Annotated in this window: 50 protein-coding genes (1 of these 50 only partly in view); 27 read left to right on the forward strand and 23 right to left on the reverse strand. The window is 56.8% G+C overall.

The genetic code is table 11. The features are described from left to right. From QP978_RS02995 to QP978_RS03020, 6 genes are all read left to right on the forward strand, one after another. Positions 1–933 carry the end of a DNA translocase FtsK gene (locus QP978_RS02995; protein WP_049193034.1) on the forward strand. 2,364 nt of this gene lie to the left of the window's left edge, so only the last 933 of its 3,297 coding nucleotides appear in the window; its start codon lies beyond the left edge, outside the window; the stop codon is at positions 931–933. Positions 934–1,169: 236 nt separating this feature from the next. Continuing rightward, entirely contained in the window at positions 1,170–2,303 is a 1,134-nt protein-coding gene (locus QP978_RS03000; protein ID WP_016422604.1) for a TerC family protein, read from the forward strand. 31 nt (positions 2,304–2,334) lie between these two features. Continuing rightward, positions 2,335–2,901, forward strand: a complete 567-nt coding sequence (gene pgsA / locus QP978_RS03005) for a CDP-diacylglycerol--glycerol-3-phosphate 3-phosphatidyltransferase (RefSeq protein WP_016422605.1) — start codon at positions 2,335–2,337, stop codon at positions 2,899–2,901. A 24-nt stretch (positions 2,902–2,925) separates the two neighbouring features. Further along, positions 2,926–3,468: a CinA family protein gene (locus tag QP978_RS03010; RefSeq protein WP_284856826.1), complete on the forward strand. Its 543-nt coding sequence runs from the start codon at positions 2,926–2,928 to the stop codon at positions 3,466–3,468. Between the two features lie 51 nt (positions 3,469–3,519). Beyond that, positions 3,520–3,954, forward strand: coding sequence for a helix-turn-helix domain-containing protein (locus tag QP978_RS03015; protein WP_016422607.1), 435 nt, complete (start codon positions 3,520–3,522; stop codon positions 3,952–3,954). A gap of 141 nt (positions 3,955–4,095) precedes the next feature. Then, positions 4,096–4,923, forward strand: coding sequence for a PspA/IM30 family protein (locus QP978_RS03020; protein ID WP_005509356.1), 828 nt, complete (start codon positions 4,096–4,098; stop codon positions 4,921–4,923). 5 nt (positions 4,924–4,928) lie between these two features. Here QP978_RS03020 and QP978_RS03025 read toward each other — a convergent pair whose 3' ends face one another. From QP978_RS03025 to QP978_RS03035, 3 genes are read right to left on the reverse strand one after another with little or no spacing between them, the layout of a single operon-like run. Then, a complete protein-coding gene (locus tag QP978_RS03025) occupies positions 4,929–5,549 on the reverse strand; it encodes an energy-coupling factor transporter transmembrane component T family protein (protein WP_049170855.1) in 621 nt (206 codons plus the stop codon). Continuing rightward, the gene (locus tag QP978_RS03030) at positions 5,546–6,247 is read right to left on the reverse strand and encodes an energy-coupling factor ABC transporter ATP-binding protein (RefSeq protein WP_049170859.1); all 702 of its coding nucleotides are present in this window, start codon (positions 6,245–6,247) and stop codon (positions 5,546–5,548) included. The genes QP978_RS03025 and QP978_RS03030 overlap by 4 nt, the downstream gene beginning before the upstream one ends. A 34-nt stretch (positions 6,248–6,281) precedes the next feature. After that, positions 6,282–6,899, reverse strand: coding sequence for a biotin transporter BioY (locus QP978_RS03035; protein WP_049170862.1), 618 nt, complete (start codon positions 6,897–6,899; stop codon positions 6,282–6,284). A gap of 80 nt (positions 6,900–6,979) precedes the next feature. Between QP978_RS03035 and QP978_RS03040 the strand changes: the two genes are divergently transcribed. From QP978_RS03040 to QP978_RS03060, 5 genes are all read left to right on the forward strand, one after another. Then, positions 6,980–7,213, forward strand: a complete 234-nt coding sequence (locus QP978_RS03040) for a DUF3046 domain-containing protein (protein WP_005509697.1) — start codon at positions 6,980–6,982, stop codon at positions 7,211–7,213. A gap of 316 nt (positions 7,214–7,529) precedes the next feature. After that, on the forward strand, positions 7,530–8,633 hold the full coding sequence (recA, locus tag QP978_RS03045) for a recombinase RecA (protein ID WP_049170952.1): 1,104 nt from the start codon (positions 7,530–7,532) through the stop codon (positions 8,631–8,633). Between the two features lie 43 nt (positions 8,634–8,676). After that, positions 8,677–9,285: a regulatory protein RecX gene (locus QP978_RS03050; RefSeq protein WP_049193012.1), complete on the forward strand. Its 609-nt coding sequence runs from the start codon at positions 8,677–8,679 to the stop codon at positions 9,283–9,285. 106 nt (positions 9,286–9,391) lie between these two features. Continuing rightward, positions 9,392–10,939 carry a tRNA (N6-isopentenyl adenosine(37)-C2)-methylthiotransferase MiaB gene (miaB, locus tag QP978_RS03055; protein ID WP_049170866.1) on the forward strand — a complete coding sequence of 516 codons (1,548 nt, stop codon included), beginning with the start codon at positions 9,392–9,394 and terminating at the stop codon, positions 10,937–10,939. Continuing rightward, positions 10,932–11,681 carry an Rv2732c family membrane protein gene (locus QP978_RS03060; protein WP_016422614.1) on the forward strand — a complete coding sequence of 250 codons (750 nt, stop codon included), beginning with the start codon at positions 10,932–10,934 and terminating at the stop codon, positions 11,679–11,681. Before miaB ends, QP978_RS03060 begins: the two co-directional genes overlap by 8 nt. Before the next feature lie 164 nt (positions 11,682–11,845). Here the strand turns inward: QP978_RS03060 and QP978_RS03065 are convergent, their stop codons facing one another. Next, complete coding sequence (locus QP978_RS03065; RefSeq protein WP_070437345.1) at positions 11,846–13,210, reverse strand: DUF349 domain-containing protein; 1,365 nt, start codon at positions 13,208–13,210, stop codon at positions 11,846–11,848. A 161-nt stretch (positions 13,211–13,371) separates the two neighbouring features. Between QP978_RS03065 and QP978_RS03070 the strand changes: the two genes are divergently transcribed. From QP978_RS03070 to dapF, 3 genes are read left to right on the forward strand one after another with little or no spacing between them, the layout of a single operon-like run. Further along, positions 13,372–14,076 (forward strand): hypothetical protein, encoded by a 705-nt coding sequence (locus QP978_RS03070; RefSeq protein WP_070546958.1) that lies wholly within the window; start codon positions 13,372–13,374, stop codon positions 14,074–14,076. Positions 14,077–14,119: 43 nt separating this feature from the next. Then, complete coding sequence (gene miaA, locus QP978_RS03075) at positions 14,120–15,046, forward strand: tRNA (adenosine(37)-N6)-dimethylallyltransferase MiaA (protein WP_016422617.1); 927 nt, start codon at positions 14,120–14,122, stop codon at positions 15,044–15,046. A 31-nt stretch (positions 15,047–15,077) separates the two neighbouring features. Next, entirely contained in the window at positions 15,078–16,001 is a 924-nt protein-coding gene (gene dapF / locus QP978_RS03080) for a diaminopimelate epimerase (RefSeq protein ID WP_101738659.1), read from the forward strand. Between the two features lie 60 nt (positions 16,002–16,061). Here dapF and QP978_RS03085 read toward each other — a convergent pair whose 3' ends face one another. Beyond that, complete coding sequence (locus QP978_RS03085; protein WP_049189638.1) at positions 16,062–16,841, reverse strand: hypothetical protein; 780 nt, start codon at positions 16,839–16,841, stop codon at positions 16,062–16,064. 280 nt (positions 16,842–17,121) lie between these two features. Between QP978_RS03085 and QP978_RS03090 the strand changes: the two genes are divergently transcribed. From QP978_RS03090 to QP978_RS03110, 4 genes are all read left to right on the forward strand, one after another. Continuing rightward, positions 17,122–17,379 carry a FeoA family protein gene (locus tag QP978_RS03090; protein WP_080969561.1) on the forward strand — a complete coding sequence of 86 codons (258 nt, stop codon included), beginning with the start codon at positions 17,122–17,124 and terminating at the stop codon, positions 17,377–17,379. A gap of 43 nt (positions 17,380–17,422) precedes the next feature. Next, complete coding sequence (feoB, locus tag QP978_RS03095; RefSeq protein WP_049189639.1) at positions 17,423–19,408, forward strand: ferrous iron transport protein B; 1,986 nt, start codon at positions 17,423–17,425, stop codon at positions 19,406–19,408. Positions 19,409–19,903: 495 nt separating this feature from the next. After that, positions 19,904–21,511, forward strand: a complete 1,608-nt coding sequence (gene hflX, locus QP978_RS03105; RefSeq protein WP_284856829.1) for a GTPase HflX — start codon at positions 19,904–19,906, stop codon at positions 21,509–21,511. Between the two features lie 116 nt (positions 21,512–21,627). Beyond that, on the forward strand, positions 21,628–22,971 hold the full coding sequence (locus QP978_RS03110; protein WP_284856831.1) for a uracil-xanthine permease family protein: 1,344 nt from the start codon (positions 21,628–21,630) through the stop codon (positions 22,969–22,971). A 92-nt stretch (positions 22,972–23,063) separates the two neighbouring features. Here the strand turns inward: QP978_RS03110 and QP978_RS03115 are convergent, their stop codons facing one another. The 5 genes from QP978_RS03115 to lexA all read right to left on the reverse strand — a co-directional run bounded on the left by QP978_RS03115 (position 23,064) and on the right by lexA (position 28,214). After that, positions 23,064–23,336 (reverse strand): HPr family phosphocarrier protein, encoded by a 273-nt coding sequence (locus QP978_RS03115; protein WP_016422625.1) that lies wholly within the window; start codon positions 23,334–23,336, stop codon positions 23,064–23,066. Between the two features lie 140 nt (positions 23,337–23,476). Next, positions 23,477–25,636 (reverse strand): PTS fructose transporter subunit IIABC, encoded by a 2,160-nt coding sequence (locus QP978_RS03120; protein ID WP_049189641.1) that lies wholly within the window; start codon positions 25,634–25,636, stop codon positions 23,477–23,479. 35 nt (positions 25,637–25,671) lie between these two features. Continuing rightward, the gene (locus tag QP978_RS03125) at positions 25,672–26,643 is read right to left on the reverse strand and encodes a 1-phosphofructokinase family hexose kinase (protein WP_284856832.1); all 972 of its coding nucleotides are present in this window, start codon (positions 26,641–26,643) and stop codon (positions 25,672–25,674) included. Then, positions 26,640–27,419 carry a DeoR/GlpR family DNA-binding transcription regulator gene (locus tag QP978_RS03130; protein ID WP_016422628.1) on the reverse strand — a complete coding sequence of 260 codons (780 nt, stop codon included), beginning with the start codon at positions 27,417–27,419 and terminating at the stop codon, positions 26,640–26,642. Before QP978_RS03130 ends, QP978_RS03125 begins: the two co-directional genes overlap by 4 nt. A 93-nt stretch (positions 27,420–27,512) precedes the next feature. Continuing rightward, complete coding sequence (lexA, locus tag QP978_RS03135; protein ID WP_016422629.1) at positions 27,513–28,214, reverse strand: transcriptional repressor LexA; 702 nt, start codon at positions 28,212–28,214, stop codon at positions 27,513–27,515. 865 nt (positions 28,215–29,079) lie between these two features. On the opposite strand from lexA, the gene nrdR reads away from it, so the two are divergent. Then, positions 29,080–29,562 carry a transcriptional regulator NrdR gene (gene nrdR, locus QP978_RS03140; protein ID WP_049189643.1) on the forward strand — a complete coding sequence of 161 codons (483 nt, stop codon included), beginning with the start codon at positions 29,080–29,082 and terminating at the stop codon, positions 29,560–29,562. Here the strand turns inward: nrdR and hrpA are convergent. From hrpA to QP978_RS03155, 3 genes are all read right to left on the reverse strand, one after another. Next, positions 29,559–33,578: an ATP-dependent RNA helicase HrpA gene (gene hrpA / locus QP978_RS03145; RefSeq protein ID WP_284856833.1), complete on the reverse strand. Its 4,020-nt coding sequence runs from the start codon at positions 33,576–33,578 to the stop codon at positions 29,559–29,561. The genes nrdR and hrpA overlap by 4 nt on opposite strands. Before the next feature lie 94 nt (positions 33,579–33,672). Then, on the reverse strand, positions 33,673–34,605 hold the full coding sequence (gene trhO, locus QP978_RS03150; RefSeq protein WP_016422632.1) for an oxygen-dependent tRNA uridine(34) hydroxylase TrhO: 933 nt from the start codon (positions 34,603–34,605) through the stop codon (positions 33,673–33,675). Positions 34,606–34,666: 61 nt separating this feature from the next. Then, entirely contained in the window at positions 34,667–36,169 is a 1,503-nt protein-coding gene (locus tag QP978_RS03155; RefSeq protein WP_070827444.1) for a DUF1846 domain-containing protein, read from the reverse strand. A gap of 226 nt (positions 36,170–36,395) precedes the next feature. Between QP978_RS03155 and QP978_RS03160 the strand changes: the two genes are divergently transcribed. Continuing rightward, a complete protein-coding gene (locus QP978_RS03160; protein WP_502870673.1) occupies positions 36,396–38,498 on the forward strand; it encodes a neutral/alkaline non-lysosomal ceramidase N-terminal domain-containing protein in 2,103 nt (700 codons plus the stop codon). Positions 38,499–38,640: 142 nt separating this feature from the next. Then, positions 38,641–39,858, forward strand: a complete 1,218-nt coding sequence (locus tag QP978_RS03165; protein ID WP_049170897.1) for a hypothetical protein — start codon at positions 38,641–38,643, stop codon at positions 39,856–39,858. A 127-nt stretch (positions 39,859–39,985) separates the two neighbouring features. Here the strand turns inward: QP978_RS03165 and ahpD are convergent, their stop codons facing one another. After that, positions 39,986–40,510: an alkylhydroperoxidase, AhpD family gene (gene ahpD / locus QP978_RS03170; RefSeq protein WP_284856834.1), complete on the reverse strand. Its 525-nt coding sequence runs from the start codon at positions 40,508–40,510 to the stop codon at positions 39,986–39,988. A gap of 5 nt (positions 40,511–40,515) precedes the next feature. After that, positions 40,516–41,112 carry a peroxiredoxin gene (locus QP978_RS03175; protein WP_016422637.1) on the reverse strand — a complete coding sequence of 199 codons (597 nt, stop codon included), beginning with the start codon at positions 41,110–41,112 and terminating at the stop codon, positions 40,516–40,518. A gap of 105 nt (positions 41,113–41,217) precedes the next feature. Between QP978_RS03175 and QP978_RS03180 the strand changes: the two genes are divergently transcribed. Beyond that, positions 41,218–42,150 carry a hydrogen peroxide-inducible genes activator gene (locus QP978_RS03180; RefSeq protein ID WP_284856835.1) on the forward strand — a complete coding sequence of 311 codons (933 nt, stop codon included), beginning with the start codon at positions 41,218–41,220 and terminating at the stop codon, positions 42,148–42,150. Between the two features lie 77 nt (positions 42,151–42,227). On the opposite strand, the gene QP978_RS03185 is transcribed toward QP978_RS03180, so the two are convergent. After that, positions 42,228–44,747 (reverse strand): DEAD/DEAH box helicase, encoded by a 2,520-nt coding sequence (locus tag QP978_RS03185; RefSeq protein WP_284856857.1) that lies wholly within the window; start codon positions 44,745–44,747, stop codon positions 42,228–42,230. A gap of 42 nt (positions 44,748–44,789) precedes the next feature. Continuing rightward, the gene (locus QP978_RS03190; protein ID WP_187400502.1) at positions 44,790–45,992 is read right to left on the reverse strand and encodes a PAC2 family protein; all 1,203 of its coding nucleotides are present in this window, start codon (positions 45,990–45,992) and stop codon (positions 44,790–44,792) included. Positions 45,993–46,221: 229 nt separating this feature from the next. Between QP978_RS03190 and QP978_RS03195 the strand changes: the two genes are divergently transcribed. After that, positions 46,222–47,334, forward strand: coding sequence for a DUF4192 domain-containing protein (locus QP978_RS03195; RefSeq protein ID WP_049193020.1), 1,113 nt, complete (start codon positions 46,222–46,224; stop codon positions 47,332–47,334). Between the two features lie 26 nt (positions 47,335–47,360). On the opposite strand, the gene galE is transcribed toward QP978_RS03195, so the two are convergent. The 6 genes from galE to QP978_RS03225 form a co-directional block, all read right to left on the reverse strand. Continuing rightward, positions 47,361–48,344, reverse strand: coding sequence for a UDP-glucose 4-epimerase GalE (gene galE / locus QP978_RS03200; protein WP_016422642.1), 984 nt, complete (start codon positions 48,342–48,344; stop codon positions 47,361–47,363). Further along, entirely contained in the window at positions 48,341–49,021 is a 681-nt protein-coding gene (locus tag QP978_RS03205) for an iron-dependent transcriptional repressor DtxR (protein ID WP_016422643.1), read from the reverse strand. The genes galE and QP978_RS03205 overlap by 4 nt, the downstream gene beginning before the upstream one ends. A 303-nt stretch (positions 49,022–49,324) precedes the next feature. Beyond that, entirely contained in the window at positions 49,325–50,314 is a 990-nt protein-coding gene (locus QP978_RS03210) for a sigma-70 family RNA polymerase sigma factor (protein WP_016422644.1), read from the reverse strand. 136 nt (positions 50,315–50,450) lie between these two features. Continuing rightward, positions 50,451–50,885 (reverse strand): D-aminoacyl-tRNA deacylase, encoded by a 435-nt coding sequence (gene dtd, locus QP978_RS03215; RefSeq protein ID WP_016422645.1) that lies wholly within the window; start codon positions 50,883–50,885, stop codon positions 50,451–50,453. After that, the gene (locus QP978_RS03220; RefSeq protein ID WP_016422646.1) at positions 50,886–52,451 is read right to left on the reverse strand and encodes a DUF7782 domain-containing protein; all 1,566 of its coding nucleotides are present in this window, start codon (positions 52,449–52,451) and stop codon (positions 50,886–50,888) included. It abuts the gene before it with no gap. A 38-nt stretch (positions 52,452–52,489) separates the two neighbouring features. Further along, positions 52,490–53,029: a DUF3099 domain-containing protein gene (locus QP978_RS03225; protein WP_016422647.1), complete on the reverse strand. Its 540-nt coding sequence runs from the start codon at positions 53,027–53,029 to the stop codon at positions 52,490–52,492. Positions 53,030–53,203: 174 nt separating this feature from the next. Between QP978_RS03225 and QP978_RS03230 the strand changes: the two genes are divergently transcribed. From QP978_RS03230 to QP978_RS03245, 4 genes are all read left to right on the forward strand, one after another. Beyond that, on the forward strand, positions 53,204–53,452 hold the full coding sequence (locus QP978_RS03230; protein ID WP_005509477.1) for a DUF3039 domain-containing protein: 249 nt from the start codon (positions 53,204–53,206) through the stop codon (positions 53,450–53,452). Next, entirely contained in the window at positions 53,449–55,194 is a 1,746-nt protein-coding gene (locus tag QP978_RS03235; RefSeq protein ID WP_048733265.1) for a DEAD/DEAH box helicase, read from the forward strand. The genes QP978_RS03230 and QP978_RS03235 overlap by 4 nt, the downstream gene beginning before the upstream one ends. Before the next feature lie 90 nt (positions 55,195–55,284). Next, positions 55,285–55,674, forward strand: a complete 390-nt coding sequence (locus QP978_RS03240) for a hypothetical protein (RefSeq protein WP_284856836.1) — start codon at positions 55,285–55,287, stop codon at positions 55,672–55,674. 282 nt (positions 55,675–55,956) lie between these two features. After that, positions 55,957–57,564, forward strand: a complete 1,608-nt coding sequence (locus QP978_RS03245; protein WP_070606661.1) for an SLC13 family permease — start codon at positions 55,957–55,959, stop codon at positions 57,562–57,564. The last annotated feature ends 107 nt before the right edge of the window (positions 57,565–57,671 follow it).

Below are 57,671 nucleotides of genomic sequence, written 5' to 3' on the forward strand. Positions count from 1 at the left end.
ATTACGCCAATCATCACTCAGCCGAAGAAGGCCGCGGCGGCTCTGCAGTGGCTGGTTGAAGAGATGGAACAGCGCTACATGGACATGAAGGCCGCCCGCGTCCGTCACATCAAGGACTTCAACCGTAAGGTCAAGTCCGGTGAGATTACGACCCCACTTGGCTCGGAGCGCGAGTACCGTCCGTACCCGTACATTGTCTGTGTCGTTGACGAGTTGGCAGACCTGATGATGACCGCACCCCGCGATATCGAAGATGCGATTGTGCGCATCACGCAAAAGGCCCGTGCTGCCGGTATCCACTTGGTGCTGGCTACGCAGCGTCCGTCTGTGGATGTGGTCACCGGCTTGATTAAGACGAACGTGCCATCGAGACTGGCATTCGCTACCTCGTCGCTCACGGACTCCCGCGTCATTCTTGACCAGGGCGGTGCTGAAAAGCTCATTGGTATGGGCGATGGCCTGTTCATCCCACAGGGTGCAGGCAAGCCGCGACGTCTTCAGGGGGCCTTCGTCACAGACGAAGAGATTCAGGCAGTAGTCGATGCAGCTAAGGCGCAGGCCGAGCCGGATTACACCGAGGGTGTCACGGAGGATAAGAGTGCTGAGGCTGAGCGCAACATTGACCCCGATATCGGAGATGACCTGGAAGATTTGCTTCAGGCAGTCGAGCTGGTGGTCACCGCACAGCACGGATCGACCTCGATGTTGCAGCGCAAGATGCGAGTCGGTTTCGCCAAGGCCGGTCGACTGATGGATCTGATGGAAACTCGCGGAGTGGTTGGACCGTCAGAGGGATCTAAGGCACGTGAGGTGCTGGTCAAACCAGAGGAGCTCGAAACCATTAAGTGGATGATCAAGGGCGCAAACCCGGAGGATGCTCCTAAGGAAGAAGTAAACGTAGTCGACGCTGATCCGAATCAGTCTATGGCGTAGGACGACCCAGCCTTACCGCCGTTTCTGATTGCGTGTATAGTCGGCACACGTGGAGGGGAGTATCCCCGGTAAAAGTGGATGTTTTCCGCTAGCCCGTGACGGTTATCGTCAGCACGGATTGGACGCACAGACTCGTCTTGCGCACATCGAATCCCGGTGCCGTCACTTTTGCCACTATGGCAGAAGCAGGAGAGACCTCCGGTTCATGTTCGCACGACCGGAGGTCTTTTTTTAATATGCATGTCCCCGCATTGGTATGGATTATCACCATTGTGGTCGTCATGGGTTTTATCGCCTTTGACTTCTATGCACACGTTCGCACGCCGCATAACCCAACTATGAAGGAAGCCGGCATCTGGACCGCTTTCTACGTAGTCTTGGCATTAATTTTCGGCGGAATGGTGTGGTTGTTATGGGATCACCACCGAGGCATTGAGTTTCTATCGGGCTATATCACCGAAAAGGCGCTCAGCGTAGACAATCTATTTGTCTTTGCACTCATCATCGGCGCATTCAAGATTCCGCGCCAGTACCAACAAAAGGTTTTGCTGTTCGGTATTGCGATGGCGCTGGTATTCAGAGGCCTGTTCATTTGGGCTGGTGCGGCAGTTATTGCCAAGTGGTCTGACGTTTTCTACCTGTTTGCAATCTTCCTGATTTACACGGCTATCAAGACGGTGTACGACGAAGCCGTCGATAAGCCGGAACCCGATCCGTCGGATATGAAGCTGATTCAATGGCTGCGTCGAATCGTCCCAATTTCGGACCATTACAACAAGGACAAGCTGACCGTTAAGGAAAACGGCAAGCGTTACTTGACTCCACTTGCCATCGCGCTGGTGTCCATCGGTTTTATCGATGTGATGTTTGCGTTTGACTCTATCCCGGCTATCTACGGCCTGACGGATGAGGCATATATCGTCTTTACTGCAAATGCCCTTGCTCTCATGGGGTTGCGACAGATGTACTTCCTGCTCGACGGTCTGCTGGATCGCTTGGTGTACCTGGCTTATGGCCTGGGTGTCATCCTGGCCTTTATTGGTGTGAAGTTGCTGTTGCACGCACTGCATGAAAACAACCTGCCGTTTATCAACAGCGGTGAGAACGTGTCGGTGCCTGAAGTATCGACCTGGGCGTCGCTGGCGGTCATCGTCATCGTTCTGGTGGTGACTGTCCTGGCATCGTGGCTCAAGAGCAAGCGTGATGAAAACATGGGTGCGATTGCCCTTCCGCGTGTTCACCACGATGATGATGGAAGCCGCGATGGCCTCGGCTCTCACGCCTCCTCTACTTCTGTCAGTGAGGGGTCAACGTCGGCCGGAAGCGAAACTAACGGTTCACACACCGGTAAGAACGAGCCTGGGCGTTAATCGAACACGATTGTGAGATAAGGTAACAACTGTGACTGCTCCAAGTGCTGATACAAGCCGTGTTTCCAACTGGAACTTGCCCAATTTCCTGACCGTGCTTCGCATCCTCGGAGTACCGGTGTTCCTGTGGGTACTTCTTCAGGAGGGCGGCGAAGCCACCAATTGGCGCTGGTGGTCGTTTGTCGTATTCGCGCTTCTGATGGCGACTGACAAGTTGGACGGGCACCTCGCACGTAGCCGTAACCTCATTACCGACTTTGGCAAGATTGCCGATCCGATTGCCGATAAGGCTCTAATGCTGGCTGCGCTGATTGGTATGAACATCATCGACATTCTGCCGTGGTGGGTGACTGTCATCATCGTGATTCGCGAAGGTGGCATCACCATCTGGCGTATGTTCGCCCTGCGTCAGGGGCGTGTTGTTCCGGCTTCTCGGGGCGGCAAGATAAAGACGGTCCTGCAGTCTGTAGCAGTGGGGCTCTTCCTGATGCCAGTGGACTGGTTGTTCTGGCCGTCCTGGATTGTGATGGTTGCCGCCATTGTCGTCACCGTCGGTACTGGTATCCAGTACATTGTGGATGCGCGAAAGGTCTCGTAGAGAAATTAAGTGGAGGGTAAAGCTGTGAACACAGTCGAACGCCTCGCCCAGAGCGACGAAAACGCTGACGGTGTCGATGGCGTTTCGCTTCAACTCGTCCAAACGCTTACGGCTCGTGGCGAGACTTTTGCAGCCGCAGAATCACTTACCGCAGGTCTTCTCTGCGCTACAGTTGCCTCCGTACCGGGAGCCTCCGCCGTTCTCCGCGGTGGCGTGGTCACTTACGCCACTGACACGAAGGCGTTGCTTGCCGACGTGCCAAAGGATGCTTTGGCCGCATATGGCCCCGTGTCCGAGTTGACGGCCCGGTATATGGCACTTGGAGTGGCAAATAAAGCAGTGGCGGACTGGGGGATTTCGCTAACTGGCGTTGCTGGTCCAGCGATGCAGGATGGGCACCCAGTAGGTGAAGTCTGGTGTGGTCTGAAACCGCCGGGAGTTTCGTACCTTGATGGGGTAACTGCTGTTAGGTTGCCGGTGAATAAAGAGGGGTCGCGCGCGGAGATTCGTCGTCAAACAGTGGTATTGGCGTTAGAACTGTTGTTGCAGAATCTCGACGGTGAGTAGAATTTTTGAAAATTGGGAACAGGTCGGCCTTCTAAAGCGTTAGAGAAAGTGATGACCAACAATACTGCACTTATGACCATTCGCTACCCAGAGGTAGATAGCGCTGCCGCTTTCGAAGCTTCCATGGATGCCACAGCACCGTCGGCGCGGGTGGCTGTAGGGGAGCAGCCTGGATCGGTTGCAAAGTTAACGGCACAGGATTTGGCGGAACGGGGAGAATCCCGTGAGCCACTCCTGCGAGAGGCACTGGGGGAGACGCTGCGTGATATCCGTTCGCGCAGTGGACAGACGCTGCGTGAGCTTTCTGAAAATGCGGCTATTAGCCCTGGTTATTTGTCTGAGCTTGAGCGTGGACGGAAAGAAGTCTCATCTGAGCTGCTGGCGTCGGTATGCGCGGCGCTTGGTGTGACGGTGTCGGATTTGATGATGGAAGCAGCCACAGCGATGGCCCTGCATTCGGCGAGCCCAGAATTGGCAGCGATGTAGAAATTGGTTGCGGCGGTGGAATTTCATTCCATTGCTCCGGTACTTAGCACCCGAAGACGCTCGGCTTTAGTTAAGATTGGGTGCGCGATAAGCACAGACCTGCTTTGAGGTAGTTGCAATAAGAAAGGTGTATGGGACGCTATGGCTAATCCATTTGTAAAGCTGTGGAATTACTTGATGGCCGCTTTTGATTCCAAGATTGAGGAAAACGCTGATCCGAAGGTGCAGATTCAGCAGGCTATCGAGGATGCCCAGCGGCAGCACCAGGAACTATCGCAGCAGGCAGCGGCGGTGATTGGTAATCAGCGCCAGCTGGAAATGCGCCTTAACCGTCAGCTCGCTGAGATTGAGAAGCTGCAGGGGAACACTCGTCAGGCATTGCAGCTCGCTGACAAGGCTCGTGCTGAGGGGGATACTGCCAAGGCTACGGAGTATGAGAACGCAGCTGAGGCTTTCGCAGCTCAGTTGGTTACTGCTGAGCAGTCGGTAGAAGATTTGAAGGCTCTGCACGATCAGTCGCTGCAGCAGGCGGCTCAGGCTAAGAAGGCCGTCGAGCGTAATTCCATGCAGCTGCAGCAGAAGGTCGCGGAGCGCGCAAAGCTCCTCAGCCAGCTGGAGCAAGCAAAGATGCAGGAGAAAGTCTCTGAGTCCCTGCAGTCGATGAATCAGATTTCTTCGGGGGCTACACCTAATCTGGATCAGGTTCGTGACAAGATTGAGCGTCGTTACGCTAACGCTCTTGGTCAGGCCGAGCTAGCTCAGAACTCGGTTCAGGGGCGTATGGCTGAGGTAGAGGCCGCAGGCGTTCAGCTTGCTGGGCACTCTCGCCTGGAGCAAATCCGCGCAGAAATGAACGGTGGCAACGAGCTCTCTGGTGGCGAGGCTCAGAAGTCCATCGAGGGAAGCGCTGCCTCCAACGTTGACCCTGCTGTTGCTGAGCGCATGCGCCAGCTGCGTGAGGGCAATTAATTCTCCTACTCACCTTCACCACGTGCGATTAGCGAATCACCCATTGCCTTCGAGCGATTAATGGTTCGGATGACCACAGGTACGCCGAAGGCAATGATTGAGCCGGCAGCCCCTCGTGCTTTTCGAGCCTCCAGTACCTCGGCAGCGGCCATAACCTGAAGCGGAATCATACGCAGCGTCAGCGATAGTGCGAGCGCGATGGTGTCGACTGGTAGGCCGAAACGGGCGAACGGCTGCATCGCAGTGGTCAAAGTATCCATGATGTCGCTGACGCGGGTCGTCAGCGTTAGCAATATTGCCGCTGCGATTGCGGCGAGAAGCGCGAGGAAGGTCGTCAGCGCTTGCTCACCCCCGGCGCGCCACCACAGGAGAAGCGAAAGCAGCGCCAAAATGACTACGGCTCCACGGAGCTGTCGGAAAGCAACCATTGGTGGCACCTTGGCCACCGCATAAGCGAGGGTGACAATTGCCAGGGCAATCGCCCCGCCTAGCCAGGTATCCACGAGAATCCCGGTGAGCAATAAAAATGCGATGACAATGATGAGTTTGGGGGCCGTCGGGAGCCTGTGCACAGGCGACTTATGGTTTAGGTAAAGCCCTAACGGGACATCGGCTGGATGAATCATGAGCGGCCTTCTTCCGCACGAGTCATATCGCTGACGTATCGGTCAATAACTTCCTTCGGCGCACCGTCGTCGACGATTTCTCCTGCGCTTACACGGATAACTCGGTCGAAGTCCATAAGAAAATCCAGATCATGAGTGACCACGATAATTTGCTGCTCAAGCTGGGCGAAAATACTCCGAATGTGGAGACGATTGCGCAAGTCGAGGAGCGTAGTGGGCTCATCGGCAATAATGGTCGTGGGATTAAGAATTAACACTGCCGCCAGCGCCAGTAGCTGTTTTTGTCCACCCGAGAGCAAGTGTGGCGAGGCGTCAGCATGATCGGCAAGCCCAAACCGCTCGAGGGCTTCCTGCACCAGCTGGTTGCGCTCATCCTTTGGTAGTTTTCGCTTGCGTAGTGAAAAGGCAATGTCCTCTGCGACTGTAGGCATCACAATTTGATTATCCGCATCAGAAAAGATGAAGCCGACATTCTTGCGAATTGCCTTTGCCTGCTTTGCGACATTCATGCCCTCATACGTGACCGTGCCACCAGTGACCGGGCCCAGGCCGTTAATGAGTCGCACCAGCGTGGACTTACCGCCACCGTTTTCGCCGATAATGCCAATGCGCTTCTCTGTGAGAGTTAGCGTGGTCGGCTTCAGTATCTGGCGTCCCGAATAGGTTGCGGAAGCGCGGTCAAAAGCGATGGTGGGCATAGTGCGACTCGAGACCCTTTCTAATTCTGTGGGGTTAATTGCCCGAGGTGGCTGCTTCCTTAACCAAACGACTTTGCTTACGGTTGGCAGCGTCGGGAAGCAAATCAGGGAAAGCCTGCAGTACTGCAGTAGCAATAAGCGCGGCTACGACAACCTTTGCCACGTCGCCTGGGATAAACGGGACGTTGGTAATCAGTGCGTCGGTGAAGCTAAGTCCCATACGCCAAGCCAATCCGACAGATCCGAAGAAGTACTGTAGTAGAACTCCAACGAGGCCCGCGCCGATGAAGACGCTGATTCGTGAAACTTTCGCCCGTGGTGCTTGCTGGGCAATCGCGCCGATTGCGAAACCTGCAATTAAGTAGCCGACAATGTAGCCCACGGTAGGGCCGGGAAGTGCGGCGAGAAGTGGTTTCCAGCCCGCCATGTTTGGGACGCCCACGAGACCAACAGCCAGGAACAGGGTAGTGGCGAGGCCACCGCGTTTGAATCCGAGAATCATCCCGGCCAGTGCGATGCCCATGTTCTGTAGCACGATTGGCACGCCGAGGCCGCCAACGGGAATGGCAATGCCGCCGAGCACGATGATCAGTGCTGCGAAAGCAGCGATAAGAGTGAGGTCATACACCTTGGAATTATTCACAGCTCTCATCTTAAACCCATGGGTTGAGCACTGTTCAGGCAGGGGAGCGGGGATTAGGTTATGAAAAGAGGGTGGCCAGGTAGGTATCAGTGACAGGTATCTTGTACGTTGGTCTCATGCGATTGGCCGATTTTCACAACTTCGTCAACCACGAATTTGGGCCTCAGCACGGCCCGTGGCTGTTGCATTCCCACGTACTGATGGAATATGGAAAAACTCCCGCGGAATTGCTCGAGGACGGGGTCGAACCTCGGGATATCTGGTGGGCGCTGTGTAGGGAACACGATATTCCCGAAGACCGCTGGTACGGTCCTGACGAATAGGTTCCGGCGTAGACGACGGTGAATGCTTGCCGACGGCTCTTGCGTGTCGTTGCCATTCGAACAGGGTTTCGCATATTATCGAAAGTGCTGATGAAGTCAATCCGTCTGATTCGGTATAACTTCCGGGTGTAACCGGCAGTAGAGGTGTCGCGGACCAATTTGGAACCGGAACGGCTAGTTTCGCGCCTAATTAAGTGTGAGCGAAGTTTCTGTTTTGGATGAAAATCGGGAGACACATTCTCTGAGTACGGCTCCAGAACCCGATACCGTACGCGACAATGACCGCGACAATGACAATGAGGAAGAACAACGAACTATGGCTCGTAAGAAGGCTACGGCTTCGAACCAGGGCAATGATCGCCTGAAGGCGCTCGATGTAGCTCTGGCGAATATTGAGAAGGACTTTGGTAAGGGTGCAGTTATGCGCCTGGGGGACGACAATCGTCCTCCAATTCAGGTTATTCCCTCCGGCAATATCGCTATCGACGTGGCCTTGGGCCTGGGCGGGTTCCCGCGTGGTCGTATCGTAGAAATCTATGGTCCAGAATCCTCGGGTAAGACCACAGTCGCACTGCATGCTATTGCAGAGGCGCAGCGGCAGGGCGGTATTGCCGCATTTATTGATGCGGAGCATGCGCTGGATCCGGTTTATGCGCGCAAGCTTGGAGTAGATACGGACAACCTTCTGGTATCCCAACCAGATACCGGTGAGCAGGCACTTGAGATCACAGATATGTTGGTGCGTTCCGGTGCTATTGACATCATTGTGGTTGACTCGGTGGCCGCGTTGACTCCGAAGGCTGAAATCGACGGTGAAATGGGCGATTCCCACGTTGGTCTGCAGGCGCGGTTGATGAGTCAGGCGCTGCGCAAGATGACGGGTGCGCTGTCCCACACCGGTACCACTGCCATCTTCATTAACCAGCTGCGTGAAAAGATTGGCGTCATGTTCGGCTCTCCTGAGACCACCACGGGTGGTAAAGCACTGAAGTTCTACGCTTCCGTTCGCTGTGACGTACGCCGAATTCAGACGTTGAAGGATGGCCAGGATGCGGTGGGTAACCGCACGCGCTTGAAGGTAGTCAAGAACAAGGTGTCGCCGCCGTTCAAGCAGGCAGAGTTTGACATCATCTACGGCGAGGGCATTTCGCGTGAGGGCTCGTTGATTGACATGGGCGTTGATAACGGCATTGTCAAGAAGTCCGGTTCGTGGTTTACCTACGAGGGCGATCAGTTGGGACAGGGCAAGGAAAAGGCTCGTATGCACCTGCGCGAGAATCCAGAAATTGCCCAGGAAATCGAAGTCAAGATCAAGAAGAAGCTCGGCGTCGGGGAATTCGCGGAGGTCGAGGACGAGACCGATATCGATGCCCCTGTCGATGTCGTGCCGGACATCGACTTCGATGATTTGGAAGACTAGCTAGCTCGAGGCGTAGTGCCGCGACACACGAAAAGTGAGGACCGTGGAGGATCGTAACGGCCGCGATGTGCGGGAGACTATCGAAAAGCTTGCTCAGCAAATTGCGGAAGCTGACGGTAGTTCGCTCTACGATGCGGGTCGTGAGGAATCCAAGGCCCCGATTCGTGCTAAGGCACTGCGCTTGCTCGATCAGCGAATGCGTTCCCGCAAGGAACTCGTAGAAAGGCTCGAGGCAGTCGAGGAGTTTCCAACCTCGATGATTGAAGAAGTCGTTGATGACCTGACCCGAAGTGGATTGGTCAACGACGAGCTTTTCGCATCCGAATGGGTGCGGCAGCGCTTTGCCAGTCGCGGCAAGTCGAAGATGGTTTTGAACCGGGAGCTGCAGGAAAAGGGCATTGATGTTTCACTTCGTGCAGATGCGTTGGAGCAGATTACGCACAACGCGGAAGAAGAAGTCGCCCGGAAGCTAGCGGCGAAGAAAGCGGCCACTATTAAAACAGTGGCACCTGACTTCAACTCCAAGCAAAAGGATTTACGCAAAGTCGTCGGTGTGCTGGCGCGGCGTGGTTTCCCCTCTGAATTGTCCATGAGCATTGCTCGGGATCAGTTAGAAGAGCGATACCGGGAACTCGAAGAGGACACAGATTAGCGCCGGTGCCACCGCACGCCGGATTAGCACGCCGGCTGCGGACCCGTCAGGTTTAAAGGGGTCGCTGATTGGGGAAATGGGCCATAAACAGCTAACCTAAACTGCCGTGACTACCCCTTCTTTGAACTCTCAGCAGCAGTCTTCGCCTCGCACATATGAGGTACGTACGTTCGGTTGTCAGATGAACGTCCATGACTCGGAACGACTGTCTGGCTTGCTGGAAGAAAACGGTTATGTAGCGGCTGCAGAAGGCGATAATCCTGATCTGGTCGTTTTCAACACCTGTGCCGTTCGAGAGAATGCGGACAATCGCCTTTATGGCACGTTGGGACAGCTCAAACCAGTCAAGGATGCTCACCCAGGCATGCAGATTGCCGTCGGTGGCTGCTTGGCCCAGAAGGATAAGGACGTCGTCGTAAAGAAGGCCCCATGGGTGGACGTTGTCTTCGGTACGCATAACTTGGGTTCGTTGCCAGCACTGTTGGAACGCGCCGCTCATAATGACCGGGCTGAAGTCGAGATTAAGGACGCACTGGAAGAATTTCCCTCGGTGCTGCCGGCCAAGCGTGAATCCACTTACGCAGGTTGGGTGAGTATCTCCGTAGGCTGCAACAACACGTGCACCTTCTGCATCGTCCCCAGTTTGCGTGGTAAGGAACGCGATCGTCGTCCAGGCGAGATTCTCGCTGAGGTGCAGGCACTCGTGGAGCAGGGCGTTACTGACGTCACCCTCCTTGGACAGAATGTCAACGCCTATGGTGTTAACTTCGCCGACCCTGACATGGAACGCGACCGCTCGGCTTTTTCCAAGTTGCTGCGCGCCTGCGGCCAGATTGAGGGGTTGGAGCGCGTGCGCTTTACGTCTCCGCACCCAGCTGAGTTCACCGATGATGTCATCGACGCCATGGCGGAGACACCGAACGTGGTTCATCAGCTACACATGCCACTACAGTCCGGTTCCGACCGAGTGCTGAAAGACATGCGCCGTTCCTACCGCACCAAGAAATTCCTGGGAATTCTGGAGAAGGTTAGGGAAAAAATGCCGGATGCCGCCATTACCACTGACATTATTGTCGGTTTCCCAGGCGAGACTGAAGAGGACTTCCAGCAAACTCTCGACGTGGTGGAAAAGGCTCGTTTTAGCTCGGCGTTCACCTTCCAATACTCGCCCCGCCCGGGAACTCCGGCGGCAACCATGGCGGATCAGGTTCCACCACAGGTTGTGAAGGAACGCTATGGTCGGCTGCTAGCGCTTCAGGAGCGTATTTCCGAGGAAGAAAACGCTAAGCTAGTCGGCCGGGAAGTCGAGCTGCTGGTCAGCCAGTCCGATGGCCGTAAGAATGCGGAGACTCATCGCATGTCTGGTCGTAGTCGGGATGGCCGCCTGGTGCACTTCAGCCCGTCGGAAAGCGAACCAGGCATCGTCGACCGCAAGATTCGCCCAGGTGATTACGTGACAGTACGCGTGACCGACTCCGCACCGCACTTCCTCATTGCTGACTCCGGTGTGCTCACACACCGCCGCACTAAGGCGGGGGATAATGTAGAGGTCGGCCAGACTCCGACGACCGCGCCGATCGGAGTTGGTCTGGGCTTGCCAAAGATTGGGCGCCCGGAGAAAACGAGTGTAAGTGAGGGATGCGGCTGTGAGTAGTGACAAGGCTTCGCCGGAAAGTGATATGGAATCCACTAGCGAGCAGTCGGTGGAATCCGCGCAGGCGTTGCGGGTTCAGGAGCGCAAGGCCGCTGGCGAGCTGGATCTCGGCCGTGCGGTGATTCCGATGATGGTTGCCGTCATCGGCCTCATTACGAGTTTCTTCCTTCCGCACTCGGGCGTTGTTTTGGGCTTTGATGTGTTGCTGGATACGGATGTTGCGCATCAGTACTTCACGACTCGACCGGAGCGAATTTACTCCATTCTCGTGGTGGTAGGTGTCTTGCTAGCTATTGCCACGCTGATTACGCGGACGACGATTCTCGCATTCGTCACCTGGTTTTTTGCCTGTATTCAGATGGTCTACTCAGTCTTCGCTGGTTGGATGCGTCAGTCTCGTCCACAGGAACTGGCCGGCGAGGGTATTTCCTTCGGCCTGATGCTCGGTATTTTCTGCAGTTTTCTACTGGCCATCTCCGTGACTTTCATCGCTTTCCGACGTAGTAAGGAGCAGCTCGCAATCGCGACGAAACGTCGCAAGCACGCTGACACCGATCCGGTACTGCGCGCGCAGCAGGTTTACCTGCGGGCGGGCCTGACCCCGAATACGACTACGGATGTTGAGGTCGTCGACGACCGCCGTGAACGCGCTCGCCGACGCAATCGTGTCCAGCAGGGCAGTAGCGCGGATAATGTCTCTCAGCAGACCGGCGAAAAGGACGAACAGGTCAGCGACGAGTAGTGAGACTTTTTAACTAGCGCAGTAAGTATGGGGCTCTCTTCCATTCCGGAAGAGAGCCCCTTACTTTTAACCATCGACGCGTTGCCAGCGCGTAGCTGAGCCAGGATTCTGTTGCGGACGCCGGAGAGCGAGAACCTGCTTCCCCGACACACAACTAGCTTCTGTTAGAGCTCCTTGAGAGTCTCCGCGGCCTGCTCTGCCCACTGTCGCCACTGTTCGGCCTGCTCCCGAGCCTTGGCGGCCTGAGAAGCCTTGCCCTTCGCCTCGAGTTCGGCGGCCTTCTGCTCAAACTCCGCTGCGCGGTTGGCGAACTGCTGGACGCGAGCCTGTGCTTCGGGGTCGGTACGGCGCCACTGCGAATCGGCAGCATCGGAGACGCGCTTTTCCAGTGCGCCAATGCGGTTTTCATACTCACGCACACGACCACGCGGCACAAAGCCGATGGCCTCCCATTTCTCCTGCAACTGACGCAGTTCGTTGCGAGCGTGATCGAGGCCCTTGGACGGATCAATGCGGTCTTCGTATTCAGCCAGCAGTGCGTCCTTGGCCGCAGCGTTTTCCTCGAACTCCTTGTCTCGAGCTTCGTTGACCGCGTTGCGAGCACCAAAGAACTCATCCTGGGCGGCCTTGAACTGCGCCCACAGCTTGTCATCGACCTCGCGTGGGGCTCGACCAGCGGCCTTCCACTCAGCCATCAGGTCACGGAAGGCAGCAGCGGTGCCACCCCAATCAGTGGAGGTCTTCAGGGCCTCAGCTCGCTCAATGATGTCCTCCTTAACGCGGCGAGCAGCCGCACGGTTGCGGTCCAGTTCCGCAAAATGGGCACCGCGGCGGCGGTTGAAAGAATCACGCGCGCGAGAGTAACGGCGCCAGAGTTGATCATCAGTTTTGCGGTCGATGCCGCGAATCTGCTTCCACTCCGTGAGAATCTCGCGGATACGGTCGCCGGCGACCTTCCACTCGGTGGAGTTCTCTGCGAGCTCCTCGGCCTCTGCGGCGAGCTCTTCCTTACGTGCGATGGCGTTCTTACGGCGCTCTGCCTTGTCGTGAGCGACTTTCTCCTCTGCGACGTGGGAGGTGGCAATGACCTCTGCAAGGCGCTTATCCAGCGCATCGATATCGCCGAGAACCGTGGCGGTGGCAAGGCTCTCACGCAGTTCAACTGCGTTGTGAGAAATGGTCTTTGCCTCCTGCGGGTGGGAGACTACACGAGATTCCAGTAGCTCGACCTCGGTGGCCAGATCCTCGTAGCGCTTGCCGTAGTGGGCATAACCCTCTTCTACGGTGCCAGCCTGCCAGGAGCCAATATTGCGTTCGCCGGCGCTGGTGACCAGCCAAACAGTGCCGTCTTCGTCAATGCGGCCAAACTTCTTTGGATCATTGTGGACGGCATGTGCCACAGCGGCCGACCCCGCAGGCGCTGGAGTAGCTCCAGGGGCCTTACGATGAGCCGGCATTGAGCCTGGTCGAGGTCCCGGACGTGGACCCGGGCGTGGACCTGGCTTAGGGGAATTGCTGGTACCGGTCATAGTGGGTAAACCTCTTCCAATCTTCATGCAGAACTGCCGCGCGACACGGCTGCCATCAAACACTTACGGTATGTGCTCGAGTATCCCAAAAATTTTGGCACAGCGCGCGTAACACCGCCGGAATAAGGCATCGACTAGCCCCTCACGGTAGCGTTGAGGACGTGAATTCGCGTTTGCCTCGGCTTGTTATCGTTCCGCGTGCGCTCCTCATCGTCGAGGAGCTGGGTGGTTTTGCGCCCACCGCCACGGAATTGCGCCGTCATGCCCGTGAAACCGTCGCGACGCTGTGGACAGATGACGAACCCGGGGAGCCCGGCGCGGTCGCTATTATCACTGGCAGGATGCAGGCGAAGTCCCCGCACCAGACCAGCGCACCCGACAGTTTTTCTCCGTATGGGGTTGATGTCACGGTGTCAGGCGGAACCGAATTACCTGAGCTGCTGGGACGCTGGCTTATCGAAGACTACGCGCGACGGAATTCTGAAGGACCCACTGGCCGCGTCATTCAGGCAACGTGCTTCGACTCTATCGCTGAGGCACTCGCTGCCGGTCACACGCGTCTGCTTGTGCTTGTCGACGGCGCATTCGGCCTTGCGGACGATTCCCCGGTCGGCGTAATTGAAGGTGCAGCGGAGGTTGATGCGCTGTGCAGTCTAATTGCTGGTCAGGACTGCTCAAGCATTAACGTGGAAAATATTGTGTTTCCAGCTCCCGGCGCGTACGCGGCCGAGTTATGGCAGCAGCTGAGTAAAGCTGCTGAAAGCTGGACGGGGTCTGGAATGACCGTCGTAAAGCGTTCTTACTATGACAGGGCGCCTTACGGCATCGGTTACCACGTGGCCAGCTGGCAGTGTGTTGCGAAGTAAGAGCTCGCGTTTTTAGTTTTTGTGCAGGAGTGTGAACTGGGTAGTGACGGCTTTCGAGAGTGAGAGCTTGCCGGTGCCGATTGCGGTGGTAGGGCCGACGGCGTCGGGAAAGTCGGATTTGGGGCTGGTGCTTGCGGAGCAGCTTGGCGGTGAGGTCGTCAATGTTGATTCGATGCAGCTCTATCGAGGAATGGATATCGGAACAGCGAAGCTGTCGGTGGACCAGCGGCGGGGGATTCCGCACCACCAACTCGATGTGCTGAACGTGACGCAGCCGGCGAGTGTGGCGACGTATCAGCGTGAGGCGGTCGCGGATGTTGAGGCCATTCGCGCGCGGGGGAAAGTCCCCATCCTTGTCGGCGGGTCGATGATGTACGTACAGGCGTTGGTGGACGACTGGCAGTTCCCACCTACGGACCCTGAAGTACGTACGAAGTGGGAGACAGTGCAGGACGAGATCGGTCCGGCGGCGTTGCATGATCGGCTGGCAGAGATTGATCCGGATGCGGCGGCAATTATTGAGACCAATGACCCGCGGCGCACCGTCCGCGCCCTGGAGGTCATCGAGCTCACGGGCAAACCTTTTGCAGCGTCGAAGCCGTCGATTGATAAGCCACCGCGGTGGAACACTCGCATATTGGGGTTGCGCACGCAGGCGGAATGGCTAAATCCGCGGATTGAACAGCGTACGCGGGGCATGTTTGCCGCTGGCCTGGTGGAAGAAACTGAGAGTTTGATTGCGCAAGGGTTGCGCGAAGGTGTGACCGCTAGTCGCGCGATCGGCTATGCGCAGGTGCTGGACTACTTCGATGGGGTTTACGACCTGGATACGGCTTGTGAACGCACGATTACTGGTACGCGCAGGTATGTGCGACGTCAGCGCTCCTGGTTCAACCGTGATCATCGGATCATGTGGCTAGACGCTGCCGGTGACGTGCCGGGACAGGCGTTTTCCGCACTTGGTCTGTAAGAGATTCGGACCTCCCGCTAGCATCAAGGGCATGGTTTCATTTGCCAAAGGCCACGGTACGCAAAACGATTTCTTGATTTTTCCAGATGATTTGGTGTCGATTGATTTGACCGAATCACTGGTCGCAGCAGTGTGCGATCGACAGCGAGGTCTTGGCGCTGACGGCGTCCTGCGGGTTGCCCGTGCGGGGAAACTCGTCGATGCCGGTGTTTTGGCGGCATTGCCGGAGGGCGTTAAAGCCGACGATTGGTTTATGGACTACCGGAATAGTGACGGTTCTATTGCCGAGATGTGCGGGAATGGTGTCCGCGTCTTTGCACACTATATTGCCGCGATTCACAGCCCGGACAGTGTCGTCGACGGAACTTTGCGGGTGGGCACTCGAGCAGGGCTGCGCGCTGTTTCGATTGATGAGCTCAGCCGCAGGCACGCGGTCGTTGGGGTGGATATGGGCCAGCCGGAAGTCCTCGGCCTCGCTACTGCGTTCATTGGTTCGGGCAACAATGCCCAGAAATTCGCCGGGATTGGTGTCGACGTGGGAAATCCGCATTTGGCCTGCGTCATGCCTGGCCTAAATGCCGCCGCTCTGGCGGAGCTGGAATTGGAAGCGGCGGGTAGTGTCGCGAAGCCAGTGCGTGCCGACGAAGCCATGTTCCCGAACGGCCTCAATGTGGAAATTGTCACCCCGCTGGATGCCTCTGATTCGGTGTCCATGCGAGTAATTGAACGTGGAGTTGGTGAGACCCGCTCGTGTGGCACCGGTACGGTTGCGGCAGCTATTGCCGCGCTGGCCGATGCCGGCCGGATTGAGGGGGCTGTGACAGTCAAGGTGCCCGGCGGTGTGGTGACTGTGGATGTCCACAAGGCCAGCAATGCGGATGGGGACTTCTCGGCGACCTTGACCGGGCCGAGCGTGATTCACACGCTCGGCGATATTGAGCTGGAAGCCCTGTGACTGGTAGCTAGTGCTGCAGGAGCACTAGCGGGGTAGTGGAAGCGGTGGGGAATCAGCGGACTAGTGTCCGCCGCAGCCACCGTCGCCACAACCACAGCCGCCATCGCCACAGCCGCCTCCGCAACCTTGAGGCGGAATGATCTCACCGGTCAGTGAGAAAGTACCGGAAACGACCATGCCTGGCTGGGGAGCTTCGTCGCCGCCGGGGACAAGTACGTCCATAGGAGTCGGCAGAGCAAGGTTGAGCACCCAGAACTTCTTGCCGGTTAGCTCATTGACATGCTTGCGGGAGTTATTGATAACACCAGCCAGTTTCACGGTTGCGCTAGGCGATGCCTTCCCGACCTGATCTCCGACAATTGCCTTAGCACCTTCGAAGTCCAATGTTGTCGGGGTTGCCCCGGTGCGCTTCTCGTACTCTTCGATGGATGCGTCGAGGGTGAAATCAGTTGCTAGAGCTGATAGCGCGACATGCTCAAAAGTCTGAGTTCCGGCATCAACAATCATTGGCCCCTGTGACAGCAGGCAGGTAGCGACCTCGATGACCTTGTCAAAGTTATCCGAGGAGGGATCATCCTCGACGATTTCCACGAGCGCCAAGACATCGTCCACGCTGGATACATGGGCAGTGACGGTCGGGCTGCCCGCGAAGCCGGCGTAGGTAGAAAATGGTTCAACACCCAGGATGTGCAGACGCGCACCAGAGGAATCTTCGAAACGGACCAGCTGGCCACCGCGGACCTCGCCGATGACCGACAGATTGTCACTAGCGATCGCGGCTTCCATCGCGTCTCGCCAGCTGGGGTAGTCCATGCCAATGCTTCGCAAGTCAGTAGTCATACTTTTCGATGATACTTCCCATATCTTCATCTGCGAACTAACGAATCGCACGTGAGCACATTGTGCTCTGGGGTACCTAGAAGCATTCCTGCACGCCGCGGCAACTATTCGGATGGGACTAACAATTCTGCCACGCTAAATAGGTAAAGGTTAAGTGTGGCATAAATAACTTTCCTTAGGTGTGCCGGGTTTATTCCATTTAGGCATGCCTAAGAGTAAGCTCATCTCTGTAAACACGATTTGCTTAGCTTAATTCTTATCTATATAAGCGAGGTTTCTCATGCTCGGATTGCGGTCTCGAAAACAGTCGGATGACATTCAGTCGCTTGCCGACGTCCCGGTGGGGGTAACCGTCACTCTGGGAACGTCGCATGTGGATGAGCGCCTGTGCCGCAGGCTTTCGCAACTGGGGCTTCGCCCTGGAATGAGTGTCACTGTGGGACGGAGTACCAGCGGCGGTGGGCGAATCGTCCATGCTGGCGCAACGCGCTACGCCATCGATGCCAGCACGCTGCACAAGATGTCCGTCGTGGGTTAGGTCCCCTACATCTCTTTTCTCACCTCCCTCCTGAAAGTAAACAATGACAACACCTACGGATTCCTCAACGCGAAAATTCGCATCCACGCCCAGCTGCCACGCATGCAGCGGCGGAGCACCAGCAAAGGATGGTGCACCTGTTGTCGCAGTAGTCGGCGCACCGAACTCCGGTAAGTCAACACTGTTCAATAGTTTGACTGGTGCGAAAGCGCAGATGGGCAATTGGCCTGGTACGACCGTGGAGGTCAGCCGTGGCGCGTGGAAGACCGATGCCGCTGAGTACGATGTCATCGATTTCCCGGGTGCCTACTCGCTGGATGCCATGAGTCCGGACGAAGAGCTCACTCGCGAGATGCTCATCGAGAAACCGGAAGAAGAACGCCCGGATCTCGTCGTTGTCGTTGTCGACGCCACGGCACTGGGCCGTGGCCTCTACATGGCCGCGGAATTGGCGGAACAGCCCCAGCGCATCGTTCTGGCTCTGACCAAACTAGATGTTGCCAAGGCCAAGGGCATCGATGTGAATCCGGACGCATTGCAGTCAGCTATGGGGATGCCGGTGGTGGCGCTGGATCCCCGTCGTAAAGCGGGAATGGCGCGGTTGGCCGACGCGGTAGCAGCGGCTCTGGACGGATGTAGTTCGGTGTCGTCACCGATTCGCCAGGCCGATGGTGAATCGATTGAACGCCTGGACGACGCACGCTTTGCCGCGATTGATGCGGCGGTTGCGGCATCTACGGGCGGGGTGGAAGATCGCCAGACTTTCTCCGACCGCATTGATAACGTGGTCCTCCATCCGGTGCTCGGACCGATTGTGTTCCTGGCAGTTATGTGGGCAGTCTTCCAAATCACGACGACGGTAGCAGCACCGTTGCAGGACGGTTTGGAAACCCTTATTACCGGTAATTTCGCAGATTTGGTTACCCGTGGATTAGAAGCGGTGGGATGGGATCATCCGATTGTCACCGGGCTGCTTGTAAACGGCATCATCGGTGGTGTCGGCATGGTGCTGACCTTCGTTCCGCTAATGGCACTCATGTTCCTGTGCCTCGCAGTACTCGAGGATTCAGGGTATATGGCGCGTGCAGCCGTGGTGGCGGACCGTGTCATGCGTGCAATTGGTCTTCCGGGTAAGGCATTTATTCCGCTCATCGTCGGCTTTGGCTGTAATGTGCCAGCAATCTCGGCAACACGTGTGCTGAGTAATCCGCGCCACCGCATTTTGACGGCTCTACTGGTTCCGTTTACCTCCTGCTCGGCGCGCCTGACCGTGTATGTCATGTTGGGTGCGGTGTTCTTTCCGGAACACGCGGGCACAGTCGTCTTCGCTATGTACGTGATCTCGATTCTGCTGATCGTTCTGACCGGCCTTGCACTGCGTAAGACCCTGTGGCGCACCATGCCGTCGGAACCGCTGGTCATTGACCTGCCAACCTACCAGCTTCCGACCGCACGGCTGGCACTATCTGTGATGTGGATGCGTCTGAAGGGATTCCTGCAGACCGCAAGTGGAATCATCGTCAGCACCGTCATCGTCGTATGGCTACTGATGTCTATTCCGGTTGTCTCCGGGCACTCCTTTGCCGATGAAAATCTAGCACCGCAGGACTCCGCATACGGTGCAGTCAGCGAAACTATTGCTCCTGTGTTTAACCCGGCAGGTTTCGGTACATGGTCTCTGACAGGTCCGTTGGTGACGGGCTTTGTGGCCAAGGAAGCCGTCATTTCTACCTGGGCACAGACCTATGCAGTGGAGGACGTCACCGACTCCGATTCGAGCGAACAGGCCTCCAGCCCGCTCGCGGAGAATATTCGACGTGACTTTGACAATGCATCCGATGGACACGGATTGGCAGCAGTCTGGGCCTATATGATCTTCCTGCTGGCTTACACACCGTGCGTGGCTACGCTCGCGGCACAACGTCGAGAGATCGGCTTGAAGTGGACGGGCTTCGGTTTGCTAGCGCAGCTGGTCGTTGCATGGGCACTGGCCGTGATTGTTTTCCAAGGGTTAAAGCTGTTCCTGTAAAGCCTCGTTGATTCCTAGTAGCTTCGGCAAAGCTACTAGGGCACACTTGCGAACTAGAAATCAGATCCAACAAGAATCGCGATACGGAAAGGAGCTATCGCCGTGGGACTCTTTAGAGCCAGGAAGAATACGACGGTTACTCGTCGGCCTTCAGAAGCCGTTCAGGATGCAATCGCGCAGGGCATTAGCTCCCGACGCAAAATTTGCGAAATCACCGGCCTGCAGCGAGCAACGGTAGACCTCATCCTTGACCGCATGGAACACACCGGCCAATTGCGACGGGAATCCCTCGGTGGCATGTGCCCAGGCGGAGGTTGTTCCAACTGTGGAATGTCCGACAGCGGTACGTGTGTTGGCGGTAGTTCTAATAGTGGTCCGGTCGCACTGGTTCTGACACGCAGGCCACCTTCTGCAGCCTAAGTCTTGAGCTTCGGCTCGGTATTCTCCGCACACAATGCGGAGAATTTGGCTTGTCATGTGACAATAGCAGCTAGTATGACGAATTTTTCCAACAGCTTTGATGAGGTCAGCGACGAAACGTCGCAGCAAGCTCGCACCTCGCACGAGATGGACGATTTTTTCATCGACGCTAATGCCGCTGGCGAGAACGCCGATAGTGCCTCCGGGGATGCGTTCGCAACGAACGTCGGCACGCAAAGGGAACCTACCGTCGGTGATTTGGATTTGGAGGCGCGTTCCTCACTGCGCCGGCTGACCAGGTCAGTAGCACATACTGAATCCGAAGAGGTGATGGTCGAGTACCGTCAGCTCCGACTGGAGCGCGTTGTGTTGCTCGGTGTCTGGACATCCGGGACCCTTCAGGAAGCCGAAGTGGCGATGGAGGAGCTCGCCGCACTGGCAGAGACTGCAGGTTCGGAAGTTTTAGAGATGGTGCTGCAGCGTCGCGATAAGCCGGACCCTGGTACTTACGTGGGATCCGGCAAGCTCAACGAGCTTCGCGATATTGTCGCCTCTACCGGCGCAGATACAGTTATTTGCGACGGTGAGCTGTCTCCCGGCCAGTTGGTGGCGCTGGAGGATCGCCTTGACGCCAAGGTTATTGACCGCACCATGCTGATTCTGGATATCTTTGCTCAGCACGCGAAGTCCAAGGAGGGCAAGGCGCAGGTCTCGCTGGCACAAATGCAGTACCTGTACACGCGTCTGCGCGGCTGGGGCGGCAACCTATCGCGTCAGGCTGGTGGTCGCGCGGGCTCCAACGGCGGCGTGGGTCTGCGTGGTCCGGGTGAAACTAAGATCGAAACCGATCGTCAGCGCCTACGCCAAGATATGGCGCGAATCCGCAAGGAATTAGCTGGCATGAAGACTGCGCGTGAGATCAAGCGCGCACGTCGTAAGGCTGGACACCTGCCGCGCGTGGCAGTTGTCGGCTACACCAACGCGGGTAAATCTTCGTTGCTCAACGCACTGACAGGCGCTGGTGTGCTGGTGGAAGACGCGCTGTTTGCGACGCTGGATCCGACGACTCGTCGCACCAAGCTTCGCGACGGTCGCACGGTGATTATGACCGATACGGTCGGATTTGTTCGCCACTTGCCGACGCAGCTCATTGAAGCTTTTCGCTCGACCTTGGAAGAGGTGCTCGAAGCCGACGTCATCATGCACGTCGTAGACTCCTCTGACCCATTCCCGCTGGAGCAGATTAAGGCTGTCAACAAAGTCATCAACGAAATCGCGGAGGAAGAAAAGGCCGAGATTCCGCCCGAGCTGTTGGTAGTCAACAAGGTGGACAAGGCCGATGGCATCACTCTGGCGCAACTGCGCCACCAGCTCGATGATGCGGTCTTTGTCTCTGCGCGAACGGGTGAGGGGATCGGTGAACTGGAGACCCGACTCGAGCTTGCACTCAATGAGCTGGAGTCTCACGTCCACATGTTGATCCCCTATGACAAGGGCAATATTGTCTCCATGCTCCACGAAGATGCGACCGTGCTGTCGGAGACATGGACAGAGCAAGGCACCCAGATGGATGTGCGTTTGCCCACTAGCCTCGCGGATGAACTGTCGGCATATCGCATCGAACCTGCAGCGGATCCTCACTTCACGGCGGATGCGAATGAGGATAGTAGCAACGACGCCTAGTCGGAAAAGGGAGAGCGGAGTTGGAATAGGGAGAGCGACAAAGAGCTCCGGCAGTCCTGGGTTTAATGCGGTATCCGTGGCGTGATCTGCGGTGGGCATCCACTAGCATTACAACCATGAATTCTACTTCTGACGCGGAGACCCAACAGGGAACCTCCGCAAATCCGCCTGCTGAAAACGCCGAACGTGGCCGTCTTTTCGGTTGGGATATTCACGGTGACGGTCGAAAGATTGCACCGGGAGCCGTGGTGGCTCCCAACGAACGCCTCGATTGGCCTCGTACAATTGGCATTGGCGCACAGCACGTCATTGCCATGTTTGGTGCAACTCTTCTGGTGCCGCTGTTGACTGGTTTCCCAGTCAATACCACACTGCTGTTCTCGGGTATCGGCACGATTGTCTTCCTGCTAATCACCCGAAACCGCTTGCCCTCTTACCTGGGCTCGTCGTTTGCCTTCATCGCACCACTGACCGCGACACAGGCGCAGGGTATTGGTGTTCAGCTCGGTGTCGTGCTCTGCGCCGGCATCGCGCTCATGCTCGTTGGCTGCGTTGTAAAGTTCGCCGGCAAGCGTGTCCTCGATGCAGTGATGCCACCTGCAGTAACCGGTGCCATCGTCGCTCTCATCGGACTTAACCTGGCGCCTGCCGCCACGGAGAACTTCGCCACTCAGCCGTTGGTCGCATTTGTCACGATGGCATCCATTGTCTTCGCAACCGTCGCTGGCCGCGGTATGGTCAGCCGTCTGGGTGTCCTTATCGGCGTACTAATCGGCTGGGTCTTCGCCGCTGCCACTGGAAATCTCTCGCCCGAGGCTACAGAAACTGTCGGCAATGCCGCCTGGATTGGTCTGCCCGCATTCCACGCGCCGGAGTTCCACTTCAATGCGATGCTGATTGGTCTGCCCGTCATCGTAGTACTCATCGCAGAGAATGTCGGTCACGTCAAGGCTGTTGCTGCCATGACCGGCCGAAACCTCGATGACATCGCTGGCGATGCTCTTATTGCAGACGGTCTAGCCACCACCATCGCCGGTTCAGCTGGTGGTTCTGGTACCACTACCTACGCTGAAAATATCGGTGTTATGGCCGCTACCCGTGTCTATTCGACCGCAGCTTACTGGGTGGCAGCTTTCACCGCCATTGCACTGGCTTTCATTCCAAAGTTCGGCGCACTCATCTTGACCATTCCTACCGGCGTGCTCGGTGGGGCAACGATGGTGCTCTACGGCCTGATCGGTTTGCTCGGTGTGCGCATCTGGATGGACAAAAAGGTCGACTTCAACAACCCGGTTAATCTCACCGCTGCCGCCACCGCGCTGATCGCGGGTATCGGTAACCTCACCCTCGACATTGGTTCGCTGACGCTGGAGGGTATTGCTTGGGGGTCGGTCGGCATTATTATCGGCTATCCAATTTTGAACTGGCTCTACAATCGCATCGGCGAGAACCGCTCGTAGGCCACCCGTCCAGGGCAGAATCTCGCACGAATGCTTAACGACGGACCCCGTGACCGTTGCCACGATGTTTCGTCGTTAAGCTCTTTTGCTTTTTAATCGCTCAGGTCTTGGGCGATGAGTTCGGCGATTTTCTCTACCGCAACCGCGTTACTACTGGTCACAGTGACTTCATCGCCGAATTCGGCACCGAGTGCCATGAGCATCAACGAGGATGAAGCATCGGCCGGTTCGTTGTCGGGCTCGTCTGAGTCAAGGAGCTCGACCAGAATTTCTTCCTGAAAACGGGAGGCACGCTCAGCGATGACCGTTGCAGGGCGGGCATGAATACCCACCTTGGAGCCGACGTGGACATGTTGAGTAACCATGCGAGCGGCATCCTGCCTTTCTGCTTCTCGATTTCCTCGATGCCATTTCTGAGCTTAATAGGTTGCCCGGATGGGTTGGGGAATGTTTGCTGAAAATCGTAGAAATGCTCGTTGGGATAAACCAGCCGGTGCGGTAAAAACTACGCTTCCGCTGAAACGTCTGCTTCTAGGTTTTGATTATCGGTGCTGACTTGCCGCGGCCACAGGCTTTTAGCTGCCACAACGAGAATTGCTGCCACTATGCTGCCCAAGACGATTGCAGTAAGCCATGCGACAGGGTTGTCGATTGCAAACAGCACAAAAATACCTCCGTGCGGAACACGTGTGGCCGCACCCAAAGCCATTGAGGTGCCACCGGTGACGGCACCGCCAATCACAATCGACGGAATCACACGTAGCGGATCTGCGGCGGCGAAGGGAATTACTCCCTCTGAAATGAAGGCCGCACCGAGCACCCAGCCCGCTTTGCCGTTTTGACGCTCCGCCGAACTGAACAGCTTTGGTCGGAGCACAACTGCCAGAGATGTAGCCAATGGAGGTACCATGCCCGCCGCCATCACAGCGGCCATGACCTTCCATGATGCGGGATCTGCTGAGGCGATGTTTGCGACGGCAAAAAGATAAGCAGCCTTGTTGATCATTCCGCCCATATCCACGCACATCATTGCGCCGAGAAGACCACCGAACAGGAACGCCGCCGTCGTATCCAGTGATTGCAGCCACTGCTGCAGAGCCGTCATCAGCCACGCCAGCGGCATCCCGAGCAGCAGGTACATGGTGAGCCCAACGGACATAGCGCCGAGCATAGGAATCACGACAACCGGCATCAGCGGTCGCAGCCAGTCCGGGACTTTCATCCTCAACAGTAGGGCTACAACTAGTCCCGCCAGGATGCCTGTCACCAGGCCCCCAAGGAAGCCGGCGCCAACCGTGACCGCGATGGCACCGCCAATAAAGCCTGGTGCAATGCCGGCTCTGCCAGCCATGCCAAAGGCGATATAAGCACTCATTACAGCCACAATGACCTGCATGCCGTGGTTGCCAATGGCAAAAAGCGCCGAGCCGAGATACAGCCACAGCCCACTACGATCAATTAGCACGGTGCCGAGATCTTCTGTCGGCACAGCAATCGGGGCATCGAGTCCGATAATCTCCGGCAGCCGCAAATCCCTAGTCACGGCGTCAGCTACTACACCAACCTGATGACCGCCGACGAGGAATCCCAGCGCAATCAACAACCCCGATGCGGCCACGAACGGCACCATATAGCTGACACCGGTCATAATGGCATCACGAACCCAGTGTCCGAAGGCTTTGTCACCGCCTAACGATGATTTATGTGCCCCCACCTTCGTAGTTGCTTGTACCCTCTCAGATGAAGGGTCTGCGCCTGTAGTACCGGTTTGCGAACCGGCCTCCTTGTCGTGGTCATCCTTAGGTTGCGGCGCCTTTCGGTCGTAGGCGCGAACCCGTGATTGTTCTGCTTTTGCCTTCGCTTGTTTAATAACCGCAGTAGGTTCATTGACTGCCTTACGAATTGGCACTTTGACCTGTGGTTTATCGCTGAAGCGCTTAAGCCCCGTAACCCCAATATCGGCTGCGATTACTAGCACGTCGGCCCGGACAATTGCCTCTGCGGGGGCTTCCTGGGTTCCTGCCGAGCCCTGCGTCTCTACAGTTAGTGTGACATCAGACATGCTTTCTGCCGCGCCAGTAAGCGCTTCGGCTGCCAAATAAGTGTGTGCGATGCCCGTGGGGCAGGCCGTGATGGCGACGATATTGGTCTTCGCCGGAGGTTTTTTCGCTTTCCGACGAGGCGCTTTGGTGACGTGCTCGCTAATGATCCGGGCAGTCTCTTCATCGCTTTCAGCACCGCGAAGAGCTGCGCGAAACCCCTTATCGCGAAGTGCTTTTGCGAGTGCGGCCAGAATATCGACGTGGACATCGCTGTTACTAGATGGGACACCAATGAAAAAGAGCAGGTCCGCCGGCCCATCTGGTGTGGTGAATTCTGTAGCGCTGGTTAAGCGGGCAAACATCAGGGTCGGCTTCGACCAGTCCTCATGGCGGCAGTGGGGGATGGCTATCCCTCCCGACAGACCTGTCGGGGCCTTCTCTTCGCGTTCGAGGGCTGCTGCGACGATGCCGTTGCTGTCGGTGGCGCGGCCGGTCTCTACAGCTTTAGCGATGAGATAGTTAAGGATCTTCTCCTTTTGCGGACCGATATCTAGGTCAAGGAACACTGTCGACTCATCGGCTAGGTCTGATGCAATAGCGGAAAAATCTGCCGAAGAAGACATGGTTTTCTAATGCTCCTTATCTAGGCATCGAAAAGCTAAGTGTCGAGCTGCCATAACCGGCCGGCCTCGGGGTGAACCTGTTCTGGATAGGGGATGGTCGTACCGGGAAGACTGGTTGCCGCCGCCCCATAAGCTACGGCGGTGGTTAGTGCATCTTGGTAGCTATCACCGCGTTCGCGGGACATAACGTAGCCGGCCAAAGCACAGTCTCCAGCACCGACCGTCGACTGAGCGACTATCGAGGGGGAGGTAGCAGCGAAACAACCGCCTGACTTCACTGAAAGCACCGCCCCTGCTTCGCCGAGAGTGGCCAGGACTTCGGAAACGCCAAGCTCGTTCAGCGCACGAGCAGCCTGCGCTACGGGAAGATAGTTCCCTTCGGCTGCAGCGGCCTCAAGTTCTTCGCCGTCCTGATCAATGATTTGACCAAGTTCGTAGGCGTTCGGCTTCATCAAAAAAGGTCGCACCTTTGGAAATGCGCGAACGACCTCAGTCAGTGGGCCGTCGCTCGTATCCATAGCAACACGAATATTCGGGTTGACCGAATACACCGCCTCGGTGCATTGAACGTAAAAATCCCTGGGGACACCAGGGGGCAATGAACCTGCGAAAACTACCCACGTGGCGTGTTTAGCATGGTGGATAAGTTTCTCCAGGACACGCCTACGGTGCGCTTTCATCAATGTCATGCCAGGGGAATTGAGCTTGGTGGTCGTCCCATCTGGCTCTGCGAGTGTGAGATTAACGCGGGCTTCGTTAGTCGTGTTGATGGCTTCATGGGGTATGCCAGAGACTTCCAACAGGCGCGTGAATTTTCCGGAGTCCGATGCCGGGTAGAGCGCGAGCGTCTTTTCTCCGGCGTAGTGCAACGCCTTGGACACATTAATTCCCTTGCCACCAGCCATGTCCTCAGCCATTGGTAGGCGGAACACGCCACCTCGCTTGAGCTCCGTATCGAGTCGAGCAAGTCGATCGATTGACGGATTTACAGTCAAGGTCAGGATCATGAAGCAACCACAACCTCGACACCTTGCTCCCTGAGATCGTTGACGAACTGTTCCGGGGCAGAGGAATCTGTAATCACGACGTCGATATCTTCCAATGCTGCAAAGCTGACGAGAAAGTCGCGGCCAAGTTTCGTCGAGTCCGCCATAACGATGACCTTGCGCGCATTCGTAATCATCGCGCGCTTTACCGCCGCTTCCTGCGGATCAGCAGTAGAAAGACCGTGGTCAATTGTCAAGGCATTAGAACCAATGAAAGCGACATCGGCACGCATAACCGCGAGAGTGCGGAGTGCCGTATCGCCAGCAACCGCCTGAGTAATGACGCGAACTTGGCCGCCAAGGAGTTGAAGCTCAATGCGGTTCGATCCTGCGAGTGTGATGGCGTTGGGAAGAGAGTTTGTGACAACCGACCAACGGCGGTTATCAGGGGAGTGGACCATCAGCTCTGCAAGAGCCTCGGTGGTAGTTCCAGCATCGAGAAAAATTCCACCACCAGAGTCAGGCAGAAAATCCGCAGCACAGCGGGCAATAGAGAGCTTCGCGTCCTTTTGCGCGTTCTTTCGAGCGGCAACTGAAAACTCAACAGTCTGAAAAGAACGAGTAGCCACAGCGCCACCGTGTACGCGGTGAACTGCGCCCTCTGCATCCAACTGAGCTAGGTCACGGCGAATCGTCTCTGCTGTGACATCGAAAGCTTCCGCAAGATCAGCGACCGTCACGCGCCCTTCGACTGCTGTCAAAGACGCAATCTTCCGGCGGCGTTCCTCTGCGTACATTCCCCGCTCCTTAGCTGTTAAGAAATTTCAGCTTTACTATCTGTTCCCAGTATGCCCGTTTATGTCTGTTTCGGGCAACGAAAATGTGGGAAATTAGAGGCTGCGTAGGACGCTGACAATCTTGCCGAGGATTTTGGCGTGCTCCGCGGGGAGTGGGTCAAAGGCGCGATTATGGGGCATGAGCCACTTGCCAGCAGCGTCTTCGTGCCATTCCTTGACTGTTGCTTCATCTTCAAACAGGGCTGCAACGAAATCTCCCTGTTCGACCACGTCTTGGGAACGGACTACCACCCAGTCTCCGTCGAGAATGCCCGCGTCAACCATGGAATCACCCACGACCTTGAGTAGGTATAGCTGACCAGAGCCCGTAATCTCCATCGGAAGTGCCATGTGACTTTCCACATGCTGCTCCGCCAAAATAGGGTTGCCAGCCGCAATCTGTCCAACGATAGGAACGAAGATTGGCTCTGGCATGTCCTCTGGCATCTCGGGAGTTTGGGTGGTGCCAGTAGCCTTTGGCCCAGGCTTTACCGGAGTGAAAGTGCCAGCGGAGGACTTCGAATCCCTTACGTTTACCGCGCGGGGTTTGTGTGGGTCGCGGCGGAGAAAGCCCTTCTTCTCCAACTCCTTGAGTTGGTATGCCACCGACGAGGTGGAATTCAAGCCCACAGCATCCCCAATTTCTCGAATGCTCGGTGGGTATCCGCGAAGTACGACGGCATCCGAAATGACGTCAAGAATCCGACGCTGCCGATCGGTGAGTGTTTTAGGGTTCGCTTTCTTCTTTTGAGCCATGGAACATCCCTTCTCAAACTCTTTCGAATGAATCATAACTCAAAACTGTTCGAATCGTCGAGCATCGAACACTGTGCGCCCTTGAATTCTTTAGAAAACGTGTACATTATCCGTGCTCGGAGGCGGTGATGATGTCGAAAATCGAAAATAAATCCGGATAGCAGTAGACAATATTCGAACATGGTGTTATAAATCGAACATGACAAGTTACTCGAACAGTCGTTTGATGAAAGGGTCTAGACGGATTCTCCGCATCCGCCCTTGGACATAGTCTCCACAGCGTCGGGAAACGGTCGTACAACTCTTATTCTCTCCAGGCCGGCAACGGTGGGAGAGTCAACGTTGGAAAGGGAGAAAACATGATGTCTACGGTTTCAACCGCACTTGGTGTTAGCAGCACATCTGATATTGACTTTTCTCAAGTTTCCGAGCTCCCTGCTCGGACGACACGGAAAGCCCCGTTGGTGTGGGGTGAACGTAGTGCGTCTTGCACACAGCACATCGTTCGGCCCGGTCAGCGTGCACGTATTGCACAGCGCAATCGAAATGGGGCTTCATCGGCGCGAATGCGGAGGGACAGGTCGCGGCCCAGTCATGTCTCGGTCAACTACGGGCGTCCGTCTCTATCCGTTAGCAGGGCGCAGCAGTCCAATCGTAGTGATGTATCCGCAGGCACTAACCTGACTCGCCTGATGGCGGTATGGGCTCTAGGGCTTGGTGCTTTCTTCGGAGTTTTCGGCAGCATGGTCTTTGAACAGGGACAAAGTGAGGCGGTCGAAAGCACCTTTACGTCTACGTACGCTTCCTACTCCGCGCAATAATCATTCCAGTTTCCGGTGTTGGGGTGGGACGTAGACTGGAGACCGTGTATTGCCAGTTTTGTCATCATGATCAGACACGAGTCTTGGACTCACGGTTAATAGATAACGGTATGGGGATTCGTCGCCGGAGAGAATGCCTGAATTGCGGTAAACGTTTTTCTACGATTGAACGCTCGCAGCTGATGGTCGTTAAACGGGATGGAATCCCTGAGGAGTTCAACCGTGAAAAGGTCATCCAGGGTGTTCGACGTGCGTGCCAGGGGCGCGAAGTATCAGAGTCTCAGCTGAAGAAACTTGCACAAAAAGTGGAGGAGAGCCTCCGCGAGAAAGGCACGCCCCGGGTGGACTCAAACGATATTGGCCTTGCCATCCTTGAGCCGCTCAAAGAACTGGACGAAGTTGGCTATCTCCGCTTCGCTTCGGTGTACAAGTCCTTTTCCTCCGCGGACGATTTCGCGCAAGAGATTGCCAGCATGCGGAAGGGGAAAGGGCCGCAGGCTAATGGCAACGAGGTAAAAAAGGACTAACGCAGTTTATCCACACGTTTCTTTACTCGAGTCAGGGATACGCTCTGGGCGGTACCCAAGCGTTGTGCGAAAAGGCTGACACGCAGTTCTTGGATGAGCCACTGAATATCCCGTACCTCCGCGGAATTCGAACGTGCCTTAGGTAGCTGCTGAAGCTTTGCCGCCAAGTATTCGCGGGCCTCAGTCACCTCATCCTCACGTTCAGCATCACGGTCCGGGTCACGGTTCATTTCCTCAAGCCGAATCTCCATCGCTTGGAGATAACGTGGCAAATGTCGTAGGTGCTGCCAACCGTGCCTTGCCACAGCGCCCTTAGGGAACATGAACTCCAGCTGGCGACGCATATCGTCAATGGCATCGCCTTCCCACTTGTTTAGCTGATTCACCACCGAGACATAACGAGGCATTGCCTGGGCAACGCCGACGACCAATTGGCGCACCTCTGAGGCGACTCCAGAACGAACGTGTTCGAGTAGTTTGTCGAATTCCTTCGGATCGCGGACCGGGCCACCGGCAGCCATCATACGGTCGCGAATCACTGCGACACGGCAGTCCTCGACAAGCCCATCGGCGCCCCCATGTGGCCATGCGTCCACGCCAACACGTTGCTGGAGTGGAAGCCCCTTAGTCATTTGTGCACCATTTACTGGGCAATCCCGCAATAGCATTGTCAAGTTTGTGGTCGCCAACGTCGCCTCAGCCTGAGCCTTAGTTGGTTTGACCTCAATGGCCACGCCATCCTTGGTGGTCACCAGCGTCGGATACATCGTGACGGACTGACCGTCGACAGTACTTTTGACCGTTTCTGAGACGGCGCCCAAGTTCTCTGAAGTCCACTTTTTCACAGCTTCGCGTGCTGCAGACTTCGAACGTTTCGACACAGCAGTTGAGACCGTCGAGGCATGCTTGTCTCGAAGCGCAGCAAGATCCCGGCTCTGATCGACGATCTTTCCATGGCGGTCAACCACTGCGTAGTTAAAGCGCAAGTGTGCTGGCAGTTTCGAAGGGGCAAAGTCTGCACCATTGATGCCCGAGCCTCCGAGTCGTCGTAAAGCATCGGCAAAAACATCGACGAAGCGGCCTGAGTACGGAGTCATCGTCTCCAGCGCGCGGCGTGCGAAATCCGGGGCGGGGACAACGGACTTCCGCAGTGCCTTCGGCAGAGTGCGAATGTAGGCTTCCGCGAGCTCAGCGCGAAGACCTGGTACCTGCCAGTCGAAGCCATCTTCACGCAGACCTGCAAGAAGAGGCACGGGGACACGGAGAGTCACACCGTCATCAGGGGCGCCCGGTTCGAATTTATAGGACAGAGAGAAATCGACCGAGCCCTGCTGCCACATTTCGGGGAAGGCGTTGTCGTCGATGTCGCCGGCTTCGGGGTTGAGCAGCTTATTGGGATCAAAGTCCAGTAGATTTGGCTGCTTGGGCTTAGTTTTCTTCCACCAGCGGTCAAAATTGGTGGCCGTGGTGATAGAGGCGGGCAGCTTGGAGTCGTAGAACGCGTAGAGCACGTCGTCATCGACGACAATGCCGCGGGAACGCTGCTTTTCCTCGATCTTCTCGGCTTCGGCAAGTTTGTCTTGATTGTTCTTAAAGAACTCGTGATGTGTGTTCCATTCGCCGTCGACAAGCGCAGAGCGAATGAAGATCGAGCGGGCGGCGTCGGCATCGACTCGGTGATAAGGCACCAAACGGTCAACCACCACGGGCACGCCGTAGAGCGTCGACTTCTGGTAAGCCATCGCTGCACCGCGCTTAGTAGACCAGTGAGGCTCTGAGTACTGGTGCTTGAGCAGATGAGGGGCTACCTTCTCTACCCACTGCGGCTGAATCGTGCCGACGTTGCGCGCAAAAGTGCGCGAGGTCTCGACGATTTCCGCAGCCATCACCCAGCGAGGCGGCTTCTTTGCCAACGCGGACGAGGGGTGAATGAGGAACTTAGTGTTGCGTGTGCCGGTAAACTCCTTGCCCTCGCCCTCGCGCGTACCAATCATCGACAACAGACCCGGTAACAGCGACTTTGCCACCTCGTCGGGATTGTCGACACCACTGGTTGAGCTGCGGGCCGAAAGATGCCAGCCCAGCTCAGCCGTTGCCTGGTGGAGCTGACGCACCAAGTCCTGCCACTCGCGAACGCGCAGATAGTGGAGGTACTCGCGCTTGCACATCTTGCGGAATTGGTTACCGCTAAGCTCGCGACGCTTTTCCTCCAGGTACTCCCAGAGCTTCAGTAGGGAGTTGAAGTCGCTGGTGGTGTCCTTAAAACGGGCATGTAGCTGATCTGCCTGAGCTTGGAACTCCAGTGGACGTTCGCGAACATCCTGCAGAGACAAAGCGGCGACAATGACGGTTACCGCCCCAAGAGTGGTGTTCTCGTACCCTTCGACCAGCATGCGGGCAAGACGCGGGTCGACTGGGATACGGGCAATTTGTCGGCCGATGTCCGTCAGCTCGGGGGCATCAGACCCCGACGTGGTGGTAATAGCCTGAAGCTCTGTGAGCAGGTTAATGCCATCGCGGATTGCTTTGTGCTCTGGTGGCTGGACAAAGGGGAAGTCCTCAATCGCGCCAAGCCGCAGTGAAATCATTTGCAGTACAACCGAAGCGAGATTGGTGCGCAGAATCTCCGGATCCGTAAACTCGGGGCGCGAGAGAAAATCCTCTTCGCTGTAGAGACGAATCGCCACACCATCAGCTACACGGCCACAGCGTCCAGAGCGCTGATTCGCGGATGCCTGGCTGATGTCCTCAACTGGCAGGCGCTGCACCTTCGTGCGGGTGGAGTAGCGGGAAATGCGTGCGGTACCAGTATCGACGACATACTCGATACCAGGGACCGTCAGCGACGTTTCCGCAATGTTGGTCGCCAGCACAATGCGACGCCCGGAATGCGGAGTGAAGATCCGATGCTGCTCTGCATTAGATAGCCGACCGAATAGTGGAACGGCTTCTACACCTTTCCAGTGTTTGCCCTCGATGGCTTCGGCAGCTTCTCGGATCTCTCGCTCACCCGAAAAGAACACCAGGATATCGCCGTCGCCAAGCCGCATCAGCTCTTCACACGCAGCGATTACACCATCGATCTGCTCGATGGCGACTTCCTTTTCCTGCCCATTCTTCGCAACAACGGTCCGCACCAGCGGGCGATAGCGGATTTCCACCGGGTAGGTGCGCCCCGACACCTCGATGATGGGCGCAGGGTGCTCGTCGTCAGGCGCGAAATGACGAGCGAACCGTTCCGGATCAATCGTCGCGGAAGTGATAATGATTTTCAGATCTGGACGCTGCGGCAGAATATGCTTTAAATATCCCAGCAGGAAGTCGATGTTGAGGCTGCGCTCGTGCGCCTCATCGATGATGATGGTGTCGTACTCGCGTAGCAGTCGGTCGCGGCCAATTTCGGCCAGCAGGATACCGTCGGTCATCAGTTTGATGCAGGTATCCTTGCTCACGCGATCATCAAAACGCACTGCATAGCCGACGTGCTGTCCAATCTTTTCGCCCAGCTCATGAGCGATGCGCTCCGCGACGGAACGCGCCGCAATACGACGTGGCTGAGTGTGACCAATCTTGCCCCGCACGCCGCGTCCCAGTTCGAGGCATATCTTCGGGATCTGCGTAGTCTTACCAGAGCCAGTCTCACCAGCAATAATGACGACCTGGTTGTTTTCAATTGCCTCTGCAATGTCGTCGCGGCGCGCGGACACCGGCAACTGGGCAGGGTAGGTGATGCGAGGAATCGCTTTACGACGATCTTCTAACCGCTCCAGCGCAAAGTCGAGGTCTGCAGAGATTGCAGACAGCGCCTTCGGCGCGGATGCTCGCTTTAGCCGGCGTCGGAAGGACTGAGCCTCCCGAATCGGCAATTGATCAGCGAGCTGGTAGAGCTCCTTTTTACGCGTGTCCTTAGCAGGTTTGCCAGAGCGCTGTGGCCTGGCGGAATTGCGGTGGCCGGAGTGGTGGTTTCCCGACTGGGCACGTGGAGCTGGTTTATCAGAACGGCTAGGAGTACTCATGGTTGCCTACTAGATTAGCCGCGTCTGGGGAGACAACCCACATCTGTGCTGATTAAGAGGTGCTCGAGATAGTCCGATGGCAGCAGGGAGCGTCCTACTTTGCGGCTGCTAGCTCTTCGGCAACTTCCTTGCAGTCCTCGCGCCCACAGTGCTGTGTCTCGGTGTGCTCCCAGCAATCATCGCAAATAAGCACCTGACGACGGCAGGTATCTTCGTTGATGCAGTTCTGGAAGGTGTTTGTGGGCTTGCCGCAGTGGACGCAGTGCCCGAGCTGTACGTAGTCCTCGTCTTCGATGCCATCGCCAAACTCCATATGCATGCGCTTGTCGAAGACATATAGGGAGCCTTCCCACAGCCCCTTATTGCCAAACTTTTCGCCGTAGCGCACAATACCGCCGTCGATTTGGTAGACCTCTTCGAAACCGCGGTTCTTCATAAGTGCGGAGAGGATCTCGCAGCGGATGCCGCCGGTGCAGTAGGAGATAACCGGCTTGTCCTTCATCCAGTCGTACTTACCGGATTCCAGTTCGTCGATGAAGTCGTGCGTGGTCTTTACGTCCGGGACGACAGCGTTTTTAAACTTGCCAATCTCGGCTTCCATTGCGTTGCGGCCATCGAAGAAGATGACATCGTCGCCGCGTTCCTCGACCAGTTTATTGACCTCTTCCGGCTTCAAATGTGTGCCGCCGCCAATGACACCATCGACATCGACTTTCAGCTCACCCGGAGCACCGAAAGCGACGATTTCGTCGCGAACCCTGACGGAGAGTTTTGGAAAGTCATCAGCGCCGCCTTCGCTCCACTTGAACTGCATGGAGTGAAAAGCGGGGTACTGCTTGGTTTTCTTGATGTACTTCTTGCAGGCATCGAGATCACCGCCGACGGTGCCATTGATGCCGTGCTCGGACACCAGAATGCGGCCCTTGAGCCCTAACGACTCGCAAAGATCGCGCTGCCATAGCATGATGGCACGCGGATCGGACAGTGGGGCGAACTGGTAGTACAGAAGAATCTTGCTGATGCTCACGGGGACTATTCTAGTCTGCTCTCTCAGTTATCCTATTTTCGGCGTGAGCTGCTGGTATGGCTTAGTGCTTCTGATAGAGAGCCTTCTTCTGGTACTTAGGCTCCGAAGTCACTAGCACACCGAGGTTGCGGAAAATTGTTTCGTCCACGCTGCCCAGAATGGTGGTGGTGTGGACATCGCAGTTTCGAAGGTTCTTCAGCTCGGCGAGGGCTGCGCGGGCATCGTCGCTGGTGGCCGCCGACACGGAAAGGGCGATAAGAACCTCGTCGGTATGTAAGCGGGGGTTGCGGCTGCCCAGGTGATGCGTCTTAAGCGTTTGAATTGGCTCAATGGCAGCTGGGGAGAGCAAGTGCAAGTCCGGGTCGATATTGGCGAGCTTCTTGAGAGCGTTGAGGAGCATTGCTGCTGAGCATCCGAGTAGTTCAGAAGTCTTGCCCGTGATGATTGTGCCGTCGTGCAATTCGATTGCGCTACCCGGTGCCCCGGTAGATTTCTCAACTTCAAGTGCTGGTGCGACGACTCGGCGGGCGGCTGTCGACACGTTGGCCTTGCTCATAATCATGGCAATGCGCTGTGAGACTTCGTCGTCTGCGCTGTTCTTGTGTTCGTCGACAAGAGCCTTGTAGTAACGGCGAACGATTTCCTGGTTGGATGCCTCTCGGCACACTTCGTCATCGTCGATACAGTAACCGGCCATATTGACGCCCATGTCGGTCGGTGACTTGTACGGCGACTCGCCCGCGAGCTTCTCCAACAGAGTGCGCAGCAGTGGGAAGACCTCGACATCACGGTTATAGCTGGTGACCTTGGTGTCATAGGCGGCCAAATGAAAAGGGTCGATGAGATTGATGTCATCGAGATCAGCCGTTGCCGCCTCGTAGGCCAGATTTACCGGGTGTTCGAGTGCCAGGTTCCAGATAGGGAAGGTCTCAAACTTTGCGTAACCGGAACGAATTCCGTGTTTGTGATCGTGGTAAATCTGCGATAGACAGGTCGCCAGCTTTCCGGAGCCCGGGCCCGGCGCTGTGACAACGACCAAGTCCCGCGTCGTTTGCGCCCATTCATTCAGTCCGAAGCCGGCTTCACTGACGATTTTCTCGGTGTTTGTTGGGTAGCCCTCGATATTGCGATGGCGGATGACGCTCAATCCGAGTCGCTGCAGGCGCTCAATGAAGTTCTTTGCCAGGGTGTTGTCGTCGGAAAGCTGCGTGACGACGACGCTGCCGACTAGAAATCCGCGTTCCCGAAAGACATCGACGAGGCGCAGCACATCGTCTTCGTAAGTGATGTCGAGGTCAGCGCGGACCTTGTGGCGCTCCAGATCCTTGGCATTGATGCACACCATGATTTCCAGATCGTCCTTGAGACGATCGAGCATAGCGATTTTATTGTCAGGTGTGAAGCCGGGGAGAACACGCGAGGCATGCATGTCATCAAATAGCTTGCCGCCCATCTCGAGGTAGAGCTTGCCGCCTTCACCTGCGATGTCTGCGCGCCGCTTCTTAATATGAGCGGATTGCATTTCGATGTACTTTTCGCGGTTAAAACCGACAGCCTGAGCCATGGTGCCCTTTCTGAAGTCGTGTCTGCGGGGGAGCGCGCTAAAGCTTGCGAAATTCTACTGTGTCCATGGTAGTGATACCGCCTTGCGAATGTCGTATCGGTTACTGCTGTCGCGGGGGGGGGGGGGGGAATTTTGGGAACTTTGGCTTATTAGGCCCCGCGTAGGGGATTGGATGATTAATCTCCCATGTATTGATATTCAAAAAGAAATATGAAGAGGATGTGACATGCTCGATCCCCAGATGGCATCATCGTCGAATTCGGCAGAACCAACCGCACGCGCCCCGTACCAAGTGGGCAGGCGAGGCTTCCTCGTCGGAGCAACTGCCGTGTCAGCTGCGAGTATGATGCCTGCCGTAAATGGTGCATCAAAGGCAAACGCCGCTCCTGCAAACGGGGCTTCTGCCGCCGCGGGGAATTCGACCACCAATTTGAATGTCGGTCGAGGAATGGCTGACATGACAGGCGAGCCACTCGGCGCTGGCATGAACGGGTATGCGGTCATGGACCAGACCACCTCGGGTCTGCGTCTTCGCCAGATGGCGCGTGCATTCATCTTCGGTGATGACAACGACAACCGTGTCGTCCACGTCACCGCAGATATGGGGCTCATGTTCCAGTCCATCCAGATGGAAGTTCTGCGGCGACTGCGAGCTCTCTTCGGAGACCTCTACCACGAGGGCAACGTGCTTATCTGCGCATCTCATACGCATGTCGCGCCGGGTGGTACATCGGGCCATCTTATGGTCGACCTGACTACTCTCGGATTCCGTCCCGTCACTTTCGAAGCTGTAGTCGTCGGTGTGGTCAAGGCTATTGAACGTGCACACGCTGATTACCAGCCGTCGACTATCCACCTGACCAAGGGGATTGCCAAGGATGCGGGTGTTAACCGCTCCCTGGAGGCATTCAGGCGTAACCCCGAGGAAGAACAGCGGCTTTTCCCCGACGGAGTCAACCCGGAAAGCCATACACTGCACGTGAGTCGCGGTGGTCGCGAAGTCGGATTCATTAACTGGTACGGAATTCATCCGACCACCTTCGGCCCCGAGCACACCATCATCGACGGCGACAACAAAGGCTATGCGGCATGGAAGGTTGAGGTCGACCGCGGAGTTACCCACCGTGAGCCGGCCGATGCCCCCTTTGTTGCCGCATTCACCATGTCGTGCCCGGGTGACATCAGCCCGAACATGGGGCTCGTGCCAAATTCGGGCCCAGGCAACGGAGACGAAGCAGAGTCCGCCCGCATTCTCGGTCAGCGTCAGATTGACGCTACCCAAGGCCAGACCATTGCACTGCCAGGAGGCGGAATCTCCACCGTCCACAAGTGGGTCAACCTCGGCGATGTCGACATCAACGGCCAATTCACGCCCGACGGCCAGCCACACCGCACTGGACCTGCAATCCTCGGTGCGGCCTTCGCAGCCAGTAGCCAGGAGGACGGCGGCGGCGAACCGGCTCTAGGTTTCAACGAGGGCCAGCGTGGAGGCACACCGTGGGTACGTCAGCTCAATAACGTCGTACTCCCGAAGAATATCGGGGAGATTCAGGGCGAGAAAGAATGCCTGCTGCCAGTGGGCTACATCGATGGTCTTCTCCAGCAGACCCACATGTTCTCCATCACCCGCATCGGTGGCTTCACCTTGATTACCAACGGCCTTGAACCAACCACGATGTCGGGTTACCGCATGCGTCAGCACGTCGCTGAAATCCTCGGCGTTCCAATCGACACTGTCATCTGCCAGGGCTACACCAACAGCTATGGACACTACGTCGTTACCCCAGAGGAATACGATCAGCAGGACTACGAGGGCGGCGCAACGGCTTTCGGCAAGTACACGCTCAGTGCGATGATCTCCATCTATCACGATCTCGCCCACGCGCTTGCCGACGGCATGGCTGTCGACCCGGGCAGTGCTGCAGGTGACCTCACTGGCATCATCCCGCCGTCGCCAGCAGGAGGAAAGACTATCGATTCCGTACCAATGGGCAAGAATTTTGGTGACGTGCTCGAATCGACTGCAAGCGTCACGGTAGGGCAGCAGGCCGTTGCCCAATTCGTCGCGGCAAATCCGAATAACGACTTGCGACTGGAAGACGGCTACCTACTCATCAAGAATGACCGCGGTGAGATCGTTTCTGACGACTGGGACCAGGCAACTGTCATTGAATTTGCCAAGGACGGTAATTACACCACCGCCAAGGTCACTTGGGAGACCGGAGGAGTCGCGCCGGGCAAGTATGACATCATCGTGCGTGGTAGCGCGTTGGGTGCCGGTGATTCGCTGAACGAGTTCGAGGGAGCCGCCGCGGTGGAGCTCGTCTAAGAACGTCCAATTAAATACGTCCATGCGCACAATGTGACTTATACTTCGGCCTTTAAAAACTCGTCAAGGCCTTGTCTCACGTATAGTCCGTTGTGCGCACTATTTTTATGTATCCGTCAATTTGGCAGGAGCAATTTGCTTCATGAATACCCCAAACGATCCATATAGCAACAACGATCCTTACGGTGACGGCAGCCGGGACAATGAGTCCAATAACTATGACTCCCAGAGTCACGGTTTTCCCAACAATGGTTCGCAGGACTACAACCCTTACGGGTTCGATTCGGACGCACAACATGGCCCGCGTGGACCAGAGGATTCGCCCCAGTGGAATCAGGCTTACGGCCGTGAACAGGCTTATGGCGAAATTCCTTCTTATGGAACTGGCGAGTCGCGCGATAGTTACGGCGGGCAACCCTATGGTGCAGGCTCGAGCTATTGGCAGCAACCGGCAGGCGGGAATCCTGCAGCCGGTGCACTTGCTCCCGGAGTCAACATGCCAGGTGGCGATGAGCCACCGGTGAAGCCTGTGGCACAGGGGCCGACGAAGGTCGACATTGGAAGTGCCTTTTCCGCGGCGTTTCGTAGTCTAAACAGCAATTTTGCTTCCTGGCTTGGCATCATGCTGACGTTCTTCGCCGTACTAGTAGCCCTGATTGTTGGCGCAGCGGCAATTCTCTTTGCATCTGGTGATTTCGATCCGGACTTCGAGCCGAACTATCCAGGCGATGTTCCGTTTGAGGATCTAGGGTCAATGTTCGCGACTCTCGGCGCGATGGCACTCCTAATTGCCGTGGGCATGTTCGCGATGCAGGCATTTATGCTGCGCGGTGCATTCGAAGCTGTCGACGGGCGAGTGCCGAGCTACGGTACTTTCTTCCGTGTAAACCGGTGGGGATCTCTTATCGGTGCCTACATTGTCACGTTCCTGGTGGGGCTGCTCGCCATGCTTCCGGGGATGGCGCTCTTCATCGCTGGAGTATCCCTGTCTGCCAACGGCAGTGAAGCTGCAGCTGCGATGATTCCCATCGGCTACCTGTTGGTACTTGTGCTGTCCATCTTCATCATGCCAATCACAGCGACTATGCCGCTTCTTGTTTTTGATGGTCGAGCAACAGCACTTGAGGCTCCGGTCGTCGCATGGCGCTTGGTGAAGCCTCAGTATTGGACGATGCTCGTTGCATTCATTCTGACGTCGATTGTTTCTTCCGCAGGTGCAATGCTCTTCTATATCGGTATGTTGTACACAGTCCCGCTTGCTCTCCTAGTGCAAGTACATATCTACCGTCAGCTCATCGGTGGCCGGCGGGTTATCAATGAAGCCCAGGAGAATCCGGGTTATTACCCGCCACAGCAGTAGCCAAAAACGAACAAGAAAAAGCGCCCAAGGAACCGGTACAAATTGGTTCCTCGGGCGCTATTTCGTCAGCAGGTAATCCTGCGGGGGAGCGTTCGGCTATCAAAAGCCGAACCTATGCTCCGAATATTTAGCGGGTAGCCTCAGCGAAGACAGCCTGTGCAACACCAGAGACGGTGCCTGCAATCTTCACAGCTTCCCAGACCTGCTCCTTGGTCAGACCAGCATCGCGGACGACCTTTGCGTGAGAAGTCACGCAAGCTTCACAGCCGTTGATGGCAGAAACTGCCAGAGACCACAGCTCGAAGTCTTCCTTCTCGACACCCGGATTGGAGATGATGTTCATGCGCAGGCCGAACTTGACCTGTGCGTAGTCATCACCGAGCATGTGGCGAGTGCGGTAAGCAACGTTGTTCATGCCCATAACGGTGGCCGCACCAAGTGCAGAGTCGAAAGCCTCGTCAGACAGGTGCTCCTTGGCTTCCTCGGCGATCTCGGAGAAAACGGTCTCGTTGCGGGTGGCAGCAGCGGATGCAAGCAGGGTACCCCACAGCTGCTGCTCGGAGAGTTCCGTAGAACGGGTGAGAGTGCCAAGGTTCAGCTTCATGTCCTTGGCGTACTCCGGTAGACCGGAACGAAGGTTATCGATGCTCATATGAGTTACTTCAGCTCCTGCTTCAGAACGTCCATCTTGTCGATGTTCTTGGTCGGGTCATTCTTCTGCCAGTTACATGCGCAGACCTCTTCAGACTGAAGAGCGTCGAGAACACGCAGAACCTCGTCAACGTTACGACCGACAGCGTCCGGGGTAACGGAGACGAACTGAATGATGCCGTCCGGGTCAATGATGAAGGTTGCGCGGTCTGCAACACCGTCAGCGTTCTCGACGCCGAGTGCACGCATCAGGTCATGGCGGATGTCGGAGAACATCGGGAACGGGATGTCCAGCAGTTCCTCGTGGGTTGCACGCCAGTTGAAGTGGGAGAACTCGTTGTCGCCAGAGCCACCGAGAATAACGGTGTCACGGTCCTCGAATTCCTCATTCAGCTTGCCGAATGCAGCAATCTCAGTCGGGCAGACAAAGGTGAAGTCCTTCGGGTAGAAGAAGACGACCTTCCACTTACCCTCGTAGGACTCATTGGTTACCTGCTCGAAGTAGTCATCCGGAGAAGAAGCGTTTGCATCACGCAGGTTGCCGCCCTTCAGAGCGGTCAGAGAAAACTCGGGGAACTTGTCGCCAACAGTCAAAATTGCCATGGAATCCTCCTGAATGTATTCCTTTTGGGGTCACACACCATTATGCCTATGGATCCCCGAACCGTCAAGAGGAAAAAGTTAATAAGCTCGTGTAGGCTTATAGGTATGCGTAATAGAGATTATCGGCCCACTTTGCCTCAGTTACGTGCCTTTGTCGCGATTGCCGATACCGGTCACTTCGGTCAAGCCGCTGCCCGCCTCGGCATTTCACAGCCCAGCCTGTCACAAGCGCTTTCCACCCTTGAGCAGGGACTGGGGGTGCAGCTTGTAGAGCGTTCGACTCGCCGAGTGCTGGTGACGCCACTCGGTCGCGGTCTGATTCCATATGCCCGCCAAGCATCTGAAATTGTTGACGAGATTGTTGCTCGCGCCTCTGGCCGTACAGATGATTTGTCCGGACCACTATCCATTGGTGTTATCCCTACGGTTGCTCCATACGTGCTGCCCAACTTCCTCCAGTTGGTTCGTGACGAGCTGCCAGATCTAAAGCCTAGGATTGTCGAAGAGCCGACCGAGCGTCTCATCGAATCACTTCGCTCCGGCACCATTGATGCAGCGATCATGGCACTGCCGTCTGATGTGCCTTCCTTTGAAGAGATTTACCTCTACGACGAGGAGTTCTACATCGTTGTGCCAGGGGATCATCCGCTGGCCGGTAAGGATGACGTAAAGCTTGAGGCGATCAGGGACTTGGACTTGCTTCTGCTTGACGACGGTCATTGCCTGCGTGACCAGGTGTTGGATATTTGTCGCAAGGTCGATGCTGTTCACGGCGAGACCTCCAGCTTGGAAACACGGGCGGCTTCTCTATCGACCGTCGTGCAGTGTGTTGCCGGTGGGTTGGGGCAGTCGCTTGTACCGGAATCGGCTGTCAAGATTGAGGCCGACCGTCCCGGCCTGGCTGTTGCGCGATTCGAAGGTCCGGCACGGCCGGGACGCACCATTGGGCTGGTTCACCGCGCATCATCGGTACGCGGCGGCGAGTTCAATCGAATTGCTGAACTGGTACGGCAGGCCTACATAGACGCTGTTGCCTAAAGCTCTCTTGGCGCATGCCGCAGTAGCGTATGAAATAAGCAAAACCGGGCTGGTAGTTCCAGCCCGGTTTTTCGCGTTTATCCCTGAATAATTCGCAGGGATGCCAACCTGACCTCGCCGTATTCATCAGATGCAGTCAAGTCAACGCCCGCTTCAAAGCGCCAGCCGTGGTCGCCCTCAGGGTCATCGAGTATCTGGATCACATGCCATAGGCCCTCACCAGCCTTGCGGTCAATCGAAATCATATCGCCGCCGCGAGCCTTTGCATCGATCCCTAGGTCATCGTATTCATCGAAGTAGTCATCCATCGCGGCAGGCCAATCTGGCGCATCGTCGAGGTAGTTGTCCAGGTCGGCCAGCTCCTCCTCCTTTTCAAAGGCAAAGAGCTGCACGTGGCGAAACATGAGATTGCGCACCATACGGGTAAATGCACGTTCGTTGCCTGTAAGGGGCCGCGACTCGTCGGTGCCAAAAGCCGCTTCCTTGAGAGTTTCCTCGTCCAATGGCTTGTCCGGATCGGCCATCTGCGCCCATTCATCCACCAGGGAGTTATCCACCTGCACAACGAGCTCGCCGAGCCATTCCACAATGTCCCGGAGTTCCTCGTTAGCGGCTTCCGGAGGGAGAGTGTGTCGCAAAGTGCGCCAGGCATCGGTGAGGTAGCGCAGGAAAATACCTTCAGAGCGGGCAATTCCATACTCAGATACCACGTCCGAGAAAGTCATGGCCTTTTCCACCATCTCGCGCACCACAGACTTGGGCGACAGCGAAAACTCACGCACCCACGGGTGACCTTGAGCATAGGTGTCGAATGCGCCCTCCAGCTCGTCGGCAAGCGGCATCGGCCATGTGATGTCTTCGACGATGTTCATACGTTCGGTGTAATCAACACCCTCGGCCTTGAGCGCGGCGATTTCTTCACCGCGTGCCTTTTTCTGCTGCGCGATGAGCAGTGGGCGAGGGTCTTCCAGAATTGACTCAAACACACTGATGACATCGAGTGCGTAGTTCGGGCTGTCCTTATCCAACAGTTCGAGCGCGGCGATGGCGAAAGGCGACAGCGGCTGATTGAGCGCGAAGTCACGCTGCAGCTCCATTGTCAGCTCGGGGCGGCAGTCATCGCCCTCGCCATGCGTGACGACGATTCCCGCGGTGACCAAACCGCGGTAGAGCTCAATTGCGGTCAGAATAGCCTCATTTTGCTGGTGGCGGGTGTCGTGATTGGTGCGCAGCAGATGACGCATGTGTTCGTAGGTATCGCCACCACGTGCAATGACGTTGAGCAACATACCGTTGGTAACTGCAAAGCGGCTGGTCAGCGGTTCCGGTGGCTGAGAAACGATTTTGTCGAAGGTCTTCTCCGACCATGTCACTTCGCCCTTGGGAACGGACTTCAGCCGCAACTTCTTCAGTTTGGCCTCATCCTGGCCGGCACGGCGCCGCAGCTTGGCGTTTTCGATTTCGTGTTCAGGTGCTTCGACAACTACGGTGCCCTCGGTGTCGTAGCCAGCACGGCCGGCGCGTCCAGCGATCTGGTGGAACTCGCGTGACTTGAGAATACGGCTACGACGGCCATCGAACTTGGCCAAACCGGTAATCAGCACCGTGCGAATAGGCACGTTGATGCCGACGCCGAGGGTATCCGTGCCACAGATGACCTTCAGCAGACCAGTCTGAGAGAGACGCTCAACCAAACGACGGTACTTCGGCAGCATTCCCGCATGGTGGACGCCAATGCCCTGGCGCACCAACTTGGAAAGAACTCGACCAAAGGCCGTGGTAAACCGGAAATCGCCAATCTCTTCGCGAATCCGCTCCTTCTCCTCCTTCGTCAGCAGCTTCAGACCGGTCAGTGCCTGAGCCTGTTCAGCTGCTTGGCGCTGGGAGAAAAAGACGATGTAGATTGGGGCTTTGCCGGATTCCAGCAACTCCGCCAGCGTGTCATGAACTGGTGTGTAGACATAGTGGAAATCCAGCGGTACCGGGCGCGTCGTACCTGTAACGAGGTTGACGTCGAGTCCCGTGCGTTCCTTCAAATCCGTCTCAAACTTTTGAGTATCGCCGAGAGTGGCGGACATCAACAGGAATTGGCAACGGGAAAGCTCGAGCAAGGGCACTTGCCATGCCCACCCGCGATCGGGATCCGCATAGAAGTGGAATTCATCCATTACCACCTGGTCAATATCGGCGTCGGCCCCGTCGCGCAGGGCGATATTGGCGACAATTTCCGCAGTTGCGCAGATGATGGGTGCACCACCGTTGACGGTGGCATCGCCGGTCATCATACCGACGTTCTCAGCGCCAAAGACCTCGCAGAGGGCAAAGAATTTCTCGCTGACCAAGGCCTTAATAGGCGCTGTGTAAAAGCTGCGCTGGCCACGAGCGAGGGCGCAGAAGTGGGCAGCAATAGCCACCATGGACTTGCCCGAACCTGTCGGAGTGGCAAGAATGACGTGGTCGCCACCAGCGAGACCAATAGCGGCCTCCTCCTGGGCCGGGTAGAGCGTGATGCCCTGATCCCTGGTCCAGGCAATGAACGAGTCCATAATCGCATCGTCGAAAAGGGACTCTGGAACCTCAGCTAGGTCGGGAAGCATTTCAGATAGTGACACGCTTCCCACCCTAGCGGTAACCCCGGATTAGAAGCGGAACCAGGGCTTCCAGCCGCGCCGACGGCGAGGTTGTTCCGGTTCACCGGATTCTTCGCTTTCCGCCTGCTCTTCCCGAGGCTGTTCTGACTCAGGCTGTTCGGCAGTGCCGTCTGCAGAAAACTCCGCAGACCTATCATCCGCCGAGGCCGACTCGGGTTCTTCCGAGTGTGCGTCAGTGTCCTCTGATGTAGTTGCCGAGGAATCCGAGTTGGCCGGGGTCTCCGCCTCGTCGTCAAGCGAGGAAGAATCCTCTACTGGGTGCAGCGGTTGAGAAGCGAGGAACCTTTCGAACTCAGCGCCAATCTCGTCGGCCGAAGGCATCTCGCCGTTAGGTCCAAGTAGAGGAGAAGTCTCCAGCTCTTGACGACGTTGAACTTCCTGGTCGTACTGTTCCTCGAGAAGATTGACCAGCTGAGAGACCTCGCCGGAATCATTCGTCTGCGTATTGAGCAGCTCCGCCACCCGCGCGGATTCCTTCTCCAACGCCTCAAGCGGGAGCTCGAGCTTGGCTAGTTTTGCTACCTCCTGCAACAGCCGCAGTGACGCCAGCGGATACTCAGTGGCCGCGACATAGTGTGGCACCTGTGCGGTGAAACCAAAGGCATCACAACCGCGGCTTGCGAGCTCGTACTCAATGTTCAGGCTCGCAGCCCCCGGAACTGTGACGCGGTTTCCCCAGGTATGCATATCACCGAGTTTCCGCTTATCTGTGCCGTGGGCGATGATGCCCAGCGGTCGGGTGTGCGGAACCGTCATCGGCGCCGAGTACAGCGACACAGTCCGACCGACATCGTAGCGCTCCGCCAAATCTGCCACGGCAGTCGAGAAAGCCTCCCACCGCATGTCTGGCTCAGGGCCAGAAAGCAGCAAGAACGGCTTACCGACGTTGTCGCGAACCACATTGAGTGACAGGTTCAAATCGGATACATCCACAATCTGGTCGTGGTTCATCGTCACAGAGGGACGGCGAGAACGATAATCAATCAGCTCGTCGATAGAAAAGTTCACCAATGGACGGTGCTCGAGAGCATCCAAGAGGAAACTAGCTGATTCCGAGACGGCATTACCGGCATCCGCATAACCGCTAAGTGCAATGACCAGGGTCAGATGGCCCTCGCTTCCCGTTACGTCAGGAACCGGAAAAACTACCTCGTACATATTGCCCTGAGGCTTGTCGGTCGGATCACTCACGTACGACTACCTCCTGCATCACATTTTTCGTCATTTGAAGTAAACAACCACGATACCGCAGAAACTATTCCAGTTATCCACAAGTAGAAAGTAGTCCACAGATGGGCCGATTTTTCCGGTCGCGCACAAGCAAGGCTGTTGCGGATTCGATAACAATGAGAGCCACCAGATGGCGAGAGGATTGTCCGCTGTCGAGCTATTCCAATGGGGGAAAAGGGGTAAGGAATTAATGGGAAACAAACAGAACTTCGGTGCAGGACAAAAGCCTGAAATTGAGCCGAGTGTTTTTCTGACGAACCTGCCGGGAATCGTTGGATTCTATCCGCGGGGGCAGGTAGTGATTGCGGCGTTGTATCGTCAGCAGGTCGAAGATCTCATCGATGGCAAGGTCGAGTTTGATCCGACAGCGCATGCTGGCCCGATGCTGATTAAGGATGTGGCCTCGATGGAGAACAATCCTGACTTGGTGCGGGCAGCCGCGGACTTCCTGCTCGATGAAGGATGCACTCACGCAGATGTGTTTATCATCGACGAATCCTGGGGGATTGAAAAGGACTCCACACCTATTACAGGCTGGCTGCGAGAAGGCGGCCTGCATGAGGTGCGTTTGGCGGGCGTTGCCACTATTGCTGCGGGGGAAGTTGTCACGGACGAGCAGGGAGAGATCGTCGGCATTGTCGGTGACAGTCTGATGACCGACAATGCAAATCTAATCTCTCGGCAGGGAGAGCAGATTTTCAAAAACTATGAGGAGTACCGCAGCTATTTTCGAGGTGGCCAATTCCGCGACAGTAAAGACAGGGCTCTGATTGAACGCCTCCGGGAACGAGCGACAGCCGTTGAGCAGCCTAGGAAGCTCAAAATTGGTTCGGACAATCCCGCGCTCATCGAGCATTTCGACATGCTAAAAGCCGCCGTGGAAAACGTGGCCGATGGTGTGATGGATGCACATGAGGCGGTTCGCGATGAAACCGCGGGATATGCCATTGCTGCAGCACTGACCAACGTCACCTTGCGCGATATGTCCATGATTTTCATTACTACGCAGTTGGCGCAATCAATGGGAGAAATCTGGCGCGAGGCCGCAATCGTCCACCGCGGCAGCCTGCGTGCTAACGCTTTAGCGTGTTTTGCCATCGCAAAGTTCGCGGCTGGGCTGGAGAACTATGCGCAAACAGCTCTCGATGAGGCAGCGGGGGAGCAACCGAATCATTCACTGACTCAGTTGCTGGAAATTGCGGTCGCCAATCAAATTGTGCCGAGGTGCGTTGGCACAATTCTTGGTGCGGCACAAGAGGTGCTGCGCAGGGTATACAAGGTGAAAATGCCGCGTATTGATTAGCGACCCTGCAAGCTGTGCTGCAGTACCTAGCGGTGCGCCGAGTGGGCTCGGTCGCCGAGGTTCTTGGTGTACTCCCATGCATCGGCGACGATGGTTTCCAGCTCCGTATGATTGGGCTTCCATCCGAGCTCGTCCATGGCGCGCTGAGAAGAGGCAATAAGGGTTGCCGGATCACCGGCTCTACGCGGTGCATCCTCAGCAGGAATCGGGTGACCGGTGACCTTACGGCAGGTCTCAATAACCTGGCGAACCGAAAAGCCGTCGCCAGAACCGAGGTTGAAGATACGGTGGGTTCCCGGCGTGTTGGACTCCAGTGCCAAGACGTGCGCATCGGCGAGGTCTTTGATGTGGATGTAGTCACGAACCGCGGTGCCGTCCGGAGTCGGCCAGTCATTGCCAAAGACCATAATCTTGTCGCGGTGACCGAGCGCAACCTGCAGTACCAGGGGGATGAGGTGAGTTTCCACCTCACGGTTTTCGCCAAAACCGCCCCAGGCACCCGCCACATTGAAGTAACGCAAGCTGGTAGCGCCGATGTTGTATGCCTTGGCGTAAGACGAGATGGCGTAGTCCATGGCCAGCTTGGTGGCACCGTAAGGGTTGGTCGGTGCGGTTGGCATGTCTTCGGTAATTGGTGTCTTCTCTGGCTCACCGTAGGTTGCAGCTGTCGAAGAGAACACCAGGTTATTCGTACCGGTATCACGCATTGCGTCGAGTAGCTTCAGGGTTTGGCCCACATTGTTGTGCCAGTAGTCGGAAGGAACCTCAACAGACTCGCCAACAAGCGATTTCGCAGCGAAATGAACGACGCCGTCGAAGCTGTCGGAGGACAGAACCTCGTAGGCCTTGTCCGCCACATCGCCTTCGACTAGGGTCGCGCCCTCTGGCACCGCATCACGGTTGCCAACAGAGAAGTTGTCCAGAATGGTGACGTCGTGGCCAAGAGAAATCAATACTGCCGAGCACACGCTACCGACGTAGCCGGCACCACCAGTGACGAGGAGTTTCATTTGATAATCACCATGATTGCGTGAGACAGAGTATCCGGAATGTCAAGAGAATGATCACCACGGGCGAGAGTCACGCGGCCGGCGGCAACCTCGGCAAGTGCCTCAGTACCCGGCATAATTCCAGCCTTGTGGAGACGCTTCATGTAGCTCTGCTCGACCTGCAGGATTTCGTTAATCTGGACGATCTCAACGGTGTACTCGCCGGGGTTTAGATCGGACAGTCGGCGAACGTTCTCTAACGACTCTGGTGACTGAGTCCCACCGAGGTCTCCCAAACCGGGAATCGGATTGCCGAATGGGGAGCGTGTGTAAGAGTCAAGCACGTCGAGAAGTTTGCGCTCGACCTCGTCACTCATTACGTGCTCCCAGCGGCAGGCTTCGTCGTGAACCTTGTCCCATTCGAGGCCAATGACATCCGTAAGTAGGCGCTCAGCTAGGCGGTGCTTACGCATGACAGCCGTGGCCAGCCTGCGGCCCTCGTCGGAAAGCTGCAAGCTGCGATCTGGGGCAACTACGAGAAGGCCATCGCGCTCCATGCGCGCAACGGTTTGGCTAACGGTCGGCCCCGACTGCTCAAGGCGTTCGGCAATGCGAGCACGCAAAGGAATGATGCCCTCTTCTTCGAGTTCGAAAATCGTACGTAAGTACATTTCCGTGGTGTCAACCAAATCCCTCACGGTTTTCCTCCGATAACACAGTCTTAAAAGTTTTCACTCAAGTATTAGGATAACCACACTTGCGCAAGAAAGATGTTAGGGCTCGCAAATCTAGTGGCTTTGGTGCTGATTAGGCAGCGAAAAGCTTGGTTCGGTGGGCGCTGCTGAGACGGAAGGGAGCGTACGCGATGTCGAAAGTTCGACGTGCAGACGAAAACGCCGACCGCCAGTGTGGATGAAACTCCGGCACGGGGTCGGCATTGAAGTCCAGCTCTATCTCAGGGCTGAAATTAGGAACCCTATCGATGTCACCGCCATGTGGCGTTAGTTTGCGTACTCACGCAGCTTGTCAGCACGGTCACCCTCGCGGAGCTTGGACATAACTTCCCGCTCAATCTGGCGGACGCGCTCTCGAGACAGGCCAAAGTGGCGGCCAATCTGATCCAGCGTGCGGGGCAGGCCATCGTCGAGACCGTAGCGGAGCTTAATAACTTCCTGCTCTCGAATCTCGAGAGTGGACAGAACCTTGCGGACATCGTGGTGACGCAGGGAAGCGACAACTGCCTCCTCGGCATCAGTTGCCTCTGAGTCCTCGATGAAGTCTCCCAGAGGAGCTTCCTCATCAGTGCCCACCGGCATGTCCAAGCTCACCGGGTCGCGGGACTGACGCAGCAGCATCTCAATCTTGGCTTCTGGAATGCCGGATTCCTCTGCCAATTCCTCATTCGTAGCCTCACGGCCGAGTTGCTGGTAGAGCTCACGCTTGATACGAGAAATCTTGTTGACCTGCTCAACCAAATGAACAGGGAGGCGAATGGTGCGCGACTGATCAGCCATACCGCGGGTAATAGCTTGGCGAATCCACCACGTTGCGTAAGTGGAGAACTTGAAACCCTTGGTGTAGTCGAACTTTTCCATGGCGCGGATGAGGCCCAAGTTGCCCTCCTGGATTAGATCCAGCAGAGGCATACCGCGGTTGGTGTAGCGCTTCGCCAGCGAGACCACAAGACGGAGATTGGCTTCGAGTAGGTGGGCGCGTGCAGCCTTACCTTCCTTTGCCAAAATCTTGACATCACGCTTCTTTGCGCGGGTCATTTTCGCGCCGGTCTGCAGCAAATGCTCGGCGTATACACCGGCTTCAATGCGCTTAGAAAGTTCCACCTCTTCTTCAGCGCTGAGAAGAGCAGTCTTTCCGATGCCGTTCAAATACACACGAACCAAATCGGCGGACGGATTGGAGTTATTGCCAGTGCGGCGCCCCTTGTCCCGTGGCTGACCTTCCAGTTCGTCATTTTGAATATCGGCACTCTTCATGAATCTGCCTCCTGGATTTTTAAGTGGACTCGATAACTACAACGCACGGAGTTACGGAAATGTTCCCGTGAAAGTTGATGAATGTCAATAGGGTAATTTTGCCATGCAAATATAATGTTAAGAAAAACTGCCGCGACTAGCATTCTATGAGAACTGTAAAGGGTCCATCATTGACGGATGCGACCTCCATCATCGCTCCAAATTGTCCCGTTTCGACCGTCAAGCCACGATTGCGCAAGTTCTCGACAATTTTTTCTATGACGGGTCCGGCCTCTGGGCCCGGAGCCGCGTCTACCCACGACGGCCGCCGTCCCTTCTTTGTCGCCCCCATCAACGTGAATTGGCTAACAACGAGCACCGGGGCGCCAGCGTCGACAGCGCTGAGCTCGCCATCCAGAATGCGCAGCTCCGCAATCTTGCGGGCCATCGTTTCCCAAGCATCGGCAGTGTCCTCGCGGCCAACACCTACGAGCGCCAAAATGGCGCCGGTATCGCCTCCGTCAACGTGGCCAACAACGGAGCCGTCGACAGTGACTGACGCGGATTTAACTCGGGTGAGAACGGCTTTCATTTACTGTTTATCCTCCAAGAGCTCGGCGGGGAGAATCAGACCATGGCGAACCAAGTCAACGACGATGGGAACTAGGGCGTCCTTGATTGCAGGGACTTCGGACTCATCAAAGGCTCCAAACATTGCCATGATGTCGATGACGGAGCCCAGGGCAGCTTCGGGATGCAGTGCACCCAGGATGGTTGCGACGGACTCATCGATTGAGTGTGTCCAGGCGGGGCCGTCGGTGCGTGAGATGCGCGTATCGAACTCAGTGAAGCCCTGGCCGCTGTCGACGTCGGCAAGCGAAACGCGTTCTAAGGCGACGCCGGGTCGCACAGTAAAGGCAGCTTCGAGGATGGTGTTAGCAGTTTGTGCGCGAAGCCATTCGGCGCGGCCGAGATACTCCTGGGCTTCGGCGCCGAAGGGAGCGGCCAAAGGCTGCGGCATTTCTTCGCACACGGCGGAAGTCGGGCCGGCAATGCGTTGGACTGTGATGTAGCCGAACCCGATGCCTGTCACGCCGCTGTTGCGGAAGTGCTCCAGCCAGGCACGGGAGCGCTCGCAGCCTTCTGGGCTGCGGGGGTCGATGGACTCGTCTCGAAGCCAGGTGCCGATGTATTCCGCCGGCGTGGCGACATCTCGTTGTGTTACCCACACTTCGAGGCCTTCAGCAGGGAGCCAAGAGGCGATGCGCTGTTGCCAACTTTCGCCTTCGATATGGGCCCAAGCACCGAGCAGATGCGCCGTGCCGCCGTCGGTGAGATGGTCGGCCAGACCGCGGATCATAAGTTCGGTGGCACCGTCCAGATTCAATCCTGAGTCACGGTAAACATGTTCCACACTTGGCAGCCCTACGACGAACGGCGGGTTCGCCACAATGCGGTCAAACTTCTTGCCTGCAACCGGTTCAAACCACGAACCTTCGACGGCCTGCGCCTGGTCGAAGCCATTTGCGGCGAAAGTAGCGCGGGCAAAAAACAGCGCCCGGGGGTGAATGTCCGTCGCGACAATCGACTTTGCATCCGGCTGGGCAAGACTCTGGACGCCACAACCGGCACCGAGGTCGAGTACGGATTCCACCGCCGAGGTCGGCGAAATATCGAGGAGGGAGCGGGAAGCCCGCCCTACGCCCAAGACATGATCGGGTCCAGGAACGTGATCGCTCATAGAGGCATCGCGGTCGGAAAAGACAATACGGTCGACTCCCGCAATCTCGACCGGGCGCACATCGATACACACCTGTGCGTTGGTGGCGGTGCCGGCAAGTATGCCGCTGCCCAGTAACTTGGCTGTCAGCTCAGCCCCAAATAGCTGCTGTGCGTCGGCGAAATCGCCCAGGATGAAAAGACGCAACGCGGTCACAGTGTCCGCAGAAACGCCCTCAGTTTCGGTAAGTAGAACATCGACAACGCCGGGCTCACCGCGGTCCAGCGCGGCCAGTCCCTCGGCGCCTAGGACTCGACGCAGTGACTCACTGGAAAACTCAAGGCGCCTGAGCGCGGTGGCAAATTCCTCCGCACAGTCGACAAAATCACGAAGCTGCTGATCAGTCGGTGGGGTGAAGGTGGAGGGGGAAAAGGTCATCGTAGGCACTACCTTCGTCGTAAAGCGGGGCGGAGGGGCTAGTTAGGGGAGCTTGACGACGAATCGTCGTCTTCCGGCATATCGATGACATTTGCGTCATCGAAGGGATTTGAGGTGGTCTCGTTACCGGACTGCGTCGGTGCGTCGGTGTCTTCGGTACTGGCGGCAGAACCGAGCGCGCGCATCTCTGCTTCCTTGAGGGCGCGCTGGCGTTGCTGCTCCTCCCATTTGCGGTTTTGCTCGCGTACAACTCCAGGCTTGTAGACGCGCGGCTTACGCTTGTCAGCGGGTTCTCCAACGCCATTGGCGATGACAACCGCGATCCACGGCATGGGTACGGAGACGACCATGAGAATCGCTGCAATCCACGGCACATCCCACCACAGATAAAAAGCGCCGGAAAGAAGCAGCAGCGGAATGCGAGACCATTGCAGAGCCGCGTAGACGTGGCGGCGGTGGTCATAGTTGCGAATCCGAGAGCCGCGGGCGTCGGTAATCAACGCCGCGTCTTTCTTGCGTCGCCGGGAACTTCCGCGTTTCGGCAGCGCGGAGTCGCGACGGTCATTGATTCGCGCCATGGTTGTCTAGCATACGCCTGTGGCGTGGGGTCGTCTCAACTAGCTATGCCCGTTGCAGCCGCATGCTCGCGTAGTCACAGCGATGTTGCAGGTGGCTGTGGAAGGCAGCAGTCTGCAGCGGCCAGCACCTGGGTCGCTAGGCATAATTTGACCGATGGGGCACAATTGGAATCTGTGAGCACTCCATTGAAGACGACAAAGACGATTGAACGCACCGATACCCGCGTCGATGAGTCGACGAGGGACGACACTCCGAAGTTCTTCCATTACGTCAAGAAGGACCAGATCGTGAACTCCGCGGTCAACGGCTCCTACGTCGTTGCTCTGTGCGGTGAAACCTTCCCTGTGAAGAAGTCGGCGAAGCCGGGTTCACCGGTATGCCCTGACTGCGAGCGGATTTACAAGTCCCTGCGTCGCAAGTGAGCGGGCTTCGTAAATGGCAGCAGGAGGCTCTCGACAAATACCTGGCGACTAACCCCAAGGACTTCCTTGCAGTGGCGACACCGGGCGCAGGTAAGACGACCTTCGCCCTGCGTATCGCCAGTGAGTTGCTGTCGCGCCGGATCGTCGAGCGCATCATCGTCGTGGTTCCCACTGAGCACCTGAAAGTGCAGTGGGCTGCTTCCGCTGCTCGTTCGGGGATTGCGTTGGATCCCAAATTCACCAACGCCAAGGGTGTGGTAAACCCCTCCTACCAGGGAATTGTTGTGACCTACGCCCAAGTCGCAGTGCATCCGTTTAAGCACCATGCCGTAGCCACCGCTCGGCCGACATTGGTGATTCTGGACGAGGTGCACCACGGCGGCGATGCCAAGAGCTGGGGCGACGGTATTTCCGAAGCTTACGGCGATGTCGAACGCCGCCTGTGCCTAACTGGTACGCCGTTCCGCTCCGATGACGCAGCGATTCCGTTTGTTCGCTACTCGCCGGACGGCGATGGTTACTCGCGTTCCGTCGCCGATTACACGTACGGCTATTCCAATGCGCTTGCCGACGGCGTCGTGCGCCCAGTGGTCTTTTTGGCTTATTCCGGTGAAGCTCGCTGGCGTGATAGCGCGGGTGATGAGTTCGCTGCGCGACTGGGCACCGTGATGAGCCCAGAGGAGACCACGCGTGCTTGGCGCACCGCGCTTGACCCAAAGGGCGAGTGGATGCCATCTGTGCTGCGGGCAGCGCACACCCGGCTCTCGCAGATGAGGCAGCATATCCCGGACGCGGGTGGCCTGGTTATCGCCTCCGATGCGGCAACTGCCCGTGCGTACAAACGCATTCTCGAGCAGATTGCCTCTACGCCGGTGGCGTTAGTGCTCTCGGATGAACCGGGCTCGTCGGAACGAATCAAGACTTTCTCCGAGTCCACCGATGAGTGGATGGTAGCCGTGCGCATGGTCTCCGAAGGCGTGGACGTGCCGAGGCTGGCGGTCGGTGTGTACGCGACAAGTTCCTCGACTCCGCTATTCTTCGCGCAGGCTATCGGACGATTCGTGCGAAGCCGCATGCCGGGGGAGACTGCTTCCGTCTTCTTGCCGTCGATTCCGGTGCTGCTCGACTTGGCCTCGCAGATGGAGGTGCAGCGCAACCACGTGCTCGGCAAGCCGGATCGGCCTTCGGAGGGCTGGGAAGATGACTTGGTCGCTGAGGCCAATCGCCGCAAGGATGAGCCCGATGAATTGCTGCCGGCCTACGAATCCATTGGCGCGGATGCTGAACTCGACTACCTCATCTACGACGGCTCCTCCTACGGCACCGCAACCGTTGCTGGTTCCGCCGAAGAGGCCGATTATCTGGGTTTGCCAGGGCTTCTCGACGCCGATCAGATGCGACTCTTGCTGCGTCAGCGGCAGGATGAACAGCTTAAAGCCGCCAGTGCCCGAGAGAAGGAAGCCCGCGAGGAGGCGAGGGAATCGTCGTCAAGCGGGGGCGAAGGGGGCGCGGTGCACCGGATTGAGGGATCGGCGTACCCAAGGCCGCAGAAGGTGGCCAGTGAGGTGTTGCCGAAGTTGCGGAAGGAGCTCAATACGCTGGTGTCGATGACAGCGGCGCGAACCGGTAAGCCACATGGTCAAGTGCATAACGAGGTTCGGCGCGCCTGTGGTGGCCCGCCGACTGCGCTATGTACGGAGGAACAGTTGCGTGATCGCATCAGCTACCTGCGTAATTGGTAGGGTTTCAAACGAACTGAGCAATCTATGGTGGAGAGAAGAATGTCGGCAAGCAGTGATAAGTCGAGGCCGTCAGAATTGACCGGCGGTGGTTTGTCAGCTGTACCAGGCAATGACGGTCGGACTATTGGCGTGCTGGCACTGATCTTTGGCGTCGGCGGACTCTTGATGTCCTGGATGATTGTTGGTGGCATCCTCGGTGTCTTTGGCATTGTTCTGGGCATCATCGCGATGGCGAAGGCAATGAGTGCCAAGAAACGCGTGCAGGCAGCCGGGGGAGACGCGGTCATCAGCGGTTCGTTCGGATTGGGCGTGGTCGGCATTGTGACGGGTATTGCAGCCGCCGTGGTGTCGCTGATGCTGTATTCGTCGACATCAGATGCGATGTCGAAGTGCGAGAAGTTCGAGCGCACCTCTGGAGAGTATGCCGAGTGCATCTCTAAGCAGATGGGTACTGATCAGCCAAAGAAGCAATCGGAGTGAGTTCGGAAGCGACATCAATGGCGGTCTTACTTTGTGCCCGGAGTTTTCGGTCAACGCCAGATACGCAATCAGGAAATGAGCTAACCCCGTAATCCACCCCCGAAGCCCAACTGCCTGCAGTTTCGGCCGGGGGTTTCTTAGTGAAATCTCATATTTGGCCGAGTGTTGGTAATGATATTGGTGTCAGAAAGTACCCACATTTGGCATCCCCTACATGCGGTAAACGTTTGAACATGCGTGCAATACAGGATGTCTGCTGATTATTAAATAGGAGCGTGAATCGTGGCAGCGACATCTACGCGCGATAACTCCCCGGAACTGTCACCTGGCCAACAAGACCGTGGATACCTCAGCCGAGAGCTTTTCCGTAAGCGCACCGGTCTAGGACTCGGTATCATCCTGGCCCTGCTCGTGTACTTCTTTATGCCGGCTGAGCTCGATCACAACCTGCGTGCAACCGCAGGTGTAGCAGTGCTTATGGCCGTGTGGTGGATGTCCGAGGCTATCCCGATTGCCGTTACGGCTCTGCTGCCGCTGGCTCTATTCCCGATTCTCAACCTCGCGGAGATTAAGGATTTCTCGGGCAAGTACACAGACCCGACCATCTTCCTCTTTATGGGCGGCTTCCTGTTGGCGCTGGCGATGCAGCGTTGGAACCTCCACAAGCGCGTCGCATTGTGGGTTCTGGTGCTCATGGGGTCGTCACCAAAGATGCTGATTCTCGGCTTCATGGTGGCTACTGGCTTCCTGTCGATGTGGGTCTCCAACACGGCCACGGCCGTGATGATGCTGCCAATCGGTGTGTCCGTCCTGAGCCTCATTGTCCGAATGCTGCACGATGAAAAGGTTGCTGCAGAGGATACGGGCTCTGCGAGTGAATCCGTCGCTGAAACCCCCGGTGGGGATGCGCTGGAGGAGGCCGAGGAGTCGTCGTCAAGCTATGACCCGATGCCAAAGTCAAACTTCGGTATCGCGCTGATGCTGGGTATCGCTTACGCGGCATCGATTGGTTCGCTGGGCACCATTATTGGTACTCCTCCGAACGCTATGCTGGCGGCCTACATGGCGGAGCAGGGAGTCAATATTGGGTTTGGCCAGTGGATGCTGCTCGGTGTCCCGGTGGCGGTTGTGCTCATGCTCTGTGCATGGTTCCTGCTGACAAATGTTGTGTTTAAGCCGGAGATTACGCATATTCCAGGTGGGCGCGAACTCATGCGTGACGAGTTGAAGCGCCTTGGCCGTATGTCGACTGGAGAGCGCCGAGTGCTCCTGGTGTTTATCGCGGCGGCACTGGCGTGGGTCTTTGTTCCGGTGCTGCTGCCCGACACCAAGATTGCCGATGCGGTTATCGCAATGACCGTGGGTATTGCGCTGTTCATTATTCCGGGCGGTCCTGATGGCGTTAAGCTTATGCGTTGGGAAAATGCGTTAGAGCTGCCGTGGGGCGTGCTGCTGCTGTTCGGTGGTGGCCTCGCACTGTCCTCGCAGTTCGGTGCCTCTGGGCTGTCGGACTGGATTGGCGAGCAGCTGTCTACTCTCGGCTGGATGCCAGTGGCTGCACTCGTGGTTGTCGTCGGCGCCGTTGTGCTGTTCCTGACCGAGTTCACCTCTAACACCGCGACGGCCGCGACCTTCCTGCCGCTGGTTGGTGCGATGGCAATCGGTCTGGGCCACGACCAGATGATTTTCGCCGTTCCAGTTGCACTGGCAGCTACTTCGGCCTTCATGATGCCGGTTGCAACACCGCCGAACGCCATCGCCTACGGCTCCGGCTACGTCAGCATGGACAACATGGTCAAGGCCGGTGTTTGGCTGAACGTCGTCGCACTGATCGTGATTTCTGTGGCATCGCTGACGCTGCTGCAGTGGGTATTCGGCGTCGTGTACTAGCTGGGTATGTAGTAGCCCGTAGTGGATGGTGGGGCAGCGCGCTGAACCGCCACCGGACTGCTTCGCCTAGCGTTGCTCAGATACTCCTTCGCCCCGTTCCACTTCGG

This window comes from Corynebacterium sp. MSK035 (genome assembly GCF_030232615.1).
Lineage (GTDB): Bacteria > Actinomycetota > Actinomycetes > Mycobacteriales > Mycobacteriaceae > Corynebacterium > Corynebacterium jeikeium_D.

Excerpts from the sequence above, each read along its gene's own strand:
- QP978_RS03000 (WP_016422604.1), top strand. The coding sequence starts at position 1,170 with ATGCATGTCCCCGCATTGGTATGGATTATCACCATTGTGGTCGTCATG.
- QP978_RS03015 (WP_016422607.1), top strand. The coding sequence starts at position 3,520 with ATGACCAACAATACTGCACTTATGACCATTCGCTACCCAGAGGTAGAT.
- QP978_RS03020 (WP_005509356.1), top strand. The coding sequence starts at position 4,096 with ATGGCTAATCCATTTGTAAAGCTGTGGAATTACTTGATGGCCGCTTTT.
- QP978_RS03025 (WP_049170855.1), bottom strand. The coding sequence starts at position 5,549 with ATGATTCATCCAGCCGATGTCCCGTTAGGGCTTTACCTAAACCATAAG.
- QP978_RS03030 (WP_049170859.1), bottom strand. The coding sequence starts at position 6,247 with ATGCCCACCATCGCTTTTGACCGCGCTTCCGCAACCTATTCGGGACGC.
- QP978_RS03035 (WP_049170862.1), bottom strand. The coding sequence starts at position 6,899 with ATGAGAGCTGTGAATAATTCCAAGGTGTATGACCTCACTCTTATCGCT.
- recA (WP_049170952.1), top strand. The coding sequence starts at position 7,530 with ATGGCTCGTAAGAAGGCTACGGCTTCGAACCAGGGCAATGATCGCCTG.
- QP978_RS03065 (WP_070437345.1), bottom strand. The coding sequence starts at position 13,210 with ATGACCGGTACCAGCAATTCCCCTAAGCCAGGTCCACGCCCGGGTCCA.
- dapF (WP_101738659.1), top strand. The coding sequence starts at position 15,078 with ATGGTTTCATTTGCCAAAGGCCACGGTACGCAAAACGATTTCTTGATT.
- QP978_RS03085 (WP_049189638.1), bottom strand. The coding sequence starts at position 16,841 with ATGACTACTGACTTGCGAAGCATTGGCATGGACTACCCCAGCTGGCGA.
- QP978_RS03090 (WP_080969561.1), top strand. The coding sequence starts at position 17,122 with ATGCTCGGATTGCGGTCTCGAAAACAGTCGGATGACATTCAGTCGCTT.
- feoB (WP_049189639.1), top strand. The coding sequence starts at position 17,423 with ATGACAACACCTACGGATTCCTCAACGCGAAAATTCGCATCCACGCCC.
- hflX (WP_284856829.1), top strand. The coding sequence starts at position 19,904 with ATGACGAATTTTTCCAACAGCTTTGATGAGGTCAGCGACGAAACGTCG.
- QP978_RS03110 (WP_284856831.1), top strand. The coding sequence starts at position 21,628 with ATGAATTCTACTTCTGACGCGGAGACCCAACAGGGAACCTCCGCAAAT.
- QP978_RS03115 (WP_016422625.1), bottom strand. The coding sequence starts at position 23,336 with ATGGTTACTCAACATGTCCACGTCGGCTCCAAGGTGGGTATTCATGCC.
- QP978_RS03120 (WP_049189641.1), bottom strand. The coding sequence starts at position 25,636 with ATGTCTTCTTCGGCAGATTTTTCCGCTATTGCATCAGACCTAGCCGAT.
- QP978_RS03125 (WP_284856832.1), bottom strand. The coding sequence starts at position 26,643 with ATGATCCTGACCTTGACTGTAAATCCGTCAATCGATCGACTTGCTCGA.
- QP978_RS03130 (WP_016422628.1), bottom strand. The coding sequence starts at position 27,419 with ATGTACGCAGAGGAACGCCGCCGGAAGATTGCGTCTTTGACAGCAGTC.
- lexA (WP_016422629.1), bottom strand. The coding sequence starts at position 28,214 with ATGGCTCAAAAGAAGAAAGCGAACCCTAAAACACTCACCGATCGGCAG.
- hrpA (WP_284856833.1), bottom strand. The coding sequence starts at position 33,578 with ATGAGTACTCCTAGCCGTTCTGATAAACCAGCTCCACGTGCCCAGTCG.
- QP978_RS03155 (WP_070827444.1), bottom strand. The coding sequence starts at position 36,169 with ATGGCTCAGGCTGTCGGTTTTAACCGCGAAAAGTACATCGAAATGCAA.
- QP978_RS03160 (WP_502870673.1), top strand. The coding sequence starts at position 36,396 with ATGCTCGATCCCCAGATGGCATCATCGTCGAATTCGGCAGAACCAACC.
- QP978_RS03165 (WP_049170897.1), top strand. The coding sequence starts at position 38,641 with ATGAATACCCCAAACGATCCATATAGCAACAACGATCCTTACGGTGAC.
- ahpD (WP_284856834.1), bottom strand. The coding sequence starts at position 40,510 with ATGAGCATCGATAACCTTCGTTCCGGTCTACCGGAGTACGCCAAGGAC.
- QP978_RS03175 (WP_016422637.1), bottom strand. The coding sequence starts at position 41,112 with ATGGCAATTTTGACTGTTGGCGACAAGTTCCCCGAGTTTTCTCTGACC.
- QP978_RS03180 (WP_284856835.1), top strand. The coding sequence starts at position 41,218 with ATGCGTAATAGAGATTATCGGCCCACTTTGCCTCAGTTACGTGCCTTT.
- QP978_RS03185 (WP_284856857.1), bottom strand. The coding sequence starts at position 44,747 with ATGCTTCCCGACCTAGCTGAGGTTCCAGAGTCCCTTTTCGACGATGCG.
- QP978_RS03195 (WP_049193020.1), top strand. The coding sequence starts at position 46,222 with ATGGGAAACAAACAGAACTTCGGTGCAGGACAAAAGCCTGAAATTGAG.
- galE (WP_016422642.1), bottom strand. The coding sequence starts at position 48,344 with ATGAAACTCCTCGTCACTGGTGGTGCCGGCTACGTCGGTAGCGTGTGC.
- QP978_RS03210 (WP_016422644.1), bottom strand. The coding sequence starts at position 50,314 with ATGAAGAGTGCCGATATTCAAAATGACGAACTGGAAGGTCAGCCACGG.
- dtd (WP_016422645.1), bottom strand. The coding sequence starts at position 50,885 with ATGAAAGCCGTTCTCACCCGAGTTAAATCCGCGTCAGTCACTGTCGAC.
- QP978_RS03220 (WP_016422646.1), bottom strand. The coding sequence starts at position 52,451 with ATGACCTTTTCCCCCTCCACCTTCACCCCACCGACTGATCAGCAGCTT.
- QP978_RS03225 (WP_016422647.1), bottom strand. The coding sequence starts at position 53,029 with ATGGCGCGAATCAATGACCGTCGCGACTCCGCGCTGCCGAAACGCGGA.